General features: G+C 59.6%; 40 protein-coding genes (2 of these 40 only partly in view). 18 read left to right on the top strand and 22 right to left on the bottom strand.

The features are described 5' to 3' along the window. A protein-coding gene (locus tag AD89_RS0113870) for a helicase-related protein (protein ID WP_231488688.1) crosses the window boundary here: on the bottom strand, window positions 1–1,456 show its 5' portion. 1,475 nt of this gene lie to the left of the window's left edge; the window shows 1,456 of its 2,931 coding nt (coding positions 1–1,456); its start codon is at window positions 1,454–1,456; the stop codon falls past the left edge of the window. A 489-nt stretch (window positions 1,457–1,945) separates the two neighbouring features. Here AD89_RS0113870 and zorA point away from each other — a divergent pair, with 489 nt between their 5' ends. The 5 genes from zorA (at window position 1,946) to AD89_RS18720 (ending at window position 9,754) form a co-directional block, all read left to right on the top strand. Next, complete coding sequence (gene zorA, locus AD89_RS0113865) at window positions 1,946–3,832, top strand: anti-phage ZorAB system protein ZorA (RefSeq protein WP_155807466.1); 1,887 nt, start codon at window positions 1,946–1,948, stop codon at window positions 3,830–3,832. 43 nt (window positions 3,833–3,875) lie between these two features. Beyond that, window positions 3,876–4,562, top strand: coding sequence for an OmpA/MotB family protein (locus tag AD89_RS0113860; protein WP_009882856.1), 687 nt, complete (start codon window positions 3,876–3,878; stop codon window positions 4,560–4,562). After that, complete coding sequence (locus AD89_RS0113855; RefSeq protein WP_081770489.1) at window positions 4,559–6,079, top strand: EH signature domain-containing protein; 1,521 nt, start codon at window positions 4,559–4,561, stop codon at window positions 6,077–6,079. Before AD89_RS0113860 ends, AD89_RS0113855 begins: the two co-directional genes overlap by 4 nt. A gap of 617 nt (window positions 6,080–6,696) precedes the next feature. Further along, window positions 6,697–9,108: a DEAD/DEAH box helicase gene (locus tag AD89_RS0113850; RefSeq protein WP_197021769.1), complete on the top strand. Its 2,412-nt coding sequence runs from the start codon at window positions 6,697–6,699 to the stop codon at window positions 9,106–9,108. 160 nt (window positions 9,109–9,268) lie between these two features. Beyond that, window positions 9,269–9,754 carry a hypothetical protein gene (locus AD89_RS18720; RefSeq protein ID WP_197021768.1) on the top strand — a complete coding sequence of 162 codons (486 nt, stop codon included), beginning with the start codon at window positions 9,269–9,271 and terminating at the stop codon, window positions 9,752–9,754. 284 nt (window positions 9,755–10,038) lie between these two features. Here AD89_RS18720 and AD89_RS0113840 read toward each other — a convergent pair whose 3' ends face one another. The 5 genes from AD89_RS0113840 to AD89_RS19370 all read right to left on the bottom strand — a co-directional run bounded on the left by AD89_RS0113840 (window position 10,039) and on the right by AD89_RS19370 (window position 19,079). Beyond that, window positions 10,039–13,425 carry a UvrD-helicase domain-containing protein gene (locus AD89_RS0113840; protein WP_025779851.1) on the bottom strand — a complete coding sequence of 1,129 codons (3,387 nt, stop codon included), beginning with the start codon at window positions 13,423–13,425 and terminating at the stop codon, window positions 10,039–10,041. Beyond that, the gene (locus AD89_RS0113835; protein ID WP_025779849.1) at window positions 13,422–16,268 is read right to left on the bottom strand and encodes a PD-(D/E)XK nuclease family protein; all 2,847 of its coding nucleotides are present in this window, start codon (window positions 16,266–16,268) and stop codon (window positions 13,422–13,424) included. Before AD89_RS0113835 ends, AD89_RS0113840 begins: the two co-directional genes overlap by 4 nt. A gap of 44 nt (window positions 16,269–16,312) precedes the next feature. Then, window positions 16,313–18,106 carry a GmrSD restriction endonuclease domain-containing protein gene (locus tag AD89_RS0113830; RefSeq protein ID WP_025779847.1) on the bottom strand — a complete coding sequence of 598 codons (1,794 nt, stop codon included), beginning with the start codon at window positions 18,104–18,106 and terminating at the stop codon, window positions 16,313–16,315. 158 nt (window positions 18,107–18,264) lie between these two features. After that, window positions 18,265–18,600, bottom strand: a complete 336-nt coding sequence (locus AD89_RS0113825) for a HepT-like ribonuclease domain-containing protein (RefSeq protein ID WP_025779845.1) — start codon at window positions 18,598–18,600, stop codon at window positions 18,265–18,267. Then, entirely contained in the window at window positions 18,597–19,079 is a 483-nt protein-coding gene (locus AD89_RS19370; RefSeq protein ID WP_081770488.1) for a nucleotidyltransferase domain-containing protein, read from the bottom strand. Before AD89_RS19370 ends, AD89_RS0113825 begins: the two co-directional genes overlap by 4 nt. Before the next feature lie 275 nt (window positions 19,080–19,354). On the opposite strand from AD89_RS19370, the gene AD89_RS19365 reads away from it, so the two are divergent. Further along, the gene (locus AD89_RS19365; protein WP_081770487.1) at window positions 19,355–22,054 is read left to right on the top strand and encodes a sigma-70 family RNA polymerase sigma factor; all 2,700 of its coding nucleotides are present in this window, start codon (window positions 19,355–19,357) and stop codon (window positions 22,052–22,054) included. A gap of 319 nt (window positions 22,055–22,373) precedes the next feature. Continuing rightward, a complete protein-coding gene (locus AD89_RS0113805) occupies window positions 22,374–23,546 on the top strand; it encodes a PD-(D/E)XK nuclease family protein (RefSeq protein ID WP_025779840.1) in 1,173 nt (390 codons plus the stop codon). 48 nt (window positions 23,547–23,594) lie between these two features. Here AD89_RS0113805 and AD89_RS0113800 read toward each other — a convergent pair whose 3' ends face one another. Further along, window positions 23,595–24,509: a patatin-like phospholipase family protein gene (locus AD89_RS0113800; RefSeq protein ID WP_025779838.1), complete on the bottom strand. Its 915-nt coding sequence runs from the start codon at window positions 24,507–24,509 to the stop codon at window positions 23,595–23,597. 130 nt (window positions 24,510–24,639) lie between these two features. Here AD89_RS0113800 and AD89_RS0113795 point away from each other — a divergent pair, with 130 nt between their 5' ends. Together AD89_RS0113795 and AD89_RS0113790 are read left to right on the top strand one after the other, a co-directional pair. Further along, a complete protein-coding gene (locus tag AD89_RS0113795) occupies window positions 24,640–25,284 on the top strand; it encodes a hypothetical protein (RefSeq protein ID WP_155807464.1) in 645 nt (214 codons plus the stop codon). Beyond that, window positions 25,281–26,018: an RES family NAD+ phosphorylase gene (locus AD89_RS0113790; RefSeq protein WP_025779835.1), complete on the top strand. Its 738-nt coding sequence runs from the start codon at window positions 25,281–25,283 to the stop codon at window positions 26,016–26,018. Before AD89_RS0113795 ends, AD89_RS0113790 begins: the two co-directional genes overlap by 4 nt. A gap of 14 nt (window positions 26,019–26,032) precedes the next feature. Here the strand turns inward: AD89_RS0113790 and AD89_RS0113785 are convergent, their stop codons facing one another. Next, a complete protein-coding gene (locus AD89_RS0113785; RefSeq protein ID WP_025779833.1) occupies window positions 26,033–28,048 on the bottom strand; it encodes an ABC1 kinase family protein in 2,016 nt (671 codons plus the stop codon). 362 nt (window positions 28,049–28,410) lie between these two features. Between AD89_RS0113785 and AD89_RS19730 the strand changes: the two genes are divergently transcribed. Beyond that, window positions 28,411–29,322, top strand: a complete 912-nt coding sequence (locus tag AD89_RS19730; protein WP_081770486.1) for a DNA-processing protein DprA — start codon at window positions 28,411–28,413, stop codon at window positions 29,320–29,322. Window positions 29,323–30,605: 1,283 nt separating this feature from the next. On the opposite strand, the gene AD89_RS18700 is transcribed toward AD89_RS19730, so the two are convergent. The 5 genes from AD89_RS18700 to AD89_RS0113750 form a co-directional block, all read right to left on the bottom strand. Then, window positions 30,606–32,231 (bottom strand): IS1634 family transposase, encoded by a 1,626-nt coding sequence (locus AD89_RS18700; protein WP_035320878.1) that lies wholly within the window; start codon window positions 32,229–32,231, stop codon window positions 30,606–30,608. A gap of 135 nt (window positions 32,232–32,366) precedes the next feature. Continuing rightward, a complete protein-coding gene (gene dctP, locus AD89_RS0113765) occupies window positions 32,367–33,647 on the bottom strand; it encodes a TRAP transporter substrate-binding protein DctP (RefSeq protein WP_025779829.1) in 1,281 nt (426 codons plus the stop codon). Window positions 33,648–33,788: 141 nt separating this feature from the next. After that, window positions 33,789–35,393: a TRAP transporter large permease gene (locus AD89_RS0113760; RefSeq protein WP_025779827.1), complete on the bottom strand. Its 1,605-nt coding sequence runs from the start codon at window positions 35,391–35,393 to the stop codon at window positions 33,789–33,791. After that, window positions 35,390–35,887: a TRAP transporter small permease gene (locus AD89_RS0113755; RefSeq protein ID WP_025779825.1), complete on the bottom strand. Its 498-nt coding sequence runs from the start codon at window positions 35,885–35,887 to the stop codon at window positions 35,390–35,392. Before AD89_RS0113755 ends, AD89_RS0113760 begins: the two co-directional genes overlap by 4 nt. Further along, entirely contained in the window at window positions 35,887–36,924 is a 1,038-nt protein-coding gene (locus AD89_RS0113750) for a LysR family transcriptional regulator (protein ID WP_025779823.1), read from the bottom strand. Before AD89_RS0113750 ends, AD89_RS0113755 begins: the two co-directional genes overlap by 1 nt. A gap of 110 nt (window positions 36,925–37,034) precedes the next feature. Between AD89_RS0113750 and AD89_RS0113745 the strand changes: the two genes are divergently transcribed. The 5 genes from AD89_RS0113745 to AD89_RS19990 all read left to right on the top strand — a co-directional run bounded on the left by AD89_RS0113745 (window position 37,035) and on the right by AD89_RS19990 (window position 41,484). Then, window positions 37,035–37,748, top strand: coding sequence for an aspartate/glutamate racemase family protein (locus tag AD89_RS0113745; RefSeq protein ID WP_025779821.1), 714 nt, complete (start codon window positions 37,035–37,037; stop codon window positions 37,746–37,748). Window positions 37,749–37,988: 240 nt separating this feature from the next. Then, window positions 37,989–38,780, top strand: coding sequence for an IS110 family transposase (locus AD89_RS18695; RefSeq protein WP_231488685.1), 792 nt, complete (start codon window positions 37,989–37,991; stop codon window positions 38,778–38,780). Then, entirely contained in the window at window positions 38,699–39,193 is a 495-nt protein-coding gene (locus AD89_RS20400) for an IS110 family transposase (RefSeq protein WP_231488683.1), read from the top strand. The genes AD89_RS18695 and AD89_RS20400 overlap by 82 nt, the downstream gene beginning before the upstream one ends. A gap of 586 nt (window positions 39,194–39,779) precedes the next feature. Further along, window positions 39,780–40,217: a hypothetical protein gene (locus tag AD89_RS19995; protein WP_155807462.1), complete on the top strand. Its 438-nt coding sequence runs from the start codon at window positions 39,780–39,782 to the stop codon at window positions 40,215–40,217. Beyond that, window positions 40,210–41,484, top strand: coding sequence for a hypothetical protein (locus tag AD89_RS19990; RefSeq protein WP_155807460.1), 1,275 nt, complete (start codon window positions 40,210–40,212; stop codon window positions 41,482–41,484). The genes AD89_RS19995 and AD89_RS19990 overlap by 8 nt, the downstream gene beginning before the upstream one ends. Window positions 41,485–41,999: 515 nt before the next feature. Here the strand turns inward: AD89_RS19990 and AD89_RS0113730 are convergent. Then, complete coding sequence (locus AD89_RS0113730) at window positions 42,000–43,349, bottom strand: MFS transporter (RefSeq protein WP_025779817.1); 1,350 nt, start codon at window positions 43,347–43,349, stop codon at window positions 42,000–42,002. 218 nt (window positions 43,350–43,567) lie between these two features. Here AD89_RS0113730 and AD89_RS0113725 point away from each other — a divergent pair, with 218 nt between their 5' ends. Further along, window positions 43,568–43,936: a hypothetical protein gene (locus tag AD89_RS0113725; protein WP_155807458.1), complete on the top strand. Its 369-nt coding sequence runs from the start codon at window positions 43,568–43,570 to the stop codon at window positions 43,934–43,936. 68 nt (window positions 43,937–44,004) lie between these two features. Here AD89_RS0113725 and AD89_RS0113720 read toward each other — a convergent pair whose 3' ends face one another. The 5 genes from AD89_RS0113720 to pheS all read right to left on the bottom strand — a co-directional run bounded on the left by AD89_RS0113720 (window position 44,005) and on the right by pheS (window position 51,932). Beyond that, window positions 44,005–44,817 carry an aminotransferase class IV gene (locus tag AD89_RS0113720; RefSeq protein WP_197021767.1) on the bottom strand — a complete coding sequence of 271 codons (813 nt, stop codon included), beginning with the start codon at window positions 44,815–44,817 and terminating at the stop codon, window positions 44,005–44,007. Next, window positions 44,817–47,273: an aminodeoxychorismate synthase component I gene (gene pabB / locus AD89_RS0113715; protein WP_051505265.1), complete on the bottom strand. Its 2,457-nt coding sequence runs from the start codon at window positions 47,271–47,273 to the stop codon at window positions 44,817–44,819. The genes AD89_RS0113720 and pabB overlap by 1 nt, the downstream gene beginning before the upstream one ends. 1 nt (window position 47,274) lies before the next feature. Next, the gene (locus AD89_RS0113710; RefSeq protein ID WP_025779809.1) at window positions 47,275–48,156 is read right to left on the bottom strand and encodes an SDR family NAD(P)-dependent oxidoreductase; all 882 of its coding nucleotides are present in this window, start codon (window positions 48,154–48,156) and stop codon (window positions 47,275–47,277) included. 145 nt (window positions 48,157–48,301) lie between these two features. Next, window positions 48,302–50,887 carry a phenylalanine--tRNA ligase subunit beta gene (pheT, locus tag AD89_RS0113705; RefSeq protein WP_025779807.1) on the bottom strand — a complete coding sequence of 862 codons (2,586 nt, stop codon included), beginning with the start codon at window positions 50,885–50,887 and terminating at the stop codon, window positions 48,302–48,304. Window position 50,888: 1 nt separating this feature from the next. Then, complete coding sequence (gene pheS, locus AD89_RS0113700; RefSeq protein WP_025779805.1) at window positions 50,889–51,932, bottom strand: phenylalanine--tRNA ligase subunit alpha; 1,044 nt, start codon at window positions 51,930–51,932, stop codon at window positions 50,889–50,891. Between the two features lie 398 nt (window positions 51,933–52,330). Between pheS and AD89_RS19985 the strand changes: the two genes are divergently transcribed. After that, window positions 52,331–53,230, top strand: a complete 900-nt coding sequence (locus tag AD89_RS19985) for a DUF308 domain-containing protein (RefSeq protein WP_155807454.1) — start codon at window positions 52,331–52,333, stop codon at window positions 53,228–53,230. 183 nt (window positions 53,231–53,413) lie between these two features. Further along, the gene (locus AD89_RS0113695) at window positions 53,414–55,045 is read left to right on the top strand and encodes an acetolactate synthase large subunit (RefSeq protein ID WP_025779802.1); all 1,632 of its coding nucleotides are present in this window, start codon (window positions 53,414–53,416) and stop codon (window positions 55,043–55,045) included. Between the two features lie 203 nt (window positions 55,046–55,248). On the opposite strand, the gene AD89_RS0113690 is transcribed toward AD89_RS0113695, so the two are convergent. From AD89_RS0113690 to AD89_RS0113680, 3 genes are all read right to left on the bottom strand, one after another. After that, the gene (locus AD89_RS0113690; protein ID WP_025779800.1) at window positions 55,249–55,989 is read right to left on the bottom strand and encodes a DUF429 domain-containing protein; all 741 of its coding nucleotides are present in this window, start codon (window positions 55,987–55,989) and stop codon (window positions 55,249–55,251) included. A gap of 88 nt (window positions 55,990–56,077) precedes the next feature. Next, window positions 56,078–56,980 carry a polysaccharide deacetylase family protein gene (locus AD89_RS0113685; protein ID WP_025779798.1) on the bottom strand — a complete coding sequence of 301 codons (903 nt, stop codon included), beginning with the start codon at window positions 56,978–56,980 and terminating at the stop codon, window positions 56,078–56,080. A 151-nt stretch (window positions 56,981–57,131) separates the two neighbouring features. After that, on the bottom strand, window positions 57,132–57,671 hold the 3' portion of the coding sequence (locus AD89_RS0113680; RefSeq protein ID WP_025779796.1) for a pentapeptide repeat-containing protein. Its footprint extends 120 nt past the window's final position; the window shows 540 of its 660 coding nt (coding positions 121–660); its start codon lies off the right edge, out of view — the gene reads right to left on this strand; it ends in the stop codon at window positions 57,132–57,134.

Below are 57,671 nucleotides of genomic sequence, written 5' to 3'. Positions count from 1 at the left end.
AGCTCTTCTTCTTGAACGATTCGACGACATCCTGCTGTTCGACGTCGGAGAGGCCGCCGTGGAGGATCGCGACTTGATCGTCTTTGAGCTTGAGGTCTTGTGTCAGGTCGGCCTGCAGAGCGTGCAGTGTGGCAACGCGCTCGGCGAAGATGACGACTCGCGTATCGCTCTTCGGCCCGATGCCGATCTCTTTCAGGTAGTCCAGCAGGGCGCCATATTTGCCGGTCTGCTGGCGCTTCTCGGCACGATTGCGTTCGACTGCACGCAGGCTGTCTGCGGCATATCCTCGCAGCCGATCGAGGTAGCTGCGTTCACGGGCGACTGCGTCGTTCGACTCATGGGTCTCAAGAACGCGCAGCCGGTTGTCGATCGTCTCGATGAGAGCTTCCGGGCTGGAAAGGAAGGCTTTGGCAAGCGTCCAGGGGAAGAGGTTCGTCTTGCCCGAATAGGGGCTGTGTCCGGTGGGGTGGAGCCAGATCTGGTCGAGCTCCTCGGCGACGGCGTTCTCTTCGAGGCTGGCATGGGCGATACGCGCTTGAGGCTCTTTGCGTTCGGCCCAGTCCGCACCGACTTCTTTCTTCACATCTTCGGAGTAGCGGTGCCGGCGGACGATGAGCTTCTTCACGGCCTCCTCATCGAGGTTGCCGTCAGGTTTGACCGCGGTGGGTTCGAGGAGCCGGATGAGTTCGGCGAATGATTCCTTCTTGCCGTTGTGCGGGGTGGCGCTGGCGAGGATGAGGGCGTCGGTGTTCTTCGCCAGGGTGTCGGCAAGGCGGTGGTTGAGGGAGCTCGTGTTCGTGACGTTGTGGGACTCGTCGATGACGACGGCATCCCAGTTGTGCCGACGCAGGTGCGAGAGGTACCGGTCCGATTTGAGCGTGTCGATGGAGATGATGGCCCGTTTGAAATACGTGAACGGATTGCGCGTGGCCGGCAGCTTCTGCCTGATTCGCTGGATACCCTGAGAGTCGAGGCGGACGAAGGGGATGGCGAACTTCGTCCACATCTCATGCTGCATCTGCTCGAGCACGTGCTTGGGCGTGACGATGAGGATGCGATCACCGCGCCCGCGTTTGATGAGTTCGGCGAGTATGAGGCCGATTTCGATCGTTTTGCCGAGCCCGACCGCGTCAGCGAGGAGAATGCGGGGCCGCAGATTCTGCGGATCGAGGATCTTGCGCACCGGTGTCTGCTGGTACTCCTTGGGATCGATGAGCATGCCATCGGCCACGGTGAGGTTCGTATCTTCGACTGCCGTCGCTGTCTTCATCAGAGTCGCTTCCAGCCAGAGCTTGGCGTCGCGATAGCCCGAGCTCTCGTCGTTGATGAGCGGAGCCTGTCTGGGGTCGATCGGAGTGACCGTGTCGATCGAATCGAAGAAGACTGCGGTCGTGTCACGGACGAGTTCGGAGAGTCCCTGTACTTCGATCCGTTGGACGGGGCTGCTGGGGGTCACTTCTTGGTGGTTCGCTCGTTCGTAGACCGTCTGAACACCGGTGACGAGCCACTCTTCGTCGCGGACTTCGACGACAGAGCCGGGGGCAAGTGTGACTGGCTGCTGGCCGTCAATCCTGCACTTTTCAGCATGATCCTTGCTGGTCGGAAGCACAGACTGTGAAGACTCCATTGCACATACCTCACGGGAAGACGGCCACTACTCACGTCATGCTATCTCGGATTCAGAGCCCCACAACGCCGGGGGCGCTATCGATCGGGCGCGTCCTCGACGTCACATTCCGCTCGATCCGGTTGTTGGCGGCTGGAATCGGTGATTCGGCAAGATTTATTACAAATTCGTTACATCCCCTGGACTTCAGATGCGATCAGAATTCCATGTCAGCGGCCGACCCTATACTGAAATCACCCCCACGGAAGCGAGATAGTCCCACCCGGCCTTGAACCAAGTGAGGGGCCAAACTCCTGACCTTGAAAGGCTCGAACTTCTGTGAATATTTGGGTTTTCCTCACCTGGGCTGCCTTCACTCTGGCCATCATCGGCATTTTCGTCTTCTTCATACATTTCGCTGTCACGACGCGACGGGAAAGCATCAACGCAAAGTTGCGGATTGCAGAAGTTTACGAATTGTTGAGTGAAGGTAAGAAGTCACGGATCCACGCACGTCAACGGGCAACTACGGCGTCCCCAGCCGTCAAAGACTTGTGGATCGAGTATGACGAGTCACTGGTAGACGAACTCGAGTCGCGATCGGCTCGTTCGACGATCGAGGCAGAATTCTTCTTTAATCCCAAATCCCTTGCTGGCCCCTTGTTCGAGAACAAGTGGATTCAGTCCTTGCCAGGTACACTCATCGCTATCGGCGTGGGAGGTACGTTCTTCAAGCTCGCTTTCGGCCTCAAAGGGCTCAATCTGCGTAATGACACCGACATCGACGTGTTGCAGGAAAGCGTGATGACGTTGCTCAACACCGCAGGTCTGTCATTCCTTGCGTCAGCCCTCGGAGTGGCGATGAGCCTGGTTGCCACCGGCGTCCTTTCCCATCGGCAGAACCGAATTTCAGAAAGCGTCGACAAACTGGTCGCCGAAATCGACAGCTATTTTGAGCGCTACTCGGCCGAATTCGGCATTCAGAAGGTCGAAGGAAATACCCGTGAGATCGCCCAGTCGCTCAATGAGCTTCACGAGAAGATCGGGGTTGAATTCCAGAAGTCGGTGCAGGGGCTCAGCAGCGACATGCAGAGCGCGATCGTCGGTGCCATCGATATGGCTCTGGCCCCGGCAATGCAGAATCTGACCGAAGCGACGTCGCGGCAGTCAGGCGAGGTGTTCGACAAGCTGGTCAATCGCTTCAGTGACGCGTTCGAAGGTCTGGGACAGTCACAAGCGTCGGCCATGAGGACAGCTTCTCAAGGGCTTGTCGATTCGACGTCATCGCTGAGCAGCCAGATCAGCAGCACCCTCGAACGTATCGAGCAGGCGACAACGAACAATGCGACCACGACAAGCACCAACATCAGTCAGATGTTGGCTGCTGCTCAGGAACAAGCCGAACAGAACCGTGAGAGCCATGCACGGGCAACGGCCGCGGCCAAGGAACAGGCTCAAGCTGACAGAGCGGCTCATGCCGAGGCTTTGGCACAGCTGCACTCGACCTCGGCGGACTCTCTCGCTCGGTTCAAGTCCGAAGCCAGTGAACAGACCGATCTGCTCCAACGACAGATCGGCGACATGGCAGACGCCGCGAACCAACAGCAGCAGTCGATGGAGTCGAACATCAAGCAGCTCGCTGAATTGACAGCGCAGACACAGAGCCTGATGGAAGTGTCCGCGACGAGCATGGCATCGAGTTCTGCCGACCTCAAGTCCATCGCGGACGGATTCACAACTACCACCAAGTCCGTCGCTTCGAAGCTCTCCGACGCAGTGATGAGCATTCAGAACGTGAGTCAGCAGCAAGCGCTTTCTCTCCAGGCACTCGACAAGCATTCAACCGCGATCAGTCAAGTCACCGACAACTCGGCTCTCGCCGGTGAAAAGCTTGCAGCGGCCGCCCATGAGGCGAAGACCGCTTTCGACGAAATGCGCAATCACCAGACGGAATTCCTCCTTGGACTCGGCGACTCGCTCGACGGCGCAAAGCAGAACTTGACCGACAGCATCGAACAGACATCACGGAAGATGTCGGAATGGCTGGCGGCGTACTCCGACACGGTGAGTTCCCAAACTGACGAGCGGCTCGATCAGTGGAACCGTCACAGTACCGAATACGCCACCAACATGCTGCAGATCGCCAAGTCGCTCGAGGGCGTCGTTGACGAGTTGGAGGGGGTGAACAAGAATGGCTCTTACGCGCGCACGGCGGTCGTCCGCTAACTCTGAGAAAGAGACCAACTACTGGTCGTCCTTCACAGATGTCATGACCGGGGTGCTTTTCGTCTTCATCCTCGTCGTCGTGGTCCTTGCGATCCAGCTCATGCAGGCGCAGAAGGACTTCCAAGCTCAGACCGACGACCTGAGCGAGCAGATCGAGAAGTCGAGCAAGGCCGAGAACATCCGCAAATCGATGCTCGACGAAATCCAGAAGGATCTCGAATCCGAAGGCATCGAAGTCATCGTCTCTCAGAACGGTTCCGTGATCAGCATCCCCAATGATCTGTTGGGCTTCGACAGCGGATCGTATGACATCAAGGAGAAGTACGAGGCCAAGTCCCTGACGATCGGCACCATCATCGCCAGGGAGATCGAGGAACACGACGGAGAAGAGTTCCTCGACACCGTCTTCGTCGAAGGACACACCGACAATGCGAAGTACCAGGGTCTCGAAGGCACGGGCAACTGGGGACTGTCGACGTTCCGAGCGATTTCTCTGTGGAAGCTCTGGGAGGAGGAGCTGCCGAGTGACCAGCAACTCGAGACGATGCAGGGTCCGGAAGGCCAGCCACTGTTCTCGGTTTCCGGATACAGCGATACAAGGCCGGTGAATGCGAACCAGTCGACGGACCTTGGAGCGGCCGCAAACCGGAGAATCGATATTCGCTTCACGATCGTTCGGGCGGACTCCGACACGCTCAAAGAGATCGAGCGAGAAGTCGCCGACCAATGACTCTTGATTTCCCCCTTCCCTCCGCGGCTGCCGCCATTCGGCCGTGGAGTGCTCAGAACCTGTCAGCATGGGAGGAGTTGTCTGCCGAGGCCGAAACCCTGGGCCGAAGGATAGACAATCCCGGGCTCAGCACCGAAACGACTCAGCGCGCTCGAAGCGTGCTTGCCTCCGATCATCCGGAGCTCCACCCGGAGGTCGGCGATCCCAAGATCTGCCGTGCAATTGCGTCGCTCTGGGCTGGAGACTCCGGTCTTGCCGAAAGAACTATGCGATTGCCCGTGCTGCAGACGATCTGTGAGAACGGTAACCTGACAAGGCTCTTCACCTTTGCGTTGGCCAACGTGTACTACACGCACTTCGACCGCCTTGACGATTGGGATCCGGGGCTCTTCACACGGACTGCCGAGTATCTGCAGCAGGCCGCAGCGCAGCAGAAGACCACGCGCGGCAAGGATGTGCTGATCGCCGTGCAGAAGAATCCGGAGTTCGCTCTCGGGATCGACGCACCCGACAAAGTCGCGGGTCTGGTCTTGGATACTGACAGCGAACTGCCGTCGACCATGAGAGACATCGGTCTCGATGCCTATTCGGGTGGACGCTATGCGGAAGTTGCTCGTCAACGTGTCTACCTCGATCGGATCGCACACGCAGACCCGGGCCAGGCATATCCGTGGCTGCCGGAGTTGTGCGAACCGGAAGTCGCGAATGCGCCGGCTCCGAATGGGCGCCGATTCGGCCACCTGGTCATCGAAGCCATGACCAGTCGGCCGGTCGACTCTCCCAGTTCCGAGTGGCAAGGCACGATACTCAAGATTGCGGACGACCCGCGAGCTCGCGGGACGATCACTTGGAACACCTGGTGGTCTCGCATTCCACCCGAGAATCTTCAGCGTGTCATCGCGTGGCTCTCGGGCGAGGACATCAGGCTCTTCCTCGAAGCGGTGAGGATCTTCGGTGAGAAGAACTACAACTACGACCTGCTGCGGATGTTCCCGGACCGAGAGAACTTCCTGAAGGGACTCCTTGAGCTGAAGCTGGTCCGTGAGACTCGGCTCTTCGCCGGCAATGCTGCCAGGACCGCCATCCGTCAGATCATGGGGGACGAATTGCGCACCAACATCACGCAGCTGACAGGTCAGCATTACCGAGAGAAGTCAGTCATCTTTATGGACTGTGGGCGATTTCACGTCGTCGAAGGCTCACATAACTTCAGGATGTGGGTCATCAAAGGAGACCCCCCTGAAATCATGACGAATTGGAAACTTGGAGAAATCAGCGGCACTGCATTTCTCAACGAGATCCAGGGCAATCGTCGACCGAATGAAGACTTCGTCGCCCTCACCCACCATGTCAAGAAGAAGTGGATCTCTGATGCTCTGATGTTCATATCCGAATCCGGCCAATATGTTCCGCCAGAAGCAGTCATGTCTCCGGAAACCTATCGGACTGTTTCGGCAGAAAGACCTCTGCCGGTTCGTCCGAAGAAGCGGCGTGGACGCAGACAGGGAGCACAGTAGTGGGCATTCGTGATCGTCTCAGACTGATCTTCGGGGATCGACTGACGAACCCCGGCACCGAGGATCACGGACCGGGATCAGACGGGTTCGTTCCGGACTATGACTCCTTCGGCATCAATTTCCGAACTGACGCGGACACTTGGGCGGAGCTGTCTGCAGGAGGAGGGGCAGGGCCGGAATTCGAGCAGTACACGGTTCTCAGTCTGCTGGAAGAACAAGGTGATGCCACCCGACGCCCCAACGGATTCAGTATAGAAACCCGAAACGCAGTTCGTCTCGAATCAGAGATCTCGGAACTTCTCGGCCTCCCTGCCCATATCCCTGCGGCTCTGCGAACCGATGTCACGGGCAACACCACGTCCCGCAGTTTTCGCATCGATCCGTTCTTCGAGGTCGGGGGCTCACGAGTACCGGTTGAAAGGCACGGCGCGGTTGTCAACATCGGCTATGACGAATACTTACTGACGACTGTTGAACTCGATGTCCTCGAAGCGCTCGAGCACCACGCTTCGATTCCTCAACATCAACGCACAGAAACGGACAACGTCACTCTCGTCGCTCAACTCCAAGAGTCCAGGTCCCGACCGGACTCGGCCGACCGACCACTGACTTTCGACTTGGCGCATCTCGAGAATCTGCAGACGGTGAAGCCGGAACGCGTGGGTGTCATTGTCGCTCAGCAAGCCGATGGTTCGCTGGAACTCAGCCCCGACCTCGGCGAGGGCATTTCCGATCGGGACGTGGACGAACGGGAACACCAACTTGAGAAGAGCGATGTACTGCGCATCGATGAACGGTTGGTTCTGCTGGCCGAAAAGCAGAAGGCCGGCGTCAAGGAGATCCAACGGAACCGCATCATCCCTGCCGCCCGGAGGGATGACTTCCTCACCTCTCCGGGCGAGTTCCTCGATCCGTCGCTGGTCGACCTCGACATCAGCTTCGGTATCCGCGTTGAAGGCATCGGAGCTCTAGTCCCGATGTCATTCACCGAAGCGCAGGAGACGGGTATCGACTGGCTGGCGGCAGCCTCGACGATCGTCCCGCCCGAGGCCCTGTCTGGCCTCGTCGAGACGACAGAAGAGCTCGATGATGTCAGAGAGAAGGTCGAAGCCGCTCGTCACAATGATCAGTCGACAATCACGTATGACGAGTCGATCGTCGATATCTCGGATGAGGAGAAGACGAGTCAAGCTCTGGACTCAATTGCACAGGACTTGGCGGCACAGTCTCAGGAGCCTTCGACCACTCAGTCGGCAAGCGGTTCTGTTCAGGTCGGCATGTACATTGCCGAGAGCCGTGATCGAGCTGAGGATCTACGTCAGTTGGCGAACCGAGCGGCCTCAGAATACGTCCCGAACCTGGCCGGTCTGAAGTTCACTCCGTTCCCCCATCAACGCGAGGGAATCGCCTGGGCGGCAGGATTGATGGCGGCCTCGCTCGACGCCGGCGAGAACTCAATCAGAATTCAAGGTGCACTCCTCGCCGATGACATGGGTCTGGGAAAGACGTTCATGACGCTGGTTGCCTTGCGAGATTTCGCGGCTCGGCAAAGGGAGATGCGCGGCGAAGCCAAGCCGATTCTTGCAGTGCTGCCGCTGTCGCTCATCGAAAATTGGGAGGATGAGCTCAAGAACGCTTTCGACGTGCCACCGTTCGACGACGTGGTCGTCCTGCAGTCCTCTCGCGATCAAGACCGGTTCAAGATCGACGGTCGCGGAGCAGAGACCCAGGCGTCTGCAGACTCACTCGATGATCAGGGCATGGTGAATGCCGAGTCTCTTCGTCTGTCTCTGCGCGTCGGTGCTTCGCAGAAGGACCGACGTTTGGATAAGCCGGGACGCTTGGTCCTGACGACCTATCAGAATCTCGGTCGCTTCCAGCTGTCATTGGGCCAGGTGGAGTGGGGAGCCGTAGTCTTCGACGAGGCCCAGCAGATCAAGAACCCAGAGATTCTGACCTCTCGAGCAGCCAAAGGTCTTCAAGCCGACTTCAAACTCCTCTGCACCGGCACACCCGTCGAAAACTCACTTCGCGACATTTGGAGCTTGTTGGACACTGCCCAGCCCGACCTGTTGGGCAGCTGGGCGGAATTCCGTGAACGGTGGATCAAGAATGTCGAGAACCTGCCTGTCGGTGAACAAGTTGTGCAAGGCCGGGAACTGCGCGAGCATATCGGTCGCTTCATGTTGCGGAGAACCAAAGAGGACAACATTCAGGATCTCCCCTCGCGGACCGTGCACACGGGGCTGGCCGAGGAAGCCGCTGCAGGTTCGTCGAAGCCCGGATATGTGTATGACCCCCGACTGATGAACGATATGCCGGGAGCGCAGCGGATGGCATATGACCAGGTTTTGGAATCTCATCGCCCTCGCAAAGGCGGGGCGTTGGAAACGATCCAGAAGCTGCGCAGTGTCAGCCTCCACCCGGCGACCGTGCCGGAATTCGGGGCATCCTGGTCCGCGGCCGAATCGGCACGGATCAATGGAATGATCGAAGTTCTCGACGAAATTCGAGAGGCTGACGAGAAAGCGATCATCTTCGTCATCAGCAAGACAGTCCAAACACGACTGGCTGTCTGGTTGCACGAGCGATATGGGATCACACCGAAGATCGTCAACGGCGAGACGAAGGCAGTCGCAAGTGGGTCGAAGAAGGCGAACCTTACGCGCAAGGGCATCATCACGGATTTCGAGGCACAACCGGGGTTCAACCTCATCATCATGTCACCCCTGGCAGTCGGAGTCGGCCTGACCGTGGTCGGAGCCAACCACGCCATTCATCTCGAACGCCATTGGAATCCGGCGAAAGAGGCGCAAGCGACGGATCGGATCTACCGAATCGGGCAGACGAGACCCGTCCATGTGTACTTGCCGCTGGCGAACCACCCGAGCCTCAGTTCGTTCGACGTCAATCTGGATGCCCTGCTACGCTCGAAGACCGACCTCAAAGACGCAGTGGTGGTTCCGGGCAAGGTCGAGGACGAACTGATGCGCAAGATGGGAGTCTCCGACACCGAGGCAGTTCAGTAGAACGATTCGTCTCGTCGTGAGCAGTCCAATTCCGATCGCTCAAGTCGCAGTTCAGTTGCTGTCGTTGAGAAGTCGACGTAAACTGTATTTCGTATGCTCCGCGTGGACCGCTGGTTTTGACCATGTCGCCGGGGCACTGCTTTTTTGACATACTTTTCGCATGTCGGACCAATGGATTGATTCGTGGCTCGGTGTTGCGCGCTTCCAACGATACATAGACGAGTGTGCCGGAGATCGGGCGAAGGCGCTCGACCTGTATGAGTGGAACGTCGAAGCCGGCCAAGCACTCATGCATGACATCGCTCACTTCGAAGTTGCACTGCGCAACGCTTATGATGCCGCAATCTCAGCTGCGTGGCCCCACGAGAAACACTGGCTCCTCCACCCCGAATCTCCAGCCGTGATGCCTATCTGGAGGACGAAGACGGTCCAGGGCATCAAACGCGGATCGGACGTCAATTTCCGCACGAGGAAAAGCGTTGACGACGCAATCAGATCATGCGGCTACGGAAAGGCGAATCCGGGAAAGGTCATCGCCGAGTTTTCATTTGGTTTCTGGCGGCAGCTCACCAACGAATGCCATGGAGAAGGCTGTCTGGGTGCCTTACCTGCACACAGCGTTTCCCAAGGGCACAGAGCGGCGTAAGGTCGACTCACAAATTTCAGCAGTCAACCAACTGCGTAATCGTATTGCCCACGACGAGCCCCTATTCACTTCCACTGTTGTCCCGAGTGATACTCACGAAGACATGTTGGCCTGCCTCATGCTGTTTGCCCCAGCCGTGCACCACCATATTGTTAGTACGTCGAAGGTCGCTGAAGTGCTCGCGGATAAACCTACGGTGGACAAGGGTGAATCCGATGGTTTCGCCTGAACCGAAAATCAATACCTGGGTAAAGACCGCTGTCATCGCAAATCGTGACGTTCTATCAGGCAGTCAGTAGCACCTCGGCGACGGCTCCCAGCAGCGGCAGGTGGATGAGCACCTGGTGCGGCGGGGTGCCGTGCGTCGTCTGCAGCGCCTGACTGTACACGGACAGCTGCCCCAGGTAGTTGTCCCGGATGTGTCCGATCGGGTCGGTACCCGGATAGGACTTGTGGTCGACGAGGATATTGTCCCCATTCGGCACAAGAATGCGGGAGTCGATCCAACCTTCCATCACCTGCGCATGATTGTTGCGCCACGCGATCGGGGACTCTGTGACCACCTCGGCGCCGGGGTACGTCGTCTCCACCCATTCGGTCCACCGTTTACCGACCTCGATGAGCAGATCCGCATTCAACACACCGTCGGCATCCCAGCGCGAGAGGATCCTCTCGGCTGCCGCACCCCTCAACTCATCCGTCAGCTTCGCCAACGGCAATCCCAAGTAGGCGTGGACTGCATCGCCGACCCGGTCCCAGTCCTTGCCGCCCCTCGCCACCAGCGGCTCCCCCAACTCGGCGAGAATCTTCACGTCCGCCTCAACTCCGTCTGAGGGCACATTGCTCGCGGTGAACCGTGCTGGCAATCCAGCACCTGTGGGCGCGGAGTTTCTGACGGGAATGTCTGTGCGGGTGAAGAATGAACGCGGCGGGCCAGCCGTATCAGTTGCCGAGCTCTCTTCGACGTCAGTCGGGAAGGCACTGATCCGCATCGGCAGATCATGCACCGTGCTTCCGCCACCGTGGTCGCGCCGGTTGGCGATGCTCAGGATGCCATTCTCCTCGGTCGCTCCGACAGTCTGGTCAGTGATCGTCGGCAGGTCCCACTCAAGGAGGTCTTCAGAAACAGACTTGGTGAGGACGTTGTCCTTCCCTGCAGGATCTCCGAACGCCACAATGCTGTACGTTTCAGCACGAGAGAGCGCAACGTAGAGCAGTCGCGCGGTCTCATCTTTTTCTGCCTGATTCGCGCGACTGACCGCGTCGAGGTGCCGCAATCGGTCCTTCAGCGGGTCGTAGCCTTTGAGTACGCGAGGCAGATACCGCAAAGCACGATTCGCTAAGGGGTACCGCGCGTCGAAGACAGATGCCTTCTCCACGGTGATCTCTCTGTGCCCATAGTCCTTATCTACCGGTACACCGACAATGACAACTGGCCACTGCAGACCCTTCGACTGGTGCATCGTCGTCACGAGCACGGCGTCATGGGCCGTCGTCTGCTCATAGGATCCGGCCGCCTCGGTGAGGTGATCGAGCAGGCCTGCTGGAGTGACCGGCGAACGCGTCTGTTCCGCAGCGTCCGCATATTCACCGGCGATCTGGCACAGGGAATCAAGCGTTGCCAGACGGTTCTCCGGTGTTGTCCACGATTTGATCCGCTGCGGCAGGTCGAGGGCATCGATGATGCTCAGCAGCAGGTCGACCGGTGAGTGATGAGCGGCATTGAGCGCCAGTTCCGACAGGGCAGCCAGCGCCGGATCATCCCACCACGTCCGAGGCTGGTCACGCCGTTCTTTCTTGTCGACGATCCGTGCCGCATCTTCGAACCATGTGTCGTGGTTGCCGTGGTCGGGCATGAGAGTGACGAGTTCGGCGAGCGCCACAGCGTCGTCCCGGTCGACGACCGCGGCCAAACCGGCGGCAACGAACTGTCCTTCCCTGGTTGAAAGCAGATCGCTGGTCGACCCCACTGCGCGGATGCCGCGTTCGCGAAGTTCAGAGACGACCCGGGAGACTTGAGAGTTCGTGCGAACGAGGACAGCGATATCACCCTGTTTGACTTCGCCGTCGGACAATTGAGGCGAGCGTTGCAGAAAGTCTTCAACTCCCGTGGCAATGGCTTTACCCATCCGCGTGTCCGCGGATCGAGTTCCGCCGGCTGTCGTGGTCGGTACCCAGAGTTCGCGGCTGCCGATGTGGCGCAGGTGTTCACGCTGTGGCGGGATGCTCAGCACAACCTCGTCTTCCTTCTGGTCGGCGAAGACCGAGCTGAAGAGAGTATTCGACAATTCGAGAGCCGGTTCGGTCGAGCGCCAGGACGCGCCGAGGTTCTCCGAAGTGGCCTTGCCCAGTTCTGTCTTTCCGTCGATGAGTGCCGAAAAGACATCGTTCATCAGCTCGGGGTCCGCCCCGCGGAAGCCGTAGATAGCCTGCTTGCGGTCGCCCACCCAGATGACTTCGTCGACGAGGTCGGCGAGCTCCATAAAGATCGCCAGTTGGATGGGAGACGAGTCTTGGAACTCATCGACGGCAAGCAGTCGGTAGCGAGAGGCGATCGATGCCCTGACTCGTTCGTTCGTGCGCAGCAGGTCAAGGGCGCGAACCTCCTGGTCGACGAAATCCATCACCCCGAGAGTGTTCTTATGTTCCTCATAAGCCGACAGTGACGCGATCGCTGTGTCAATGACGAGGGTGATCAGTGCCTCGATGTCAGAGTGGAAGGCACTGTTGGCGAGGAGCTCTTCAGACACGAGGCGAGCGCTCGACTCATCGAGAACCTGTTTGGGCACTGCTCCGGGCGCCTTCCCACCTGGCACGGCCGTGTACTTCCGCTCTGCCACCTTCGCCCATGTCGACCACGGGACCCGCGCGAACGGAGCAGCCTCCTCGGCGCCGTTCTCGAGTCCACTGAGGAAACGGTCCAAGGTCACGAGGCTGCCTTCGACGTTGCCTTCGTTGGTCTTCGTCACCTTCGGTCTCTCAGACGGAGGTTCCTCGCCGTTCTGGAAGACTCGCAGCGCGTCGCGCAGCTGCTCGATGTCGCCGACCAACCTGTCACGCCACTTCTGCCGTCCGTCTCCCCCAGCGGCAGGAAGAGCTGAGAGGAAGAGCTCAGCCGAAACGCGTGCCGATGCTCGCAGTTCGGCCTCGCCGAGGTGGTTCGCCCGGGCCGCCTCGGCGACGGATCTGACCAGGTCCGACCAGACAACGGGTCCGTGGCCGAACGAGTTCGAATCAGCGGGACTGCCGTTATGACCGGTACGGACGAGCAGATCGCGGTGAGTGGCTTCAGCTTCGGCAACAACCGCGTCAACGGCCGTGGTGAAGACGATCGCCTGTTCCGGTTCGTCGAGAACACGCAGCTCTGGTGAGAACCCCGCGTCGATGGCGTATTCAGTGACGAGGCGACCGGACATCGAGTTGATGGTGCCGATGAGTGCGGTGCTGATCTCCTCGGCGGCGGTGATGTTCCCGTCATCGAGGAGTCGCTTCTGCGTCTTTTCGACGAGGTCGGCCGCGGCGCGGACGGTGAAGGTGGTGGCGATGACTTCGCTGGCGCGAAGGACGGGTTGGCCGTCGTCTGTTGTCTGCGACAGTCGTTCGGAGAGCACTTCCGTCAGTCGGTAGGTCTTTCCCGAGCCTGCCGAGGCGGTGATGACGTGAACGCTCATGAGTGGTCCCCCGCGATGCCGTAGATGAGGTTGAAGTTGCTGTAGGACTGGTTCTTGACCACAAAGAGACGGTCTTCTTCCAGCTCATCCGCTTTGATGGTCTTGAGCGCTTTGTCGACCCGTGTGTTCTTGATCTGGGGGTTGACGCCGAATTCCGCATGGACGTCTGCGTTGATGGAATCGAAGCGGCCGGTGGCGATGGCTGACAATGTGTGTTCGATCGAGGATTGAATGAGCGGCCATAGTCCTGCGGGATCGCCTCCCAGTCCGTTGCCGTCATCATCGAAGCTGTCGGCCGCTCCCCCATTGAAATTCTCGTCGAGGCCGGAGTCGGTCGAGATGAAGCGTCCTTGTTTGAGCATGAAGTACGCGGTGATTGGGTTGGCGCCCGTCGGGGAATCGATGGTGTGAGAGTAGACGCTCAGCTGGACGGCTTCACCGTCATCGATCATCGTTCGATAGCGCTTTTCATAGTTCGCCCATTTGAGGTCGATGATTGCCGGTCGGCTGTCGCTGAACGCGCCTTCAAGATCGCGCTGTCCTCTCAGCTGAACGGTCATTGCTTCGCCTGCGACGGTCAGTACCCAGTCGTGGTCGAAGCCGGTTTCGGCGCCGACGATCGTGATGCCGCGGTTTCTGAGCGTGGTGAACAGATGAACCAACGACGCGGTTGCGGTGGACCTGATCGTGTTTTTACGTGCCAGCTGCCCCGGCAGGAGCAGCTCGGAAGCGAACCGTGGGACTAAGCGGTCGAAGGTCTTAGCGATGTCGGCGGGGGTGGTCAGCGAGGTGTCGGTGTCTTTCGTCTGCACGAGGTGTTCGACTACGGCGTGAACCAAGTTGCCGATCATGCGGTTGTCTGCGGGGATGTCGAAAGTGAACCCGCGGCTGAGGCCGAGGCCGCGTTCGAGCGTCCAGCCCAACGGGTCGGAGAGCAACTGGTCGATCTGGCTGAAGGACAGGGTCTCGGGCAGGAGGTGGCGGAAGTCGCCTTCGAGGACGCGCGAGACTCTGCTCGGTGCACTGAACTGTTCGAGGCTGGCCGTCGACGTCGGAATGGCGACGTCAATCAGTTGCCATGTCCCGTCTGTGATGAGATCCGCGACGGAAAGAGCGATCATCGGATGGGAGAGCACTGTGTCGACCGATGCGTTTGGAAAGCGGTCGCCATCTGCAGCGGCGATGTCTTCTGCCAGTCGAGCGAGCACTGGGTGGAGGGTCACCGGTTCGCCTCGGCTGGTCTCGGGGCAGAAGCAGGTGAGGTTCACAGCGGCGCGGAGACCGTCGAGTTCGGTGGCTTGTCTCAGTCGTTCCTTCTCCGTCGACGTGGAGATCCGAACTCCAGATTGCGCCAGTGCGTCGATTTCGGCAGGGTCCCAGGTCTCGTTCGCCGAGGTGGCTGAGCGCTGTGAGCACCACCAGACGACGGTATCCGAGCCTTCCGGGACTTCTGCGGGGCTGGTGACGACCGTCCAGTCGGCGGCTTGGGCATGGGCGTCGACTCGGGTTGCAGTCGGTGCACTGGATTCTGCGATGTCGAAGAGCTCGCGGACTCGAATGGTGTTCGTACCGAGCCGGGAGATGGCGGCGCGGAAGGACGCGAGGTGGGTGGCCGCCTCGGCGATCAATGCGGTGGTGTCGTCCTGTCCTGTGTCATCGGCACGGTTACCGCTCAATCTACGCAAGCGTGTGGTCAACCAGTCCAATGCGGGGTTGAGGGAGGCGAGGTCGAGCTTGCCTGAATCGACTGCCGGCGGCCTGGTGCGCAGGAAACCGTCAAGTGCTTGCGCGGTCTCCCAGGTTCGGGTGGCGATTTCGGAATTCTCGGCTGTTCGGGATTTCAATTGGTCGAGAGCGTGCATCCACGCGGACTCAGGGTCGCTGGAGATACCCGGTTCTTGGGTGAGAGCTTGCAAGAGGACCGACGACACTCCCTGCGGAACGAGCGACGTGCCGGACGACGATGCGTCACTTGTGCCGAAGGAGAGATGCAGGAACTCGGCGACTCGACGGATGTCGGTCGGGGGCAAGACAGCGCCGAGGAAGACAGGGAGTATCTGTGCGGCCGGACTTGCCGCGTTGGAGTCGGCGATTCCGAGCGTCGGTGCCCGGCGTCGTGCCAACTGTTGATCGAGGACGGCGGTGGCATCGCCGGCGATGATGCAGATGCGCTCTCGGTCGTTCACATTTGCGAGATACCTGGCGGCCGCCTCGGCGGTGGACCAGTTATCGGGGCCGCGCACGATGGTGAGTTTCGGCGCTTCCGTTGGTGCTGCGGCCTCCGTGACGGTCACACCTGCAGCTTCTACCGCACCGAGGATGTCCTGCCACACCTGCGGGAGAGTATCCCTCTTGTCACGGAGTTCGATCGAATCGATTCCAAGCGGCCAACTAACTCCGTGCAGCCGAAGCAGCTCGAGCGTCTCGCGCACGTCGTCTGCACGACCGGGCGCAAGCGTCGCGGCGGTGTCATGTGGCGGACCGATCACGACGAGACTTTCGACTGTAGCCAAGGCGTCGAGTCGAGGGTGTGCGGAGTAATCCTGGCCGTCATTGGCCGGTTTCCAACCAGCCTCGATCGCGTCGTCGCGCAGCTCGAGCAGGTGGTGGGCGGTGTTCCAGGGGTCGTTAGCGAACGACCGGCGATACCAAGGATGGTCAGCTTGTGCCAGCAACGACCGATATTGGGCGACGCGGATTGGACGATCGACGCTGGGACGGGTCGTGCCCAATCGAGTCTGGAGGATGCCGAGCAAGCCGAGCGGGCCGGTGACGACTGTCGTTCCCGTCGTATCGGTCGACCACGGTGCCCGATCGAGGTTCCATCCGAAGACGATGCGCATGTGTGGTCCTTCCCTCAGCCCATCCACGGCTCATTGCAGTTTCTTCACAGAGCGAAGTAGTAGTCCCGGATGTACTGTGACATCAGCGCCCGACGCTCGTTGAGGAAATGCGAATAGTTCTCAGCAGAGGTGGTTCGAAGAGACTGAGGAACCGCGTTCTCTGCGAACGACACTTCGAGTTCGGTCTCAGTGGCGATTTCGCCGAGAGCCAGGTTCCCCGACTGAATCTGCTGGTCGACCCGTTCGATGTACGACGCTGGTTCAGAATCTTGAATAGCGATGTTCACAGGAGTTTCGGTGATCGCGAAGTTCGCGATCTGGTTGTACTGATTTCGGTCTGTGATTCCAGAATTGACGAGGTAGTTCTTCGGAACCAGATGGTGGATGTCTCCACTTTCCTCGGTCATCTGGCGCACGGTGATGTGCTTGGACAGGAAGCCTTTGGCGTTCTTGTGGATCTGTGCGGCTCTGAACGTGTTGAAGTAGGGGCTGCGGGTGCTCGTCGTGATCATGTTCGACGGCAGCTCCACATTCCAGAATCCATCGGTGAGTTGTCCCCGTTCGATCTCGTCCAAGAGAGCAACGGCACCCGTCTCTGCGATCTTGCGGATATCTGCTTCGAAGCGGGTTTCGAACGACCCCGAGTACCTTCCTGTGAGCATCGACATGACGAACCATCGTCGAACGATCGACTTGACCTCTCCGTCGGTCAAGGTGCCTCCGGCCTTCAACTGGATGAACAGCGCGTAGGCGAAATTGAGGGCGTTCTTGGAGCTGATCATCTTTGCACCGGTGAAGCCAGACGATTTGATGGTGAGCAGAAACTGCTGATAGCTGTACTGGTTGACGATTTCGAGGAGCACTTTCTCAAGTGTTTCGAACGACCGTCGGCCAAGTTCGTCGCTGAAGGTCCGCGTGTCGAAGTCACGGCCCGACAGCAAGCTGACCAAGGACGACATCCGGCCCCGGCCGAAGCCGCGCAGTCCGGCAACTCGAATGACATCGGTATAGTCCGGGTCGTACAGGTCGGACGTGTCATTGCGGAGCCAGGCAATCTTGTCCAAATAGCCAGATTCGGCAAATGTCCGATCGTTCTGTGCGATCTCAGTGTAGGCGTGGGGGTGTTTGGCCAAGTGGCAGAAATAGTCGATCAGCTTCCGCAGATTGGACCCGAATTCGCCGTGGCTGGAGATCTTGCTCATGGCGAAGTCAGCGCCTGAAAGTGTCACCCCCTTGGAATTGATGCGGATGAAGATCTCTGTGACCGTGTTGATATCGAGGTCGTCAGCCAGCGTGATGATGCCGACCTGGGAGTTGTGAATGCCGGCCAGCTTCTCAAACGCCTTCACCACTGACGTTTCGTCTGCCTCGGGGTTCCGCGACAGGTAGTGGTTGATCGAGCCGAATGTCGTTGCCGATGAACTCATGAATTCCGCGATGTCCGAGACCCATGCGTCATCACGGTCGAGGAACGGCGTCAGCGTCTCGAACTTCTCGGTCTGGGGATTGAACGCGATCTTGATTCGCTTCTTCGCATAGTTCTTGTCGACGACTTCATGGCCGACGAGGGCAGCGGTCATTGCCGTAATGCGCTGTTGGCCATCGATGAGGATCTGTTTGAACCCAGAAGTCGAACCGTCTTTCAATCCGACATCCTGGCTCTGCCAGGTGATGAGGTAGCCGACGGGGTATCCGTTGTAGAGGGAGTCGAGCAGATCTCTGACTTTGGTTGACGACCATACGAACGGACGCTGCAGCTCCGGGATCGCAATCTGCCCACTTTTGACCCAGCTGAGCAGCGTATCGACCTGTTCCTGCCGCACCGTATATTTGGCCACGTTGCACCCTTCTCTCATCCTCGATACGCGTCTGCCGCATCGTCCTCAGACTACAACAGTCGCTGCCGAGAAGATCTCACAGCAGGAGACAGATTCAGACACACACCGACCTGACCTTCGCAGACGCAACGGATACGGTGAGCCTTACTGCCTCGGCGTCAAATACTGCTGTGCTGAGCGACGATCCTGCGAACGGCTGCTTCCAATTCGGGGATGTCGTCTCGGGCTGTCACCCAGACGATCGTCCTTGATGTGTCGAAGTATCGATGCGCGAGCGAATCGCGCATTCGGATGATTTCAGCCCACGGAATCGAAGGCTCGCCGGCGAACACCGACTGAGGCACGTCTTTCGCTGCTTCGCCGATTTCGATCAGTCGGACTCTGATCGCGTCAAACATCATGTCTTCGTCCGAACCAGCACGCTGCAGATAGCTTGTGATGGCCTCACAGGCGGAAAGCATGTCGAGCAGCCGCAAATTCGGGTCACGGGTCACAGCGGAACCTCATCGAGCACCGCCGTTTCTGACACCGAAGCCTTGAGCCCGTTGCGGGGAATGAGGTCGACTTCTCTCCCCAGGATGCGTTCGGCGACAGATCGCATCTTCATCAGCTTGAAGAGGCCGACTGAATCGTCGACGTCAATGAGCAGATCCACGTCACTGTCGGGTCGATCATCGCCACGCGCCACACTGCCGAACACGGAGACATTGTGGCCTCCGAGTTCGGCGAGCTTCGCGATGAGCTCGGCGGAGTGGGTTCGGACCTTGTGCAGTGATTCCGGTTCGGGTTCAACCACGAGACGGAATCCCGCCGCCGTCAGCAGGACGTCCAATGCTGAGGCTGAGGGCTCGCGTCGCCCTTTTTCGTACGAGCTGATGACGCTTTGCGCGACCCCTGATCGTTCCGCCAGCACAGATTGGGTCAGACCCGCGTCTTCGCGGGCCCGACGGATCATCGCACTGGCTCTCGACATAGCAACATTATAGTGTATCCGCAATAAGGGCTGTCGGGTTCGGCAGAAAGTCCACCTCCACGATCTGCCGGGACTGTCTATCAGTGCGAGAGAGCAGGGCCTCCTCAAATAGTTTGAGACGTCCTCAGAAGCAGGCGGAAGCGGACCCGGCTGCTGCGATCAACAGCCGAATTGGAGCAGATGGGCTCCTGCACGTGCCGAGACGGCGCAGCCGAAAACCCTATGTCAGTACCGACGTCTACTGTTGTTTCAAGCACTTCACAAAGGAGACAACGATGACTTCTCGTTCTGTTCACCCGGCTCCTGTCCTTACGTTGATCAGCCCTGCCCGCAGTTCCGATGACCCCAGCGCCGCCGTGGCCGCTGAGAACCTCGCTGGTCCAGCAGTGGGGTCAGTCGATGCAGTTGTACGGGCACCTCGGACCGAGGACCACTTCGTCAGAATAGTGTCGTCCCGGCCCAGCAGTGAGGTCAATCCGCATCTGTGGACCTGGCAGGCGGAAGCCCTCGACGCATGGCATCAGTCAAAGTGCCGAGGTGTCGTCGAAGCCGTGACCGGGGCGGGCAAGACGATGATCGGCATCACCGCGGCTTTTGAGGCGTTCCGCCAGGGCATCAAAGTGCTTGTTCTGGTCCCGACTGCGGAATTGCAGTCACAATGGCAACGCCGTCTGATGGAGACCCTGCCCCAGGCAGGTGTCGGTACGCTCGGGAACGGGCGGCGAGATTCCCTCGGCGCTTGCGACATTCTCGTGGCCATCATCAATTCGGCGACTCGGGCGGAGCTGCTGAAAGAGCATTCGGACGGTCTGCTCATTGCAGACGAGTGCCACCGGTACGCGGCGAAGTCATTTTCGAAGGCTCTGCGGTCCGACTTCCGCTACCGTCTCGGTCTGACCGCGACCTATCAGAGGCCGGACAAAGCGAATACAGCCGTTCTCGATCCCTATTTCGGTGGCGTCGTCTTTCAGATGTGGTACGAACGTGCTCTGCGCGACGGCGTGATCTCCGAATTCGACATTGCGTTTGTCGGGATCGGTTTGACCGACTCAGAACGCGGCGAATATCAGATCGCGAGCTCAGCGATCAGCAAACTCGGCATGTCCCTGAAGAACAAGCTGAATCTTCAGGAGGCTTCGTTCGATCAATTCATGGTCGCCATCCAAACGCTGGCCAAGAAGAAGAATGATCTTTCTCCGATTGTGTTCATGGCCCGGAAGTATCTGGACGCGGTCGTGAAGCGACAGCAGGTGCTCACCAACGCGAAGAACAAGATGAAGATCCTCGAGGGAATCGCGCCGGTGATCGCCGAGTCCAAGGGAAGTCTCATCTTCTCGCAGACGGTCGATTCATCGAGCCAGGCCGCGCATGTGCTTCAGCGAGCGGGAATTGAGACCAAGGCTGTGTCGTCGGCGTCGAAGCCGCACGAGCGTCGCGGGGCCATGCAGCAGTTCGCCAACGGTTTCGCGAAGGTTCTGTGTGCTCCGCGCCTCCTCGACGAGGGCATCGATGTCCCCGATTCGGATCTTGCAGTTGTGCTCTCCGGCAGCAAGCAGCCTCGCCAGACCATTCAGCGTCTTGGACGTATCATCCGACGCAAGGACGACGGACGACACGGACGATTTGTCGTTCTGTATGCGATCAACACGATTGAAGACGAGACTCGGAATCGCGATCAACAGTTCGGAGCAGTTGTCCCGTCCGCCCGACGGATCGCGGATTTCACCGAAACACAGATACGCGAGCTGCGGAAATTCCTGAGGGGGCCGGTTCCTGAAGCACCGATTGCGCCGCCGGAAGCTCCCGGTAGCCGCTCTGCGTCAGAGCCGACACTGTCCGTCGGTCCGACAATCGAGCATTTCGTTCCACCACCTCTGCTCGCCGAGGACCTCCCCGATCAGAGCGGCGGAGATGAGCAGCCCTCATCGAAGAAGATTGTCCTCGTCAAGGACGCGGACGACGAACTTCAGGAGCTTCTGCGCAGTGTCACAGATACTGACGACCTCCTCGGTGTCTACCTCAAACAGATCGGCCAATATCCGCTGCTCAGCGCCGCTGAGGAAGTCGAAGTCGCCAAACGTATCGAAGCCGGCATGTACGCGAAGCACGTGCTCAGCCTTGGGCAATATCAGACCAGGCGTGAACGCAGGGCACTCGAGTGGGTTGACGCCGACGGAGCCACCGCCTATGAGGACATGGTGACGTCCAATCTGAGGTTGGTCGTGTCGATTGCCAAAAGGCTCAACCGCAGCAAACTCGACCTCCTTGATCTCATTCAAGACGGCAATCTGGGTCTTGTCCGAGCGGTCCAGAAATTCGACTACACCAAAGGCAATAAGTTCTCCACCTACGCTACCTGGTGGATTCGTCAAGGAATTGACCGCGGGATCGGGGACACTGCCAAGACAATTCGCCTCCCAATCCACCTCATCGAGAAGGCCTCAGAATTCTGGAACTGCATGCGCGATGATGAGTCCCGTGCCGCTTGCGACCATGATCATTCGAAAGTCGAGCAGGCACTCCGGATGCAGCCGGCCTCCCTGGAGGGCTACCTCGAACTTCAGTGGGACGGACACTATGCCGAGAGCCTGATGTCGTTCGACGACCGCATTGCCGATCCGGACGTATTCACTGACGACCCTGAGACGAAGATCGTAGATGGGGAGCTGCTGGAGACCGTCAACTCCGTCGTCGACAGTCTGCCTGCACGTGAAGCGGAGATCATTCGCCGTCGATTCGGGTGGAATGGCGAACCACCTCAAACCCTTGATGCCATCGGCAATCGGTTCGCGGTGACACGTGAGCGCATCCGCCAATTGGAGAAGAAATCACTTGAGAAGCTCAAGGAACAGTTCGAGGCCCACTCATTCTTCGCTGAGGTCAGCTTTCCTGCTCCGAAAAGTTCGACGGCCGGGATTTCGATCAGCAATTCGTCTATGCAGGTCACAGACGATGACCCGAAATCAACTGAATAGGTGATCAGAAATACGAGACATGGCTGCTTAGTCGACGAATTGAATGAGTCTTAAGCCTCCAGCATGAGGATTCTGAGACCGATGATCGCTCTTTGGAAGGACCGGTACCTGTGCCGACAAGGAAAAGGCGAGGAAAATCGCGATTACCGTCCGTTCACCACGATGGCGGGGAGATCAAGTCGGACCGATCCGACATTCTCAGGTCAGAAGCCAGACGTAGTGTAGGTGACAGATAGTTTTTCGATGGGAAGGATCGAACTGTGACTTTCGCCGAAAACCAGAGCACACCCCTGGTCGAGGTCTGCGAGGCGCACCTGACATGAATAGCTTTGTCACGTCACTCCTACCGTCGCTGTCGAAGAGTCTGTCCGAGACATTCAACATCTTTCGAGTCATGCATCACGGAACTCACGAAAAGCAGCTTTCGAATGTGTTTGCATGGCTTCTGACTGCCGATGCGACTCATAATCTGGGTGACAGATTTCAGGCTGCATTTGTTAAGAGAGTCAATGAGCGTGTACACGGCAACAATCAGTTGCCACTCACCGGGTACCGGATAGTCCAGGAAGTCGACACGCGCATGGGTGAGTTAAACGATCCCAATGAAGGCATGGACATCGCCGATATCATTCTGTGGCGGAACGATGCGGCACTCGTCGTCGAAAATTACGGGACCTCTGATGGGCACGGACACAGTTACCAGCAGTACCTGGCCCACGGATCGGCGGGCGACAGAAGGGCCGTCGTAGTCCTGCTCTGCCACCGTCACGAAGCTCATCTGCAAAAAGACGGGTGGGAACTGGCCACTGTCGTGACCTATTCGGAAGTGCTGTCCGACTTGAAAGCTCAGGTCGACAGTGACTCGAAGTGGCGCCGCGAACACCCTGAGCAAGAATTCTTCATCAATCAGATGTACCAGCATTTCGTGAAAGGCCCGGAAGCAGTGAATGTCACCGACCAACTGTCCTTCATTAAAGCCATGTGTGAGACCGGCGAGTCCGCTCGATACAGCTACCGACCTCGCGACCGAGCAACCCAAGAATTTGCCGACCTAGTCGCCGAGCATGCTCGCAAGCAGTTCGAAGACAGCCGTGCAACTTTAGCCAGGGTAAAGGACCGGCTTCGTAGCTTCTCACGGTCGGTTCTCGTGGACCAGGTCAATGCCAATCTTGGAACTGGACACGTTGAGAAGGTCGTAACTCGTTTCTCAGGACAATGGGAATGGTGCGTTGAGTTGCAACGAACCGATTCGGAGCGGACTATATTCCTCGAGTTTGGACCCACTGCAGTGGTCGAAAACGAGCGTGCCGACGCGGCCATTGACGACCCGGATTTTGGTCAGGTATTCGCCACACTTCGAAATCCAGAAACCGGGGGCATCTCCAGGATTGCTCATACAGGAGTGAGCCTTGCCGAAGTGATCTCAGGTATTAATCGAGAAGACACGCGCCTGCGTGACGCAGTGCTGTCGATCACGCAAAACGACTCCTAGACGCGTGCATTGATCGAACAGTTGATTACTGCCTCAGAATAACTATTCTCAAGACACACCAAGAAACTCCCGCATTGCCGGCAACTCCCTCCGAGCCTGCGACAACCCCATCCGATGAGCAGCAGCTAGCCGCGAGAGATCGCGAGTGCTGTTGTCGACCGGCATGCGGTCGGGGACGAAGACGTGAGCTTTGCCCTCTTCTTCAAGCGCGAAGATGCGTTCGCGGGTCTCGTTGTAGCACTTCCACCGGGTCAGCAGTGCTTCTGCCAATGCCGGATACTTTCGGAAGATGCCGCGAAAGACTGCGGGGAATTTCTGCGGCTCTTTCCGGTAACTACGTTCCTGGGTCAGCACAATGACGAACTTCTCGAAGCCTTCGCGCTGTGCCTGACTCAACGCGATGCCGCCGTCCTCGCCCATTGCACCGTCGACGTACACGTGCCCATCGAGGTGCACCGGAGGCATAAGCCCCGGCATTGTCGAGGAAGCACGGACTCGAACCATGAGGTCATCGATGTGGGGTGTGTCCTCCTTCGACCACACCACGTCCTCGCCGGACTCTGCATCGAAAGCGACGATCCGCATATCACCCTCGCTCGCCTGGAACGCCTCCCAGTCAAACGGCAATGCCTCGTTCGGCCCACCAGCTTGCTGGTAGATGTATTCGGCATTGAACATACCCTGGCCGCGCGCAAAGTATCGGAAGCCTCCGAACTGCTCGTCGGCAGCGAATTCAACAAAGGACCGGCGGGCCCGCCTCGTATCGCCAGACAGATAGTTCACCGTGTTCGATGCTCCGGCGCTGATTCCGGCGACCCAGTCGAAGGACAGTCCTTCTTTGAGCAGCGTGACGACCACGGCACTGGTGAGCGAAGCTCGCATGCCTCCACCTTCGAAAATGAGAGCGGTATCGCTGATCCGTTGTAGGTCTGTGGCCTTCGGGCCCTGGTCAGATGCGGTCATGGGGATCATCCTAGCGATCGCCACCCGCCGTCGACGCGCAAACCCCACGATCGCTCACTTGCAGCAGTTCGACTGCATTCCCATGCACTGCTGCAATTGCTACAATTGGGAGACGGTTTGGAGGCACATCATGACCGCTCATGCATTTGAGCCAGCACGGTACGACACGCAAACGGCACAGGATCTCGAATGGTCGCAGATCAATGTTGAAGGGCTGAGCCCTTCCGACGTCGAAAGTGCATTAGAGCTGTACCGAGAGATCATCAAGGAGCAGCTCCACGAACGCGAGTCCCTGATCGCCCGCCTGACCCAGGCATACCTGTCGAAGACTGTTCAGCTCATTCCCGAAGCCACACAGCGGCAGGCGCAGCGAAGCGTGTCCTTCCGCGCCCGTCTCCTGGAAGAGGAAGGCGCAGAGACCTATGAGTCTCTGGCCATTCTGCGTGGTTCTTCCCAGAGCACCACCAGGGCGTGGGTCGCAAGACACCGCGACAAGTTCGCAATGTTCACCCTTGAAGCCGAAGGCAGGACTCTCATCCCCAAGGTGCAACTGACCGATCGCGGGATGCTCAGGAAGAATGTTGCCGCACTGATCAAGCCCTTGGCCGAGGCGGAGCTCGGCGGTTGGGGACTCTGGTCTTGGTTGACTGCACCCACTAGCCTGCTCAGCGATGAAATTCCCGCAGTCGTCGCCGAAAGCAGTCCGGAACGCGCTCGAACAGCAGCTGAACTCTATGCGGAAGACCTGCGGGATGCGAAGGACCGAATGGGATGAGTCCGGACTTCCTCCCGAGGGAGCGACTCGACTGCCCGGACCCTGCGAACTGTCCGGTCGCAGCTAAGAAGCTAACTCACGCTGCGATTTCCGGCACTTTGCCGACGACAGTGCTGCAGGCAGACAGCGAGTGGTTCCGGATATTCAACGCGGTTGACGATTATGCGACGCCCAATCCCGGGAAAGGAAATTCACGCTTCTCACCGTTCGACGCGCTGAGCACAGGCTTGCGTGTTCCCAGCATGTATCTTGCAGAGACTCTCGAAGGGGCACTGCTCGAAACCAGCTTCCACGACGTACCGATCACAGCGCCGCGGGAAGTCAGCATCGCCACGCTCCACGGCATGGGCCACGCTCACGTCAGGCTTCCCACAGACCTCGTCATTGCCGACCTTCGTGATGGGGCTCTGAAATCCTTGGGCGTCTCACGGAGCGCACTAGCTTCCAGCTCCCGAGAGCACTACCCGTGCACTCGGCGGGTGGCGAAGAGTATCCATGCTTCGCTGCCGGATGCTGCTGGAATCGTCTGGCATTCGCGGCAGGCCGAGATCAACCGACGCCCCGAGGTGAAGGTGCTCGTCATCTTCGGGGACCGAGCACCCGTCGACCGTGGAGATTGGGAGCTCGTCCCCAATCATTCGTCGTTCGGTGCGCTCCTCGACGGTTCTGGAAAACTGCTTGTAGACCGACTAGCCGATTCGCTCGGCGTGACGCTCGTCGATGAGATCGGCTGAAGGGTCTGCCCAGGCTACCCCAGCCCTTCCCAAGCCATCCGCTGTCTGAGCGCTGGTGCGAGGACCAGCGCCGCGATGACGCTGCCGGCCAACAGCATCCAGGCGCCGAAGTACGTGAAGAGTTTGAGTTCTGGTGCCAACGCCGGCCCGAAGTTGGCTGCCATGAGAATCACTCCGCCGAGGATGAGCGCGGTCGAGACGATCACTTGGATGAACTGCTCCACAGTCGAGACGAGCAGATTCTTGATCGTGGAGATGTTCAGCCCGCTCGTTCCGACGTCGAGCGTCCCGTCCTGCAGGTGGCCGGCAATACGCGAGATCTGTCCGGGCAGCTCGGCGATCTGTGGTGCGGTCGCTGCCGCATAGAGCGTCATCTCGTGTCGGTCGACTCCCAGTCCCCCGACTTCGCGCAGCAGTGTCTTCCCGTTATCCGTGACCAGTGCCAACAGGTTGAGCTCCGGCACGAGGCGAGTGATCGACCCTTCCAGCGTGCTGATGGCACGGAACGCCGTCGCTACCGAGGCCGGCATCGGGAATCCGAAGTCAACGACGAAATCGATGAGCTCACCGAACAGTGCCGCCGAGGTCGAGCCTGGAGCACCGTCTCCGTACTTGAGCATGATCTGCCCGATCTCACGCTGCAGCTCTCGCAAATTCACCTCACTCGGAGTGCCAAGCAGCTCAAGAATCGCAGCTGTCGCTGCTTGCGAGTTCTGAGAGTCGAAGGCCATCAGCAGCAGGGCGATCGCTCTGCGGTCGCGTTTGTCGATGCGCCCAACGGCGCCGAAGTCGACGAGGCCGGCGCGGCCTGCGCTCGAGACGACGATGTTTCCGGGGTGGAGGTCGGCGTGGAAGATACCCTTCCCTAGCACTTGGCGCACGACCATGAGGAAGAGGTCCTGGGCGATCTCTCTGCGCGCGATTTCGGAGAGGTTGTCGACCACCTCGGTGCCGTGGGAAAGCGGCACGCCCTCGACGAGGTCCATGACGATGACGAACTCGCCGGACAGCTCCTTGTACACGTGAGGGATGTGGACGACGGAATCGGTCTTTGTCGTCGACCGGCCGGTCTCATCAGCGAGACGAAGAGCCTCGATCTGGGCGAGTTCCCCACGGTAGTCGAGTTCGCCTTGCAGGGAATCGACGAAGCTGCGGGCGAGCTTCGCGATGCCGATCTTCTTCGCCCAGTCGGTGGTGCGGTCGAGGCGGTCGGCCAGGGTGAGGACGATATCGCAGTCTGCCCGGACCTGTTTGCGGATCTTCGGTCGCTGCACCTTCACTGCGACCACGCGCCCTTCCCAGGTCACGGCGCGGTGGACCTGGGCGACAGAGGCCCCGGCGAAAGGTTTCTCGTCGAACTCGGCGAACACCTCGGCGACGGGGCGGCCCCATTCGGTCTCGAGTTGGTCCTTCACCTCGGCGAAGGGAACGGGCTTCACTCCGGCTTGGAGGGTGGAGAATTCCTCGACAAATTCGTGCGGGATCATGTCACCGCGGGTGGCGATGAACTGGCCGAGTTTGATGAACGTGACCCCCGAGGCAGCCAGGGCATCACGGGTGGTGGAGGCGATCTCTCGGAGGGAGACGCGCAAAGTGGGGATCCGGGGTCGGAGGTAGCGGGAGAGGCCGAATTTGATGAGGATCGACTGGATCTGGGCCAGGCGATTGACGCGGCGGTACCAGGTGGGGATCTTCGGTGCGTTGCGGATGAGTGAGCTCAGTGTGCCCGAGGGCATGATGAGTTCGATCGCAAGGAGGACGAACATCTGGATGACGATGAACCAGGCGAAGAGCAGCAGGAAGACCATGATGGCGGGGAAGCTCATCGACAGGTTCGGGTATTGGTCGGATTCGGAGATGCCGAGGAGTTTGTACGCCTGGAGGGTGATGGGCCAGATCGAGAGGCCCATGACGAGGGAGACGATGGTGTTGCGGGCGGCTCCGGTGCCGGTGAGCATCATCCGGCGGACGAGGAATCCGACGATGAGCGCGCTGAGGACGCCCAGTCCGATGGTGTAGAGGATCGTCACCAGTTTGTCGCCTTTCGTTCGGCTGTCGCCTGCGCACGAATGGGGTCTGTATGTTGGCCTCAGTGAGGTGCACCAAGGCGCGACACCGTCATCAGCCTAGTCGATCAGTAACAATTGCCAATCGGATTCTCATAGCAATTAGAGAGCTATGAGAATGAGACGCGCATGCGTACTACGTCGTTATGCCATGATTCCAGGCCAAGTCGGCCCCATAGGAGCCTCCAGAACAGGTCGTCCGGTGTGCACCCCGCTACCGACAAGACCAATAGAATGATCTGCCAATGGCCCTTCTACGTGGAACTGCAACTCTCTGTCTAGCGGACGGTCGTGCAATGAGAGCTACGGAAGGATATTCTTAAGACATGGTGAAAAAGGTAGCGAAAGATGACGTTGCTCGCGAACGAGCTGCCTTAGTCAGCCTTCTCACTCATGGCGAACGCATGCAATGGGCTCAGCTGCGAGATCGGCTCGCCAATGATGAGGCGTTACCGAGCATGCTAGTAGCGGAAGCTGATGATATACGAGCAGGCTATGAAACTATCGAAATATGGGAAAGTAAATCGGGCGGAGCCAATTTCTATAGCTACCTGGATCCAGGCTTTCCTGATCAGCTCCGCACAGTGTGGGACTTCCCTCCCTTCGTGTTCCTCAAAGGCGACGAACGTCCGCTTGACTCACAACTGGGTGATTTGGGCGTCTGCATTGTCGGGTCTAGAAAGCCACACCCTGACTCCGTCGTTGCAACTGAAAGGATTGCTGAAGCTCTTTCGGCCAATGGCATCACGATCGTTTCTGGACTTGCGGAAGGAATTGACCAAGCTGCCCACCGAGCAGCACTTCGACGGAGTGGAAGAACAGTTGGCGTAATAGGAACCGGAATCGATCAGTATTATCCTGCAAGTTCGAAAAAATTGCAGATGGAGCTAGAAGCAGGCCATGGAATGGTGCTTTCGCAATTCATTCCGGGTTCTGCCCCGACGAAATACTCATTTCCTATGCGAAATGCGACTATGTCCGCCTACGGCTCGGCTTCAATCATTATTGAAGCCTCAGAAAAATCCGGGACCCGACACCAGGCTCGGCAGGCTGTAAGACACGGTCGGCCTCTTATCTTGTCGCCCCAGGTCGCACGAGAGACGACGTGGGGCAGACGTCTTGCAAACGATCCTTTAATTGACGCCAAAGTCGGCCACACTTTAGAACAAACCATTGAACTTGCGTTAGCAGCCTTTGAAGGACGTTCAGCCCCTCAGCTGTTGACAGGAGCGATTTGAACCACATGGACCCAGCTGATCAACAATTTCTAGCCCGAGTTGCCCATGTCTTCAGCAACGCGTTTCGCCCAGATACGTCTAAGCAAGCAACGCTCCTGGATACGACGGGCACCCTATGCGGTCAGTGCGGTACCCCAACTGCCGGATATCCAAAGTGCTACAAATGCGGCCAAGAATTCAAAGGCACCGGCTGGGATCATTTGCTACCTAATGCGGTCGTCCCGCTTTCGTATGCGATCAGCGGGCAGCAGTCAGGCATAGACATATATGCGTATAAAGATCCGCGACGCGCCCAGCCTGCGCTGTCTCGGCTCCAGATCCTAGTCTACTTCTTCGTAAAGTACCATTTGCGGTGTCTTGCTTCACAGGTCGGTTTAGATCCGACACATGCCGTATCAGTACCGTCCGGGAAAGGACGTCGAGATCATCCGTTACATCTGAGTCTTCTTCCATATTTTGGCAGGGACCTGGAAAATCAAGAAGCCAGACGTGTGGCCCCGAATCGCGCCGCCAATGAGCGTCAAACAGCAATTGATCCAAATCTCTTCGACGTCGGTAAATTCGAGGCAGATGACCATGTAGTGGTGCTTGAAGACACCTGGGTTTCTGGCGCAAACTGTCTTTCGCTTGCTATAGCCATTCGCCGAGCAGGCGCGGGTGCAGTTTCGATTGTTTCCGTGGCTCGATTTTTAGTCCCGAAATTTGAAGATACTCAAGTATGGCTGTCCGAACACTCACCCCTTCCACCTTATGATCCGCTTTTCTGCCCAGTATCTAGGTCTTCAAGATGCCCATGAACGAGTCGAGAATCGTTCAGAAAAGCAGAACTAACTAAACAGTGTGCAGAGGACTCGGTGTTGTAACTTCGCCCTGGCAGTGAAGCTCCCCAAAAATCTGGAGCAACGTATTTGCCAACCCTTCGACGGCGGCCGCTTTGTCCTCATTCTGGAGCCGCTTATTTGAACAAATACACGACACATTTCACCATGCACGTTCGTACGTACCAGCACAACTCAATGCCTTCTAATACAGCGAGGTACTGACGATGAACCTTACGAGTTAGTAGATAAAGAATTACATTTCTAACTAGCCGACCATATTACGAGGTTCCGCAGGGCAACTTGATGCCCGAACTGCCAAGGTCCCTCATCAATAGAACCGGGCCGAGAGTCTCATCCCTCCGGCCGATGCCCGGCCATGACCTTCTCGAACAGCTCATCGCCGAGCTTGTCGTAGTTCGCGTCCTCCGGACCTGTGTTGGGTCAAATGGGTTAGTGCCTTGATCACTGCGGTTTCAACGCGTCGAGGAGTTGCGTCTCGACGTCACCGAGGGCTGGCGGCAGGGTCGTGATCGTCCCGTTGATCTCGACAACCGCCGACCGTAAAGGCTTCAATATCCTGAGGAACCGACGGATCGACATTCCTGTCCGGTCCTGAACGGTTCGAGAAACAGCAAGCGCTGCGAACACGATCGTCAGATGCGCCTCGATCGCGTCCCTGGTACGAGCGAACATCGGCCGTGCCCGCAGGTCGGTCTTCGACATCCGGAAAGACCGCTCGACATGCCACAGGTCGTGATACGATTCGACAACTTCGGCCGCAGGCATGATCGAGCGCTCAATATTCGTCACGTATCCTTTCCACCCACTGAGTGTCATGGCCCGGGTGTAGGCGGCTTCGTCGAAGTCCTTGGCCCCGCTCTTCGTCTTCACGAACCGTGCACTCTTCTGGGCTCTGATGCCCTCGATGACATCGATGGCTCGATTACGTTGAGCATTCAGTGTCTGCTCATCCCGTAGGGCGCGTTTCCGCCGGTACTGCCACACGGCCCGCCATGCGTGTGGGAACTGTTCTGGAGTCCATACAGGTTCGCTCCGGCGATCGGTGCGGTTCGGATCAAGCGGTCGCTTCCCCCGCGGGGTCACAGTATCGACGATCTGCCCGTCTTCGGCGTGATCACCATTCCAGGCGAAGTGCGTTGCCAGGTCACTCGGTGCTTTGGTCAATCGCGAACCGACGATGAAACGGAGTCCGGCGTCATCCAGGGCGTGTAAGTTCGCGGCTGAGAGCATTCCCGCATCAGCGACAACGACCATGTCCGATAACTGGTGGCGGGCTTGGAAGGCCTTCACGATCGGGATGATCGTCGCTGTTTCTGCCTGATTGCCCTCGTAGCAGCCGATCTCGAGGGGGAACCCGGTCCGGTCGACGAGGAGACCGACGACGATCTGTGGGTCAACACGACGTTCTTTCGAGTACCCGACCTTACGCAGATCGTCTTCTTTCTCTGCCTCGAAATACAATGTCGTCGTGTCATAGAGGACAAGAGAGACATCCCCGTTGGTGGCTGCGTGGGTGAAACACGCGGTAGCGATGAGATCACGGAACGCATTCGTGTGGGCTCTACGCAGAGCCCGCTTCCTCGTGGAATGACTAGCAGCAGTGCGTCCCAGATCGGCTAAGACCCGGTCGGCATCGAGGAGACTGGTGGGTTCGACGATCCGAGCGATAACAAGATCACGGAAGACGTCGTCATCGATGACGTCGAATCCGAGGCTGGCGTACACATCGGCTAAAGCCTCGTAGAGCACGTTGGCTGCTGACTTGATGACCCGAGCCCGTGGCACCCTGTCCGGGCGTTGTCGGTCTGATTGTTCTGTGACCAGTCGTGCCGGTGACGGGTCGGGGATCATGCGTGACTTCGCCACGGTCGGGGTCAGGCCCAGGTCGAGTGTTCCCTGCCGGTCATCAGCGAGAAGCTCTTCGGCTTGGGCGATGAGGAGACCGAGTTCAGCCTCGTCGCGGGCAGAGCCGAGGTGGCGGACGATGCGTCGGCGTCCACCGACTGACTCAGCGATCTGGACAGCAGTGGCACCCGATTTGGTGCGAACTCGTCTGATCCAGGCCATTCCCCGATTCTACCGACCCGAATTAGTGCCTTAACCGGGCACTAAACGACACCATAATCCCTGGTCAGAGCCTTCCGGGGTAACGGAAACTGTGCAGGTGACCCAACACAGGTCAATAGAACCGGGCCGAGAGTCTCATCCCTCCGGCCGATGCCCGGCCATGACCTTCTCGAACAGCTCGTCGCCGAGCTTGTCGTAGTTCGCGTCCTCCGGGTACCACTCGTCGAGTGAGGCGAAGTCACCCTTGTCGTCATAGCCGAGCTCGGACACCGACTTCGCCCACTCAGTCCCCGCGGTGCCTAGCGTCTTCGGCGCATCCGGCACCTCGGCCTTCTCAGCGGTCTTGTCCGACAGGGTCTTCGCGTACTTCGCCATCTGCTTCTGCACGTCATCATCAAACGGCTTAGCTGATCCGTCGTTGTCCTTCGCCTGCTCAATAGCCTGCGCCTTCGCACCGATGACGACCTCCATCATCGTGCTAAACGTCGTCGACATCGAGTCGAAAATGACCTGCTGGTAAGCGACCGGCAGTTCCGAATACTTCTTGCCCGCCGTGATTGCACCGGCCGACCGAGCAATGCCCGCGTCCGAAGCAACACCGATGTTCGGGGCGACCTCGAAGGTGCCGGCCTCAACATTTGGCGCCAGCTGTCCGAGGTCGCAGTCGACGGTTCCCCGCTGCAGCGCCTCATACGTCTCCGGGAACGACAGCGACACCGGAGTCGCACCCAAATCGGTCACCTGCTTGCCGGCGGCGGCCGAACCGACACGAATCTGCTGGCCCTTCCAGTCAGCGAGCGAGGTCATCGGCTTCGAGCACATTGTCGAATACCCACCGGCAGCGAGCATCGGAATGAGCGGGACGAGGTTCTTCTCCTTGAACTCCTCGAGCACTTCGGGCGTCTCCCACGCAGCCTGCACACCGGCCGCATTCGCCGCCAGGTCACTGGCCACCGGCGAGGACGGCAGCGTCGACATGGCCGTGCCGATCGCGTCGAAGGCCGGGTACTCCGCCGGAGTGTACGACGGCAGAGTGAACGCGAGATCGACGCGGCCATCGGCCAGGGCGTCATCGACGTCGGCGTAGCTGGCGATCGCCTGACCCCATACGATGTCGACGGTGATCTTGCCGCCCGAGCGTTCCTCGATCGCCTTCTTCACGTCGAGTCCGTTCGGCGCGAGGATCGACTTCTCAGACATCGCCGAAGGCTGGAACTTGATCGTCACCGGATCAAGATCGGCCAGAGCCTCATCGATCTCATCCTGGGAGGCGTCATAGGCGAAGCCCTCCCCCGCGGAGTCTCCTGAACCCGAGCCGTCGCCGCCGACGGAACCGGCGCACCCGGCCAACAGTGCCAGCGATGCGACCGCCGCGATGGCCTGGGCGGGGCGTGCTGCCGAGCGGAAGCGCTTCATGGGACTCCTTTGAACGAGAGCTGAGAAATCCCTCCAATCATATGCCTGAATGAGGTCACCCTAACCATGAGTCCGCTCACACCCTGCGGCAGCCACCTGAACAACATAGTGCACGGTTGGGCGGGGCCACCTCTGCGAGGGTTATCCGGACATTCCCCCGCTGGTGCGGCTGATGAGGTCGGGCAGCCATTCGGTCATTCCGGGCACGGTGATCATGAGGATGAGGAAGACGACGGCCACGGGCAAGAACCACAGCAGGGAGGTGAAGATGTCGCGCAGAGTGACCGTGGCACCGAGGTTGACCTCGGGGTTCTTCGCGATCGAGTGGACGATGTAGGGGATGATGCCGACCGGCGGGGTGACCATGGCGAACTCGCCGAGGAGGACGACGAAGACTCCGAACCACAGCGGGCTCACACCCATCGTCTCGAGGGTGGGCAGGAGGATCGGGATGGTCAGCAGCATCATTGACAGGGTGTCGAAGAACATGCCCATGACGATGTAGAGGACGATGAGGACGAGCAGGAATCCGATCCGCGACAGTCCGAGGTCCGTGATGAGGCCGGTGAGGATGGGGGCGAGTCCGGTGATGGCGAGCAGGCTGGTGAGCATGGTCGCGCCGATCATGATGAAGAAGATCGCCGAGGTGGCCGCCACCGTATCCATGGCCGAATCCGCGACCTTGCGCCACGGTTGTTCGCCCCGTTTTTCCCACAGGCAGAGGAGCAGTGAGCAGAGCGCGGCGGCGGCTCCGGCCTCGGTGGGGGTGAAGATGCCGGAGAACATGCCGCCGAAGAGGACGACGAGGATGACTGCGAATCCCCAGATCCCGGTCAGGGAGGTGAAGCGGTCGCGCCAGGTGGTCGTGGTGCGGGTGAAGCTTGGTGTATCTGCTGTGCCTGTTGTGCTCTGGGCGTTGTGGCCGCGGCCGACGAGTTTCGGTGCGATGACGCCGATGGCGAAGATGAAGGCGGCGAAGCACACCGCGAGCAGGATTCCGGGGACGGCTCCGGCCATGAGTGCGGGGCCGACGGGCACGGAGGCGATGCCGGCGTAGACGACCATGAGGATCGAGGGTGGGATGAGGTTGCCGGTCATGCCGGAGACCATGATCGTGCCGACGGCCATGCGGCGGTCGTAGCCGGCTTTGAGCATTTCGGGGATGCCGGCTCGGCCCAGGGCGTAGGTCATGCCGATGGTCGACCCGGTGACGGCGGAGAGTCCCGCCCCGGCGAAGGTGGTGCCGATGCCGATGCCGCCGGGCAGCCAGGAGAACCAGTGGTCCGCGACGCGGTAGACCTTGCCGGACAGCCCCGATTGGGTGAGCAGCATGCCCATGAAGATGAACATGGGCAGCACGCTCATCGACCAGTCCGAGACGGCGCTGAACGGTGCGGTGGAGAGGATGTTCATCGTCGCCGGGATGCCGGATACGGCGTAGACGCCGATGATCGACGGCACGGACAGTGCAATGGCCACCGGGACAGAGAGGAAGAGGAGGACGAGCATCATCCCGATGCACCAGGCTCCGCCGATGGCCGCGGATGGGCTGGTGAAGAGGCCGATGAGGCAGACGGCGACAAGTCCGAACCCGACGGTCAGGGCGAGTGCGCCGGGGCGTTCGCGACGGGAGCCATTCGGTAAGAGAGCCGTGGTGGGTTTCTGGGTGGTGGCGCCGGTGATGCTCGCTGTGTTGGAGTCTTCTGGCGGCAAGGGTGCGCCGGTGAGGTCGATGTTGGCGTTCACTGCTCCTCCCCTGTTTCGGTGCGCCGGCGGCGAAGGATCGCGACGGCGTCGAGGATGTACAGCACGGCAAGGAGCACAAACACAATCGGCACGAGATAGTACACGGGCCAGGTGATGACGGCGGAGACGTCGGCGGTCGATCCGATCGCCGTGTTTTCCAGAGCCTTGGTCAGGCCGAACCAGGCGAATGTGATCGACACGAGCGCGCCGAGGATACAGGCGAAGACCGTGAACACCGCGGCGGTGGCAGGCTTCGCTCGTTCGACTGCCATGGTCACGGTGATGTGTTCCTTCTGCAGCTGAGCGGCCGGGATGCCGAGCAGCGCGACGATGGGCAGATACCAGTATTCGACGATCTCGTTGGTGCCGTAGATCGGGGCATGGAAGATCGACCGGGCCAGAGCGTGGGTGACGATGTGGAGCATCATCACGATGATCGCCGCGGCCGTGGTGACCGTCAGCCATCTATCGAGGACTTTGGTGAACGTGCTCATCAGGAGTCACTGTAGCCGTCGGCCGCGGTGGTTGCGGTGCCTGCACCGTTTGCGGGTTCTATTGCTTCGGCGCCGGTTGCGAGGTCTGCCCCACCGCCGGTCACGTCGGCGGCACGCAATGCTTCAATCAGGTCGACTACCTCGGAGGCATCTGCCAGCCCCTCGGGGATCATCGCTGTGACTCGACGCGCGCCGGCCTCGGCGAGGGCGATGGGGTCGATACCGGGGATTTGGGAGTAGCGACGGGCACTGCGTGGCAGGAGCGCAACACCGAGCCCATTGGAGACCAAGGATTGGATGGCGCCGGGGTTGTCGGTGATGTGGCGGGTGCGGGGTTCGAAGCCGGCGGTGCGGCAGAGCCGTTCGGCGGTCAACCGGCAGCGCACGCATCCCATGATCCACGGCAGGTCGGCAACATCGTTGAGGTGTTGGATCTGCCCGGCCCGGTTCCACCGTTCGGGAACGAGCAGGTCGAGGTGGTCAGCGCCGAGGTCGACGGTGGTGTGTCCGGCCAGCTCGGGCGGGACTTCATCTTCGTGATGAAAGAGGAAGGCAATGTCGATGTCACCGTCATCGAGCAGACGCAGCGCTTCGGGCGGTTCAGCTTCGGAGACTTCGTACGAATGGTGAAGTGGCGAGTCCGTACCTGTTCCCGCGTTGGCTTCGAGTCTGCCGAGCGCCGCGGCCAGTGGCCCGATGACGAAGCTGGGGAATCCGGCGAGGCGGACATTGCGTCCGCCGAGGCCGAAGGCTTTCGCAAGGTCACTGCGCAATCCCGTCACCGAGGTGGCCACCTCGTTTGCGCGGATGCGGGCGAGCTGACCGGCGGTGGTCAGTCGGATGCCGCGTGGCGTGCGGTCGAAGAGGGTGACGCAGAGGTCCTTTTCCAGCGCAGTCATGTGCTGGGACAGTGCTGGTTGGGACCAGCCGAGGACGCGGGCGGCGGCGCCGATGCTGCCGGATTCGGCGATGGCGCCGAAGATGAGGAGGCGTTTGGGCTCGCCGAGGTCGAGAGCCTGTTCGAAGACATTAGCCATAAGTCCAGCTTATGTGAGAGCAGAGCAAACTGGGTCTACCGGAGGTGGATGATGCGCACCACACTGAAAGTAGACGTCGTGAACTAACTGCTGATTAGAGGAGTGGGAGTATGCGCAGGATCGGTCTGCTGGGTGGAATGAGCTGGCATTCGAGCATCGAGTACTACACAAAGATCAATGATGCCGTGGCCAAGAAGCTCGGCGGTCACCATTCCGCCCAGATCCTGCTCGACTCGTGCGACTTCGCAGATATCCGGGAGCTGCAGGAGGCCAACGATTGGGCGGGCAGTGATGACTCGCTCGTCGCGACGGCGCAGCGTTTGGTCGATGGCGGCGCCGAGGCTGTTGCGATTGCCACGAATCTCATGCACAAGTGCGCGCCGGCGATCGAGGCGCAGGTCGATACGCCTCTCATTCACATGGTCGATTCGATCGCGACAATGGCGAAGCGCCGGGGCTATTCGACGCTGGCGGTTCTGGGCACCCGATGGACGATGCTCGAGGACTTCTACACGGGCCGGCTCGAAGCCCAGGGCATCAAGACACTGGTGCCTGATGAGGCAACATGCCTCGAGGTCGATCAGATCATCTGGGACGAACTCACCCAAGGGATCTTCACGGACACGTCCCGTGCCCGGTACATCGAAATCATGGACGATCTCAAAGTTCGTGGCGCCGAGGCAGTGACACTGTCGTGTACGGAGATCGGTCTATTGGTTCCCCCGGAAGCCGCTCCCCTGCCGGCCATCGATTCAGTCGATGCGCATGTCGCCGCAATCGCGGAGTGGATGATGGCTGACAATCCTGCGCTCACCTACTCGTGAAGTTCCGGCACGAAAGCTTCAACGGCCAACTACTGGGTACAAAACTTCATGGCACGCCCATCACCGGCGCCGAAACATAGGGGCCATATATTCCTCAGACAGAATGAGGAGCTTGTGGAACGGGGCCCTCGGATGCAACCTTGACCTTATCCATGGTCCCGTGGATCACCCCGGGAACCGCAGCCAGCAATCGACGACTCGATTCCACAGGGTGCCGACATACACAGGAAGGCCCCGCTCATGTTCCAGACTTCGAGCATCGGACTCGATGTGCACGCAAAATCTATCCACGCCGCGGTCCTCGACACCACCACCGGGGAACTCACCAGCAAACGCCTATCTGATGCCACCGACGCCGCTGTCATCGACTTCATCCACACCCACTGCAACGACCCCACCAACGCTTGCGTCGTCTACGAAGCCGGCCCGACCGGCTACCACCTCGCCCGAGCACTGTCTGCGGCAAACATCGATTGCGACATCATCGCGACCTCGAAACTCACCCGCCCGACCGGCGACAAGGTCAAGACCGATAAACGTGAGGCCGAGTTCCTCGCCCGCGTCGCCGCCGTCGGCGAATACACGACGGTGCGCATCCCCACCGTCGAAGAAGAATCCGCGCGCGACCTCGTCCGTGCCCGTGACGACATCCGCCAAAGCCTCGTCTCGGCGAAACACCGAACCTCGAAACTCCTCCTGCGGCAAGGATTCGTCTTCGCCGGCAAAACCGCATGGATCGACCAGTACTGGCAATGGCTGCGCCGCATTCGCGCCGACGGCCTCGACGGTGCCGGGCCCGGCTCCCTGGCTGCGTTCGACTACGGGTACGAAGCCATCGCCACTCTCGACCAACGACGCCGAGGCCTCGACCGACGCATCACCGAAGCCGCTGCCACCTCGACCTTCGCTCCAACCGTTCCTGCCTGTCCTGCCTACGGGGCATCTCGACCTTGTCCGCCTACGCCCTCGCCGTCGAAATCGGGGACTGGACCCGGTTCGCGCCCCGATCCATCGGCGCCTACCTCGGGCTGACACCGTCGGCGCATTCGTCTGGCCAATCTCGCATCCAAGGAACCATCAACCGCACCGGGAACACTCACGCCCGCCGACTCCTCGTCGAATCCGCTTGGCACCACGCGAAGCCCTATCGGATCGGCAAGATACTGCGCACCCAGTTCGAGGCTGTTCCAACACCCGTGGCTACACATGCCGACAAAGGCAACCGGCGGCTAAATGCACGGTGGGGGACGACGAAGATCAGGAAGAAAAAACTCCGTGATCACGGCCGCAGTAGCCAGAGAGACCGCCGGTTGATGCCAGGTTTCGGTGACGATGGACGCCTGAGAACCCCCTATTCTCGTGACACCTCACCTCATGGTGATGCAGCGTGCGCGATGACGATCGACGCTTCAACTGTGAGCCATGAACGCCTCCAACGGTCATGATGCTCGACCTCAGAGGAGCCGCAACGTCATTGATTCGAAACGTTGTCCTGCGGTAACCAGATCCGCGCATATCAGACTGACCACGTGTCCCACAAGGAACACGCAATCACCATAGGGGCGGCCCGTCACGACGAAGCAGCCGTGGCCATTGGCCGGATCACGGCTGCCTCACCTTGCCCACTTGACAAACCCCTACGTATCAGTGGCGTCAGCGGCCCGAAAATGGAAGTTCCGTCCCGCGGGCCGCTATAGATTCGGAGACGGATCAGCTCAACTCGTCGTAGCCCGACATAAGCGCATCCACGTCAAGAGTAAAGCCGTGGCAAGTACAAGCCTTCTATTTTGGCCATCGAAGTCGTAAATTGTTCCAATCACTCCTACTTTAGTTCTCGGCAACAGCCTGTAACACTAACGAGCCACGAGACACCCGTGCAGGCCCCCGCCTTCCTTCCCTTCAAAGCAGCTCGGCGCGCCCCGAATTTTTCTCGTAAACTACTTCTTGAATGCAGGCCTATGTAGTATATTCCTTATCACTGGTCGTCCTAGGTTAGACTTAAACCGACCTCGACTGTCGAAGGATCTGGTCATGCTTGAGAACAACGAAGTGACTCTAATCAAAGTTGAAATCTCCGGCGAGCTTTTGGAATCACCTCCAAAGCGTCAACCACCCAGAGAACTCTTGGTAGATCTACCAGGAATAGAAGTTGATGGCGATAGTCGAATTGGCCAAGGATTCAACGGAGTACCCGACCAAACTTTCATTTTCGATATACTCTCGGACATCATATTCGGTGCTGCAGGCAATGCGCTTTATGACCTGGGCAAATGGTTGTTCGATCGCTTCCGTCGACCACGAAAAGGAGAACAATGCGACGGTGGCGACATAGCAAAGGTCACAATTACCACAATACATGCCATCTCTAAAAACGGGGAAGCAACCGAGGTCAAAACCAAGAAGCAAGTGACCGCCACCGGTCCTGAAAGCCTGGTGAAAGAACTTCTGGAGATCGTCAAAAATGATTAATAATACGGCGTCACTGAATACAATCGAGAAATGGCAATACCAGAAAATACTTGAAAACGGCGCGATCCCTGATGATTTCCTAATTGAAAGTCAACTGGAAAGATGGAATGAAACTCATCATCGCAAATTACAAGACGATGAGAAACAATTTATTCTGAGACTGTCTGAAAGTTGTCCATCCAGGTATGAACTGGCAAACCTTTTGCATAAATACCACCTCGCAAGCAATTCCGTTCGGGCGATGCAAAAACAATCCTCCGATACTATGGGTTATCTTGATGCGAAGTTTGTCGTTGCCACTGGATTCGATGGCACAACGCCGCGGACCGTAATCGGAGACACAAGCATCACCACATCACCTACGAACCATGCGGTGAGCTGTTCACAAGATCCGGAGCAAGAGAAAGCGCGTCCTTCGCAAATCTCTAGGTCGGCAATTGTGTGGATCCCAAGCGGTGCCTCGCAGCTTATAGCCATGACTGCAAATCTTATTTCTGCGCGTCTCATTGTTCCGATTTTCGGTGATTTTCGGGTTCTTACACGAGCAATAGCGGAATACTTCACCCTGACCGATCTACTTGCTCTCTTCCAGGTAAAGGATTTCACCGTTGAAGTGGGCCCGGATAGTGATGCATCTGGTCGTAAAATGATTCTTGTAAACACGACTCCGCTGAGCGAAGGGCCTGAGACAGACTGCCTGGACATCCTGGAAATTGCGATGCTGTCCTTTGAGATCGGACATGAAGTAGGGCATATCTTTCATGGCCACTTCTACGAAAGGCCCTGGATTGATGCACATTGCTTTCGGTCAAACCCCGCAGACTCCCTCGACTACCTCACAAAAGTAGAAATTAATGCCGACACGGCTGGACTGAATACGATTTGGGACGGACTCAAAGCAACAACCGGGGTCCCTATTGACATATCCTGGCTTGGCGCAATTCTACCACTCGCCGCTCATGCTGGCATGGCGGCGCTGTGTTCTTCTGAATCTGATGACGCGAGGACGACATACAACAACTGGCTCCAGCGGCTTCACTACTCCTTGAAGAGTATGTATCAAACTCTTCATGGAACGAGAACTGAGCCCTGGCGATCCATTCCGATCATCAAGGCCGCCCCATTGCTCGCCGCTGCGCTTTATGAGTTCTATCGCGTCGGCGGAGATAACACGCTTCAGCAATCAACTGGCGGTTTGACTGGCGAAGAGCTATATGACGAGTTCAAACCATTATGCGAGGATTATCTTGGATTGTTCGATCGCTAGAATTGTACGGAAGCGCCTTTCGGTAGCACCTGTGGACTGAACCGGTGTGTAAGCTCGGTACATCGTCGACACTGAATCTCACCACATCGGTGACAGCCAGTCTCAGAGCTTTGTATGTCGTTACACAGGTGCTACCCGAGGGCCGCTTCCGTACAGTGTCGTGCACCGTCTTAGGTAAGACAATGAGGTGAGGTCGGCAGTCCCCGCCGCTGCAGCCAGTAAGTAGTTGTGTTACCCTTTCTCCTCTGCTATGGGTGCATTCGAGGTTAACCGTGAGTTGTGGCGGTTTTCCTGGCAGGAGGTCCCAGGCTGAGCTACCCACGGCTCTGAGCCCTGGTGAAGTTGAGGCTCCAGACTGAATCCTGCAATCTATTGAACGGTTTGGAAGGTCACCGGCGCGAAGTTTATGGCATCATAGCCGCCCGAAGGTACCTACCGAGACATTTCCGTGTCGATAGGGTCCCTGCGCGCATCCGTCGTGAGGCTGGAACCCAGTGGCTCCAGAGATCACCGCGTCATTGTCTATTTCCTTTCGCATACGTCCGATCATCGGTGATGTCACTGCGCGAACGGTCTTTGAGGAACTTGAGCGCAACCAACGTGATGACCGCCGAGATGAGGATGTAGACGGAAACGGCATATCCGGTTCCGAACTGGTGGATCAGCCAGGTTGCAATCAGGGCTGCGGGACCACCGGCAATGATCGAGGAAAGCTGGTAGCCCAGCCCAGCACCCGTATAGCGGAGGTTGGTCGGAAACGACTCGGCGATGATCGATGCCTGGGGCCCGTACTGCATTGCATGAGGAACGAGGCCGAGGCACAGGGCGACGAATGCCAACCAGGTGACCCCGCTGTCGAGGAGTGCGAAGTAGACAAAGCCCCACACACCCATAATCGCAGAGCCCCAGGCATAGATCTTCTTCCGTCCGATTGTATCCGAGTACAAACCGAACAACGGAACCAGGATGAACTCCACGCCCGCCGCGATCAGAGTCCCGATCAACACGAAGTTGTACGTGTAATCATGCCCATTTGATCCGCTGGTCATGTAGGAGAGCACGAACGCCGTAACCACGTAGAACGGCATCTGCTCCGACATCCGCAAAAGCGCGGAGAGGATGATCTCCTTCGGAAACCTGCGAATGACTTGCATCAGTGGCGCGGTCGTCGTGGTCTGTTCCGCGACTACCTTCGAGAACTGCGGCGTCTCCATGATCTTCAGCCGGATGTAGAGGCCGATAGCCACTAGCACCAGGCTGAGGAGGAACGGAATGCGGAAGCCCCAAGAGATGAACGCATCCTTTCCGAAGATGCCGTTAAACAACGACATCAAGCCGGTCGAGAGGATCAGGCCGATGGCCACGCCGAGCTGAGGCCAGCTGCCCATCAGACCACGGCGCTTCTGGTCGCCCCATTCCATGGACAGCAGGACGGAACCGCTCCATTCACCACCGACCGCGATGCCCTGAACCACCCGGAGCAGAATGAGGATGATCGCCGCTGCGTCTCCCCACGTTGCCGATCCCGGCAGAATTCCGATGAGGGCGGTGGAGATCCCCATCATCAGCAGGGTGACGATGAGCATAACTTTGCGGCCGATCCGGTCTCCCCAGTGACCGAAGATCGCCGCCCCGACTGGGCGAGCAAGGAATCCGACGAAGTATGTGGCGAAAGCGGCGAGGGTACCGATGTAGGCAGAGACGTCGGGGAAGAACAGGTGCGGAAACACCAGCGCCGAGGCGGTTCCGTAGAGAAAGTAGTCGTACCATTCGATCGTGGTGCCGATGGTGCTTGCGATGGCTGCGCGTCTGACCTGGACATGGTGTTCGTGATCAGAAGGTGCAGGATTCTTCAGTTGGGACATCACAGCACACTTAGTCGCGAAATCTTCATTGACAATTCGACGTTACGACTGCCGAACTGTGTTTAACCCATGGCTCAGAAAACTCTCAGTAACTGAAACCGAATCTCCACCTCTGTGAGCGGAGAATCGTGCCAAGAGCCGCGCGATAACGAGTGGCTGTTCGCTCCCGAAGTCAACACGGACCGCCGTCGCGGAAGCAGCCCGGGTAGAGTCGCTGCATGTCGAAACCACAGCGAGCGAAGGCACGCCGCACCGCCAGTCGTGCGTTCATGGTCATCACTGTCGCGTGGCTGGTCGGGGTCTTCGGACTCATCATTGCGTGGTTGCTGGCACCAGACTCACTCCCGGAGGGGCAGTGCAGCGGACTGGGCTTCGGCTGCACCCTCACACCACGCGATTCGATCCAATTCGCTGGCTTCTTCTTTGCCCTGCCGGTCACCATATTCTGGTTCATTGCCGGAGCGATCGCGACGTCTCTTCTCGGTCGGTTCAGCACGCTCAGCTGGCGGTGGATCGCACTCATCTCTCTCGGGATCTGCATAGCCTCAGGAGTTCTTGCCATTGGTGCGGTAGTAATTCTCTTCTAAGACGTCGTCAGATCTGAGTCACATCTGTTTCGCTCCGTCTCGGCCCCACCGAGTGCCCCCGCGACCACTTAACTGCGCAGCGGCCGACGAGCTGATTCCAACCACAAACGCCATTGAATGAATCGCTCTGATTCGTCGCCGAGCGGCGAAACATCCCGGGTTCCACTACGTGCGTCGACGAACTCTCTCACTCGTCGGATCCCATGCAGCGCATTGACCAACCACACGTCGTGACCGACGAGCTCTTCGGGAAGCACCCGCCGAAATTCGATCGGAATCGACCGCGAGCGAGCCTCGTCCAGAATCATCGCCGATGTCACTCCCGGCAATGCCCCCAACTCAGGCGCCGGTGCACACAGAGCCTCGTCATCCCACCACAGCAGACTCGTCGTCGCGCCTTCGATGACGAAGCCGCCGTTGCTGAGCAACACCACCTCAGAACAGTCATGGTCGGCACGCGCCAGCACCACCAGCCGACCGAGCAGACCGATATCCGGTCCCTTGCGGCCAGGAATCGTGCGCGGATCAGGAAATGACGGGACGCACACCCGGAGCTCGCGAGTCCTCTCCGGAGCCGGTCTCAGTCGGAGGGCCAATACAGGCTCGACGCCCACAGCCGGCTCAAGGACATCCACGCGCGGGAACCACTCCCCCGTCGCCGGGATCTTTTCGACCACTGCCGCCCAAAAATCATCCGTGACCGCCTCACCGATTCCTACCTCGGCAGCAGCTTGAACGAACCGCCTCCGATGGCGGTCGAACGCTCGAACCCGCCCGTCGTCAACAAGCCACGAATCGGCGGCGATCAACGACCAGGAGTTGAGATCAGCCGTCGGCGGCTCGAAACGGCGATCCTGTTGATTCCACAGCCACACGCTCATCATTCGGTCCCTCCCGAATATTCGGCCACAGCGGTATCGGCCGGTCCGACCTCCTCGGCAGGAATCATGGTGTGGGAGTCAACATCGCCAATCTGCTCAGTCGAATGGATACGTGTCCTCAGTTCGGACGGATCAAGGGCATGATCGGCATCCTCGGCGGGGAACTCCGCCCCACCGAGTAACCTCAACACAGGAGCCGCCTTCACCACGGTCTCCGCATACTCCTCCTCGGAGTCGGACAGCGCGACGATCGCTCCACCGACCCCATACCTCAACTTCTCGCCCTGGACGACGAGCGTGCGGATGACGACGCTGAGATCGACGGCACCGCCGAGCGAGAAATACCCGACTGCTCCGCTGTACACCCCAAGCGGGCCGGCTTCGAGCTCGTCGATGGTCGTCATCGTCCGCAGCTTCGGCGCCCCGGTCATCGACCCTGGTGGGAACGCCGCCCGCACACACGCCACCGGGCTAGCATCCTCGGCTAAGCGTGAACTGACCGTCGAGACCATCTGATGCACCGTCGCGTACGACTCGATCCCGAACAGCGTGTCCACCTGCACCGATCCCAGCTCGGCAGTGCGCCCGAGGTCGTGCCGGACGAGATCGACGATCATGAGATTCTCCGACCGATCCTTCACCGAGGCGGCCAGCTCAGCCTTGATCGCCGCATCCTCAACCGGGTACGCGCCCCTGGGCCGAGTACCCTTGATCGGCTTCGACTCCACCCGGCCGTCTGCGCCAATCCGCAGAAACCGCTCAGGTGAGGTGCTGAGAATCACCGCCTCTCGCGTGCGGATGAACGCCCCAAACGGCGTCGGATTGTCCTCACGCAGCCGCAGATACATCTCCAGTGGTGACGCATGCGGATCGACGGCGCATTCGAGCATGTTCGTCAGGCAGACTTCGTAGGTCTCGCCATCGGTGATCTTCTCTTGCACTTGATCGATGAGGTCGAGGTATTCGCGCCGACTGTGCCGTGCCACGAGGTTTGGATCGCGGCGTTCCGCTGGGGTTGAGGTGTCTGCCTTCGACGAGGTGGCCCGCCGTTGGTCAGTACCACTGACTTCCTCGGCGGGGACCGATGCGATCCGTGCGCGTGTGTGGTCAAACCAGTCCTGGTTTGCTACGGGGCCGGTTGGGTCGTCGTCATGACGCAGTGCCAGAAGGTGAATGCTCTTGGTGACGTGGTCGATGACCAGTGCGCGATCGAGGAACATCATGACGGCGTCAGGCAGGTCGGATTTGCGCTGGTTCGGCGAGCCGACCTCGGCCTTGAGCTCGTAGCCGAGATAACCGACCCACCCGAGTCGAAACTCGAACGGCAGTTCCTTGCTCTCTGAGTTAATGGCTGGAAATGCGGTCTCGGGGCCGGACGCTTTCTTCTCTGAGCCGGACACCGCAATAGTCGTGCTGGCGAGCTCGTTGTCGAGCCAGTCGAAGAATCCAGACGCCTGGATTGGACCCGATGATTCGCCACTTGCCGAGCGAACTTCGACAGTCCCTTCGGACACCGAGGCGGTCGCCACCCTGCTCAGTGGCCCCGTTGGTGCACCCATGATCGAGATCCGGGAGGAGTTGTTGCCCGGGAGATTTCCGTCGAGCCAGACGGACTCAGATTCGTCGCCGAAGAGCTCGGCGAAGAGCCGCTCGTCGGAGATCGTCCGAGCGAGCACTTTGGTGTCGAGAATGTAATGGCACCGAGAGTCAAGAAGATCGGTAGCCGCTTGGGACGGATCAAGTACTGCGCACGTCCCCGCGGGGACGTCGTCATCGGAGGCGACGTCCTTCCCAGCCCAATCTTCGCTAGCCGGTAGGTCATTCTTGTGTCGACCCCGCCGGTTCCACGCCACAGTCAGCTCGGCGAAGTTCTGCAGCAGCGTTCGTGTCTCCTCGGAGGCGATCGATTCCGGGTGGAACTGGACTCCCCACTGTGGTCTGAACCGATGCCGCAGCGCTTGGATGACTCCCTCTTCGGACCATGCCGTCGCTTCCAAACAAGCAGGCAAGTCGGTCACCGCGAGCGAGTGATATCGCACCGCCGAGAACGGCGAGGGGATACCGGCGAACAACTCGGTCTCGGTATGCCGGATCGCAGAGACCCGACCGTGTCGAGGTTCCGGAGCGTGGGCAACGCCTCCCCCGTGCACGTGAGCAATCCCCTGATGACCGAGACACACGCCGAGCACCGGGATCGGGGAATGTTCGATCACCTCGGCGCAAATGCCAAAGTCGGCCGGCCGTTCCGGAGTTCCCGGTCCCGGGGAGATGACAACATTGTCGAATTCGTCGAGCACGCTCATCGCGAACTCGGCCCAGTCATTGGGCACAAGCGTCGGACCGCACTCGTTCACCTCGGCGAGGAGGTGAAAAAGATTGAGCGTGAACGAATCGGCATTGTCGATGAGCAGAGTCCGCAGCGGCCGCGTCGCTCCCGACGGCCCGTCCGGAACCATCTCAGCCAAGCACCATCCGACGGTTCGCATCCGACAGACCTCCAGCCGCCTCGGCGATCAGGGACTCCTCCGAATCCTTACCCGCACGCACGTACCGTCCGGTGAACGCATCCAATGTCCCCGAGGCCAAAGCCACAGCCAGATCGGTGACCTGCTCGGTTGAGGTCCAATCATCACCCCGGCGGAAATCGTGGACGGGCATCGACTTCGTCATGGCTGTCTCGACGACGCCCGGCGCCATCTCGAAGATACGCAGTCCCTTGTCGTGCCCGAAGTGAACGACCGAGTCGGCGATGCGGAACAGTGCTGCCTTCGACGCCGAGTACACTGCATACGCCGGCGTGCCCTTCGCCCCCGATCCCGAGTTGAGGTCGATGATACGGCTGAGACGGCCGGTCGCCTGGCCGCCCGCCATCAATACGGGTGCAAAGACGTTGATCATGAACGCGACGCCGAGCACGTTCGCGTCGACGACGTCCTTGAGGCTCTCCGGATCGGCATCCCAAAGCGGCCCCTCCGTCGATTCGATGCGCCCGGCATTGTTAATGAGCACCTGCAGGCGCTTGCCCGTCGACTTCTCGAGCCCAGCGACAGAGTCACGCAGCTGGTTCACTGCAGTGATGTCATCGGTGCGCAGACCGACGCCGGTCACCGCTCCCCCGGTCGCCTCAGCGATCTCATCAGCAGCAGACTCTGCCTTTTCCGCCGAGGTGGCCGTCACGATCACGTCGTAGCCGGCCTTTGCGAACGCCTCCGAGAGGTGGCGTCCGATTCCGCGGGCACCGCCGGTGATGAGGGCGATCGTCTCTGATGGGACCGCAGTCGCTTCTGTTGCAGAATCGCCGGCAGGCAGGTTCGTTCCGTAAGGCAGCTTCTCGGTCATGTCAGATCTCCTCGTGAGCGATGTGGGTACAGGTGGTCGGTGGTGCTTACTGTCTGGGTGCGCTCTGCCGCGATGCTCGGAGCGAATACAACAGAACCCGGTCGAACCACTGTAACGGTCGACCGGGCTCTGTGACGCACTGTTCTCAGCTGCGGACTTCAGCGCCGTGGCGCTCGGCAGCCAACTTCGTCGCCGCTTCACGCATCGCCGAGGCCTCATCGGCCTTGAGCGTGCGATCCGGGGCGCGGAAGGTCAGGCGGAACGCCAGCGACTTCTTGCCCTCGGGCAGCTGGTCGCCGGTGTAGAGGTCAAAAGTCTCGAGCAGTTCGAGCTCCTCACCTGCACCTTCGCGCAGTGTCGCGGCCAGGGTCTGCGTCGGCAGCTCGGCATCGACGATGAGCGCGACGTCCTGGCGGGAGACTGGGTAGGTCGACAGAGCGCCGTCCCAGGCTCGCAGGTCGTCTTGGGCCAGCAGTGCGTCGAGGTCGATCTCGAAGGCGACGGTCCGCGCCAGCAGGCCGAGGTTCTCGCACACCTTCGGGTGCAGCTCACCTGCATGGCCGAGCACCTGACCGTCGGCAAGGACAAACTTCGCCGCACGGCCCGGATGCCACGGGGCGATCTGGTCGGCCTCGACGGTGACCTCGAGGCCGTTGACCGCAGCGATCCGGCGCACGGTGTCGATGACGTCGGTGGCCTCGGCCTTGCGGCCCTTGCCCCAGACACCGGGCATTTCGGCGTTTCCGGAGATGATGCCCGCATAGTGGTAGGGCTGGTGCGGCACCGAGGCGTAGATCTTTTCGAGCTCGGCATCGCTCGGGTGGTATCCGGGCAGGTGACGCGGTCCGGGCCCCTCAGGCAGACCCGCCGAGGTGGACACCAGTCCCGCCTCGAACAGCGCGACGTCCTTCGCCCCGCGGCCCTGGTTGCGGACCACGAGGTCGACGAGCGTCGAGAGCAGGTTGGTGCGCATGAGCGGCAGGTCTTCGGACATCGGGTTGGCCAGGCGCACGTGCTTGCGGCGCACGTCATCGGCCTCGAGCCGCAGCTGATCGTCCCGTTTTTCGTTCGTGAACGGGTACGACAGCACCTCGGTGAACCCGTCGGCAGCCAACAGGTTCGAGATCCGGCGGCGCGTCTTCTGCGCGACCGTCAGTCCGTTGCCTGCCCGAGCGGCGGGCTGAACGGACGGAATCCGGTCGTAGCCGCCGGTGCGGGCGACTTCCTCGATGAGGTCGACGTCGTCGGTGATGTCCGTGCGCCAGCTGGGCACGGTCACCGACACCGCCTCATCGTCTTTAGTCGACACAGTCGCGCCGATGCCCTCGAGCAGTAAGGTCACCTCGGCGGTTGTGTACTCAACACCGACCAAGGAAGCGACACGGGCGACCTTGAGGTCGAGAATGGTCGGCTCGGGAGCCTGACCGACCTGCGTGGTCGCCGGGCTGAGCGTGCCGCCGCCGAGTTCGACGAGGAGATCCGCGCAGCGACGTGCGGCCACGGGACCGAGCTTCGGGTCGACTCCGCGTTCGAAGCGACGCGAGGCCTCCGAAGACAGCTTGTGGCGGCGTGAGGTGCGGGCAATCGAGATCGGGTCGAAGTGAGCGGCCTCGATGACGACGTCGGTCGTCTGGTCGTTGACCTCGACGTCGGCGCCGCCCATGACGCCGGCCAGACCGATGATCTTTCCACCTTTGCCAGAAGCTCCAGCACCGCGGTCGGTGATGAGCAGATCCTCGGGATCGAGCGTGCGCTCGACATCGTCGAGAGTCGTGAACTCCTCCCCCGCACTCGCACGGCGGACGACGATCTCGTCGCCGAGCAGCGAAGTGTCGTAGGCGTGCAGAGGCTGGCCGAGCTCGAGCATGACGTAGTTCGTGACATCGACAGTCAGGCTGATCGGACGCATTCCCGCCTGCTGCAGACGACGCTGCATCCAGAACGGAGTCTTCGCAGCCGGATTCAGCCCGGTGACCTGAAGTGCGGTGAACTGGTCACAGCCGGCCACCTCGTTGATGGGGTTGTCGTCCTCGACCGATACCGGGAATCCATCGTCGGTGGCAGCGTTGGTGGGAGCCACCTCGGCGGATCCGATATCGGTGAAGGTCTGACCCTTCATCTGCGCGTATTCGCGTCCGATGCCGCGCATCGACAGCTGGTAGCCGCGGTCGGGGGTGACGTTGACGTCGAGGGTCACCTGGTCGAGGCCGAGCAACGTGATCGCATCGTCACCGGGCTCACCGGTCAGCCCGAGATCGGAGAGCACGATGATGCCGGAGTGATCCTCGCCGAGGCCGAGCTCCTTGGCCGAGCAGATCATGCCGTCGGACTTGTGACCGTAGGTCTTGCGAGCAGCGATGGCGAAGTCACCGGGCAGGACTGCTCCGGGCAGGCAGGCGACGATGAGGTCGCCGGGCACGAAGTTGTGGGCACCGCAGATGATGCCGCGGCTCGGGCGCTCCTCGCCGGGCTGCGGGTCCTTCGGATCGTCGAGATCCTCGTTGTGTTCGGGGCCGACGTCGACGCGGCACCAGTTGACGGTCTTGCCGTTCGAGTGCTCTTCCTTGACGAGTTCGAGCACCCGACCGACGACGAGGGGGCCGGTGATCTCGGGTCCGAAGAAGTCCTCTTCCTCGAGTCCGACGGCCGCGAATTCGGCGGCGAGGGCATGGGGGTCGGTCTCGGCTGGGAGATCGACATAGTCGGCCAGCCAGTTCAGTGGGACGCGCATATCAAGCCTTCATTCCGAAACGGGCCGAGAAGCGCACATCGCCTTCGACCATGTCGTGCATATCGTTGATTCCCTCGCGCAGCATCAGGGTGCGTTCGATGCCCATGCCGAAGGCGAAGCCCTGGTAGACGTCGGGGTCGATGCCGGCGGCGCGCAGCACGTTGGGGTGGACCATTCCGCAGCCGCCCCATTCGATCCAGCCGGGTCCGCCGACCTTGTTGGGGAACCAGAAGTCCATCTCCGCGCTCGGTTCGGTGAATGGGAAGAAGCTCGGGCGCAGGCGGGTCTTCGACTCAGGCCCGAACATCTCGCGGGCGAAGCCGTCGAGGGTGCCCTGCAGGTTGGCCATGGTCAGGCCCTTGTCGATGGCGATGCCTTCGATCTGGTGGAAGACCGGGGTGTGCGTGGCATCGAGCTCATCGGTGCGGAAGGTTTTGCCCGGGCACACGACGTAGAGCGGGACACCGCGTTCGAGCAGGGACCGCGACTGCACCGGTGAGGTGTGGGTGCGCAGGACGAGGCCGGCCTCGGGTGGGTCGACGAAGAACGTGTCCTGCATCTGGCGGGCCGGATGGTCGGGTCCGAAATTCAGGGCATCGAAGTTCAGCCACTCGGATTCGATCTCGGGGCCTTCGGCGACCTCCCAGCCGAGGCCGACGAAGTAGTCCGCCGCCTGTTCCTGGATGAGGCTCAGCGGGTGGCGAGCGCCGAGGCGACGCCGATCGGTGGGCAGGGTGACGTCGATGGCCTCTTCGATGAGCACGGCCGCATCGCGTTCGGCTTCGAGCTCTGCCAGACGTGCGTCGTGGGCCTGCTTGACCGCTCCCCTGGACTTACCGACGATCTTGCCGGCGGCGGCCTTATCGGCCTTGTCGAGTGAGCCGATGGCTCGGTTGGCGAGCGCCAGCGGGGCTTTGTCGCCGGTGTGGTCGATCTTCGCCTGCTTGAGCTCGTCGAGAGTCGTCGCATCCGCGAAAGCCTTGAGTGCCGCGTCGACGGCCTGCTTCACGGCCGACTCGTCCAAGGGGTCGAGTTGGTCTGTCATCAATGTCCTTTTGTCCGTACTTGCCCGCAGCTGAGGGGACGTCGTTTCTCTTCGCCTGCAAGTCTATCGTCTGCCCCGGCACGGGCACTGAACAGCCCACGATCTATGCAATTCATCTGAACGACGCTCCCGTGTCGACATGCGAGGACGGCCCTCAAAATGAGATACAAAACGCTCAAACACTACAAGCACACTGTTGTCTATTAAAATCGTTTAAATTCGTCATTTGTCAGGTCTACATGAAAATAAACCCGTGAGCAAAAATGGAAATAAAACGCAAAATGAGCGACCCCACACGTTGAAAACAAGCGCAATTACCCCACCGAAACAGAAAGCGCTCTGTCTCAGAATACAAAACAACCTGATCTTAACCTGACAACAGAAGTAGCATTTGCAGTATGGACTCAAGCGATATCCTAACTCTCATCACCGCAATATTAGGCTCAGGAGCTCTAGCGACTTTAATTCAGCTCACCGCCAATCGATTTCGAATCGACCGTCGGGCGGATCTAATCAGATCCTGGAAAGAAGAATCAGATATAGCAGACAAATTATACAAAGAAGCTATCTCAATAGATGCAGGCCCAGGTCAGAAAAGCCACCCTTCAGCGAATAACAACAACTCGTCGGATGGCGCAACTCGCAACGAACAACCCTCGGAGAAAACAACTCAGGATCAAGATTCTCCGCCGCTCGACCCTGAATTTGCCTCTAGAAACTCTCGCATTGCATTTAGCCGTGCGGTGCGAAGCGATCTCAACAAGAGATTATCGCTGGAGCTCGTTCCCAGCAATGCCATAGGAATAGTATTCAGCTACCTCATCGCGTTAGCCTTCTCCCTCGGAGGTCTATTCCTGATAGTGACTGGAACTTACCTGATCGCAACCGCCGGAGATAAAGACACAAACCCTCCTGCCTCCGCGGGAGTTCTCGTTATAATTTACGGCGTGATTTTCATGATTTCTGGTATTGTGATGTTCTCTTTCCTCAACGCTGTAGAGCAATCCAGGATGCGAGCACGGAAAATAATATTGGACGTACTCAATATAGACTCACCTGGATCCTCCGGGAAGATAAAAATCGAAAACGACGATCTGATGTTTGTGGATGAACTACCAAAGCTATTCACAAAGACACCAAAATTTAGGCGAAACAAAGCGCCCCGCCCCACGCTGCTTAGGCGCGCACTAGGTAAAGATCTAGCCTACAATCTCGAAACGTTTATACGTCAGACTACGACGAAAGACACTTTCGAATCACCGAAATCCGCGACAAATCGTAAGACGAACACTCCGTGACATTCGCGTCTCCCCCGCCGAGACCTGGGGCGGCGTCCGCTGGGCGGGTGGGCCGCCTCGGTGGGCGATCCCCTCGCCGAGGCGGCCGTGCGGTTGCGCACGTCAGCTGGGTGGGCCGCCTCGGTGACGGTTGTGTGGGATCGGTCATAGGGATCGAGCCGCGTGAGGCGTAGGGTCGGGCACATGACGACACAACGTGCATCAGATGTCATGGTCAGAGCCCTGGAGAACGAAGGTGTAGAGCGGATCTTCGGCCTTCCCGGCGAGGAGAACCTCGACTTCGTCGAATCCCTGCGGAACTCATCGATCGAACTCATCCTCACCCGGCATGAGCAGGCGGCCGCGTTCATGGCCGCCACCTACGGTCGGCTGACGGGCAAGCCCGGGGTCGTGCTCACGACCTTGGGGCCGGGCGCACTCAATCTGGCGACCGGGGCTGCGTACGCCCACCTCGGCGGGATGCCGGTCATCATGATCACCGGGCAGAAGGGCATCCGCACGGCCGAGCAGGCGGCGTTCCAGATGGTCAACACGGTGGCGACGATGGATCCGCTGACGAAGGTGAGCAAGCAGATCAGCTCGGCGGCGATGATTCCGACGATGGTCCGCGAAGCGTTCCGCGCTGCCCAGGCCGAGCGTCCGGGACCGGTGCACCTCGAACTGCCCGAGGACATCGCGGGGATGCCGGTCGACGGGTTCGAGCTCATCGAACCGCATACGAACAGTCGGCCCGTCGCCGGAGATACGGCGATCGCGAACGCCGCGAACGTCATCAGGGAGGCGAATAACCCGCTGCTCATGCTCGGTGCGGATGCGTCCCGGGCCTCGTGCAGTGAGGCTCTGTCGCGTTTCGTCGCAGGGATGCGCATCCCCTACGTGACCACGCAGATGGGCAAGGGATCGGTGACGGGCGCGTCGGATCTGTACATGGGCACGGCGGCCCTGACCTCCGGTGACTACGTCCACGACGCGATCGATGCCGCCGATGTCATCGTCACCATCGGCCACGATACGACGGAGAAGCCGCCGTTCACGATGGATGAGACCGGGCCGACGGTCGTGCACATCGGGTACCGTCCCGCCATCGTCGAGCAGGTGTATTTCCCGCAGTTCGAGGTCATCGGTGACCTGGGTCCGTCCTTGGACAAGCTCGCCGAGGTGCTCGGGTCTCCCGTACCCACCGCCGAGGCGCTCCTGCCGATGCGTGATGAGATCCTCATCAAGATCCACGAGGGAGCCGATGCGGATAGGTTCATCCCACAGCGGATCGTCCAGGAGGTCCGTGACGTCGTACCGACCGACGGAATCGTGGCCCTGGACAACGGAATGTACAAGATCTGGTTCGCCCGCAACTACCGCACGACCAGGGCGAACACTCTGCTGCTCGACAATGCGCTGGCGACGATGGGCGCCGGGCTGCCGTCGGCCATCGGGGCGAAGCTGACCTACCCGGAGCGTCGGGTCATGGCCGTGGTCGGCGACGGCGGGTTCATGATGAACAGCCAGGAGATGGAGACCGCTGTCAGGCTCGGGCTGGACCTCGTCGTGGTCATCCTTGAGGACAACGCCTACGGCATGATCCGGTGGAAGCAGGCCGCGGACGGATTCCCCGACTACGGTCTGACCTACGGCAACCCCGACTTCGTCAGGTACGCGGAATCGTATGGGGCAATCGGCACCCGCGTCGAGGATGTCGACAGCATCAGCGTCGCCTTGGAGAATGCATTCTCTGTTGGCGGCGTGCACGTCGTGGTCGTGCCCATCGACTATTCGGAGAACAAACGCGTGCTTATCGACGAGCTGGGACGTCGGTGAGGCACTGTTTTATGGTGCTTGCGACCCTGATCCGGCAACTGGCCAATTGATACGGTCACGTATCTTCACGGTTCTGCTGGGGGTCTCCACGCTGTGCGCGTGGGGATCCCTCGGCGGGACCGTGAAGGCTGCCCTTCGGGCCTGGCCGATCGATTCACTGCTCTGGACAGTCCCGAGGGGTTAGCGAACGAAGACTAGCCAGGTCAATCATTTCGAGGAACCCAGATCCACCCTTCTCTTCGCGCACTCGACTTCATTTCAGCGGGAGCCGGCTCGCATCTGCCCAGATAGGCTTCCAGTGCGATGATGGCGGCGAGCACTGCGTCCAGCGCATTGTCGTCGGCGACGCAGAAGTCTTTGTGCCCGTTCCACTCCAAGTTGGGAAATTTCGCGGACAGGTCGTCAACCAATTGGTTCCGGACTTCAGAGTTCTTCTGTCCTTTGTAACCACGATGTTGCAGGCCCCACGCTTTCAGCGCTGCCGCAGGATAGACCTCATAAACGACACCCGACCCGTCTCGAGCGGCTGAGACGCCCTCTGCCCTCAGGTGTGCCTCAATACCGGCCCAGCGCATTGCCGCATAAGCAATCCGCTCGGTGGCCACGCTCAATGGCCAGACACCGGTGCAGCGTTGGACGGACCGGTCAGTGTCCCTCAGCGCCAGCCCCCGTCGCCATTCGCGGTCGGTGGTCACCGGCGCGGACAGACTTCCACTGGCGTGGTCGGACACGAATTCGACGAACTTCTGTGGCCAGCCAAGAGGCACGTCAATACCTGTCCGACCTGCCTGAACAATTGTGTCCCGGATCGCGTCATCGTCGGCGCCAAGAAGAAGTTCGTCAATTGTCATTCGCGCGTTGAGGGATTCCCGCTCGCCAACGTTGAGTATGGCGAGGCCAGTGCGGTCTGCCTCGGCTGCGAGGTCGACTCCGGCAACTCTCATCCCGACCTTCTTTCCATGAGTATTCACGGGGCCATCTGCCCGCTTCACGGAGGTATCGACGACGGACGCCGTTTGCTGACCAGTGTTATCAGTACGCCGGCGGGCGTTCAGGTGATTCGAACGGATAGCGTGCCCGGAAGTCATCAGCGATCTCGCCCATGGTCACGATCTTCACACCGTCGTGCCCGCCGATGTAGTCCAGCAGACGTTCGAGCATGAGCAGCACCTGCGGACGGCCGGACACGTCCGGGTGGATCGTGATCGGGAAGATCGCATAGTCGAGTTCGCGGTAGACCCAGTCGAACTGGTCGCGCCACAGGGTCTCGATATCGCGCGGATTGACGAACCCGTGGCTGTTCGGGCTGCTCTTCACGAACAGCATCGGCGGCAAGTCGTCGACGTACCAGTTCGCGGCGATCTCGACGAGGTCGATCTCCTTGCCGTGCTTGAGCGGCTTCATCCACGTTTCCGGCGACTGCGAATAGTCGATCGGCGTCCATTCGTCGCCGGCGATGGAGTAGTACGGCACGAAATCCTTGTGGCTCTGGCTGTGGTCGTATTCGAAACCGAACTTCTTGAGCAGCTCTGGAGTGTATGCGCTCAGCTCCCACCACGGGGCGACGTAGCCGCGTGGCTGGCTGCCGGTGAGGTTCGTGATGAGCTCGACGGACTTCTCCATCACGATGTCTTCCTGACGGTTCGTCATGGCGACGGGATTCTCATGGCTGTAGCCGTGGGCGCCGATCTCATGTCCGTCGTCGTGCACCACCTTGCATTGGTCAGGGAAGGTCTCGAGCGAATGTCCGGGGATGAACCAGCTTGCCTTGAGGTCGCGGCGTTTGAGCATCTTCAGGAGCCGGGGAACTCCGATTTCGCCGGCGAAGATGCCCCGCTGAATGTCCGAGGGAGAGTCTTCGCCGCCGTAGGAACCGAGCCAGCCTGACACCGCATCGATGTCGATACCGAGTGAAACGAAAATCTCTTTGGCCATCTTGCGCATCCTCCGTCGAGTCGAAAGTGAGAACGCGGATTCGCTGCGGGCGAATGCCGCGATGCTGTGAGTCTTTCACCGAAGTGTGATCTGCGCAATAGGTGTCTCACCAGGTCAGAGACCTTGCTACTCCGCTAGGAAACTCCCGTGCTCACTCCACGGTGATGCCGAGTTCTGAGGCGAAGAGTTCAGCGAAGAGCATGAGCTGAGTGACGTCGATGGTCGCTCCGCGCAGCGAGTGGACTCCGGAGATCTTGTGCGGTTCCAGTCCCCGGATGTCGACGTTGCCGAGGGTGGCGCCTTCGCACTGGAAGACGCCGACGCTGCTTCCCGGGAAGGCGACCCGGCTGGCCTTCGCTCGGTCGAGGTCGATCTCGTCGATCTTGCAGTCCCGGAATTCGACATCGGTGAGCTTCGACTCCCGTAGGTTGAGGTAGGAGATGCGGCAGTTCGTGAACTGCACCTTCTCCCACACGCTGTCATAGACGATGCCGGCGCCGATCCGCGTACCGGAGACGTCAGTGTGCAGCAGGTTTCCGCGGGGCATGGTCCAGGTGTCCGCGCGGCAGTCCGTGATCTCCGTTCCGGAGATCCTGGCTCCGGTGAGGTCGATCGGAGCCTCGGCGTCGCCGAAGTTCACGTTCGTCATTCGACAGTCGAGGAACGTCGTTTGGGTGGCGTCCGCCTCGGC

Source organism: Brevibacterium sp. VCM10 (genome assembly GCF_000583215.1).
In the GTDB taxonomy this organism is placed as follows: domain Bacteria; phylum Actinomycetota; class Actinomycetes; order Actinomycetales; family Brevibacteriaceae; genus Brevibacterium; species Brevibacterium linens.
This window is presented reverse-complemented; position numbering and strand designations above follow the sequence as displayed.

Bases quoted from the DNA above. Each gene is read 5' to 3' on its own strand.
- AD89_RS0113860 (WP_009882856.1), top strand. From the start codon at position 3,876: ATGACCGGGGTGCTTTTCGTCTTCATCCTCGTCGTCGTGGTCCTTGCG.
- AD89_RS0113855 (WP_081770489.1), top strand. From the start codon at position 4,559: ATGACTCTTGATTTCCCCCTTCCCTCCGCGGCTGCCGCCATTCGGCCG.
- AD89_RS18720 (WP_197021768.1), top strand. From the start codon at position 9,269: ATGTCGGACCAATGGATTGATTCGTGGCTCGGTGTTGCGCGCTTCCAA.
- AD89_RS0113840 (WP_025779851.1), bottom strand. From the start codon at position 13,425: ATGAGCGTTCACGTCATCACCGCCTCGGCAGGCTCGGGAAAGACCTAC.
- AD89_RS0113835 (WP_025779849.1), bottom strand. From the start codon at position 16,268: ATGCGCATCGTCTTCGGATGGAACCTCGATCGGGCACCGTGGTCGACC.
- AD89_RS19370 (WP_081770488.1), bottom strand. From the start codon at position 19,079: ATGTCGAGAGCCAGTGCGATGATCCGTCGGGCCCGCGAAGACGCGGGT.
- AD89_RS19365 (WP_081770487.1), top strand. From the start codon at position 19,355: ATGACTTCTCGTTCTGTTCACCCGGCTCCTGTCCTTACGTTGATCAGC.
- AD89_RS0113805 (WP_025779840.1), top strand. From the start codon at position 22,374: ATGAATAGCTTTGTCACGTCACTCCTACCGTCGCTGTCGAAGAGTCTG.
- AD89_RS0113800 (WP_025779838.1), bottom strand. From the start codon at position 24,509: ATGACCGCATCTGACCAGGGCCCGAAGGCCACAGACCTACAACGGATC.
- AD89_RS0113795 (WP_155807464.1), top strand. From the start codon at position 24,640: ATGACCGCTCATGCATTTGAGCCAGCACGGTACGACACGCAAACGGCA.
- AD89_RS0113790 (WP_025779835.1), top strand. From the start codon at position 25,281: ATGAGTCCGGACTTCCTCCCGAGGGAGCGACTCGACTGCCCGGACCCT.
- AD89_RS19730 (WP_081770486.1), top strand. From the start codon at position 28,411: ATGGTGAAAAAGGTAGCGAAAGATGACGTTGCTCGCGAACGAGCTGCC.
- AD89_RS18700 (WP_035320878.1), bottom strand. From the start codon at position 32,231: ATGGCCTGGATCAGACGAGTTCGCACCAAATCGGGTGCCACTGCTGTC.
- dctP (WP_025779829.1), bottom strand. From the start codon at position 33,647: ATGAAGCGCTTCCGCTCGGCAGCACGCCCCGCCCAGGCCATCGCGGCG.
- AD89_RS0113755 (WP_025779825.1), bottom strand. From the start codon at position 35,887: ATGAGCACGTTCACCAAAGTCCTCGATAGATGGCTGACGGTCACCACG.
- AD89_RS0113750 (WP_025779823.1), bottom strand. From the start codon at position 36,924: ATGGCTAATGTCTTCGAACAGGCTCTCGACCTCGGCGAGCCCAAACGC.
- AD89_RS0113745 (WP_025779821.1), top strand. From the start codon at position 37,035: ATGCGCAGGATCGGTCTGCTGGGTGGAATGAGCTGGCATTCGAGCATC.
- AD89_RS18695 (WP_231488685.1), top strand. From the start codon at position 37,989: ATGTTCCAGACTTCGAGCATCGGACTCGATGTGCACGCAAAATCTATC.
- AD89_RS19995 (WP_155807462.1), top strand. From the start codon at position 39,780: ATGCTTGAGAACAACGAAGTGACTCTAATCAAAGTTGAAATCTCCGGC.
- AD89_RS19990 (WP_155807460.1), top strand. From the start codon at position 40,210: ATGATTAATAATACGGCGTCACTGAATACAATCGAGAAATGGCAATAC.
- AD89_RS0113730 (WP_025779817.1), bottom strand. From the start codon at position 43,349: ATGTCCCAACTGAAGAATCCTGCACCTTCTGATCACGAACACCATGTC.
- AD89_RS0113725 (WP_155807458.1), top strand. From the start codon at position 43,568: ATGTCGAAACCACAGCGAGCGAAGGCACGCCGCACCGCCAGTCGTGCG.
- AD89_RS0113720 (WP_197021767.1), bottom strand. From the start codon at position 44,817: ATGAGCGTGTGGCTGTGGAATCAACAGGATCGCCGTTTCGAGCCGCCG.
- pabB (WP_051505265.1), bottom strand. From the start codon at position 47,273: ATGGTTCCGGACGGGCCGTCGGGAGCGACGCGGCCGCTGCGGACTCTG.
- AD89_RS0113710 (WP_025779809.1), bottom strand. From the start codon at position 48,156: ATGACCGAGAAGCTGCCTTACGGAACGAACCTGCCTGCCGGCGATTCT.
- pheT (WP_025779807.1), bottom strand. From the start codon at position 50,887: ATGCGCGTCCCACTGAACTGGCTGGCCGACTATGTCGATCTCCCAGCC.
- pheS (WP_025779805.1), bottom strand. From the start codon at position 51,932: ATGACAGACCAACTCGACCCCTTGGACGAGTCGGCCGTGAAGCAGGCC.
- AD89_RS19985 (WP_155807454.1), top strand. From the start codon at position 52,331: ATGGACTCAAGCGATATCCTAACTCTCATCACCGCAATATTAGGCTCA.
- AD89_RS0113695 (WP_025779802.1), top strand. From the start codon at position 53,414: ATGACGACACAACGTGCATCAGATGTCATGGTCAGAGCCCTGGAGAAC.
- AD89_RS0113690 (WP_025779800.1), bottom strand. From the start codon at position 55,989: ATGAGAGTTGCCGGAGTCGACCTCGCAGCCGAGGCAGACCGCACTGGC.
- AD89_RS0113685 (WP_025779798.1), bottom strand. From the start codon at position 56,980: ATGGCCAAAGAGATTTTCGTTTCACTCGGTATCGACATCGATGCGGTG.